Source organism: Actinoplanes sandaracinus (genome assembly GCF_030009775.1).
Classification (GTDB): Bacteria; Actinomycetota; Actinomycetes; order Mycobacteriales; family Micromonosporaceae; genus Actinoplanes; species Actinoplanes sandaracinus.
The window spans coordinates 1-56271 of record NZ_JASCTH010000018.1; the positions used below are offsets into that span (position 1 = coordinate 1).

The window sequence follows — 56271 nt, forward strand, 5'->3', positions numbered from 1 at the left end:
GGCAGGCGCATGCCATGAGTGAGTCACACCGAACCTGCGGTGGACAGCCGCGAGCGAGCGATCCCACCGGTCACCTCGACCAAGCCTGGCCGGGCTGCGGTCGTAGATCAATGAAACAAGTAGCCGCCGAGCGTGCGCAGGCGACTCGCCGGGCCGTGACGCTCGGTGACCGGTCTGCTGGCTGTCAGACGTGCTGAACTGCCGATGAGAGTGCGTTTGCGCATCGGCGGATCCAGGCGAGTTGGGCGTGGCTCCGTTCCAAGAGCCCGATTTCAAGCGAAGGCGTGCCACTCGCTCTACCGTTCGTAGGGTGGACGACCTGATGAAGGCCAAACACCTTCTGGACGACCTGGGCGAGATCGTCTGTCTTACCTTTATCAAGGGTGTGGACGAAGCCGAAGCCCTGCGTCGGCTCGGCGGCTATCCAGACACGATCAGCGAGCAAGCCCCTGACCTATTGATGGAAAGGTTGCAGGACAGCGGCGACGACATTCAGATTGGATTTTCGGTCGGCCTTGGCCCGTGGTCGCTGGTCATCGAGCCGGAGGGTTTTTGTGGGGCCGATCACGTCCTACTGAAAGCGGCCTCAACAGGCGTCGAAGCCATCTCCGTGCTCCGCCACGACTACGCTCATGCGGCATTTGCCTATGCTGTGGATGGTGACCTGGTCACCGGTTTCGAACCGGGCTACCCGGATCTGTCTTCGATGCACGGCACCGACTCCCATCGCCTGTGGCCGATGATGCGACAGATCGGCTTCCACCCGCCCACCGAGGAGGACGGCGAAGAGGTTTGGTCAACTAGCGTGGCCAGAGCCCTGGTGCTGGCACAACAGATAACGGGCGTGACCCTACCTTCCGAGCCGCTCAGCCGGCCAAGGCTGCACGCCGAACTGGAACCTTGGTTCGCTGTGCCGAATCATCCCGAAGACATGCTGACCGCTGGGCGTTTCACCCTTAACCCGCACGCAGCTCCGCTCGTTGCCGCCGTCGAGGCAGCCGACTCCCGTGCACAGCGCAAACTTGCCCTTGCCGAAGTGCGCCGGCAAGCCATTGCCCTGGGCGTTATAGACACCCCAGGCCTCAACGACGTACTACGCGCCGCCTCAGACGGCGAATTTCTACCGATCCGCAGTGACTCACCACTCGGACAGCACGTCCGGATCTGGCTCGCCACCAGCCGAAACGCGAGAAATATTGACCCTGAGCAACAACGGCATGCCAACGCTCTGGGCTGGTTTACTGGCGCATTGCGAGGCGTACTCAACCCTGATTCGAGATTCGCAGCACTCGCCGCAGTAAAACCACTCACCTCGGGTATCCCGGGACTAAGCGACCACCACCTCCAAAGGCAGGCAATCGAGGCCCTCCGCGGCTAAGCAGGTTCTTCGGGCCAGGCAAGCATCGATTGCGGCACTTAGACGAAGCAGATCAAGGTTTGGTCTGCTGCGACCCACGATGGACTACCTGCGCCTTCTGCAGCAGAGGTCTGACCGTCCTCTCAAGCGGGGTTGAGGTCTGGCGAGAGTTGGTAGGTGTTCCAGCCGGCAGTAGCCAACATCGTCACGCCAGTGGATTGCAGCTGAAGTGCCTCGTCGGTGTATCGGTGACTTCGTGTCTCCGCTGACGCCCCGGTCACCTGGTTGGTGATGATGGCGCCGCTGCGCATTGAGCGTCGAGCTCTGGCGATCAGTCGCCTCCAGAGTTCGAGATCGGCGGAGTCGTAGGTTATGGCGCCCAAGGCAGACTCGCGTATGCCCTCGGCGGTATGTCTACCCAGATTGAGGATCAACGCACCTGTGTTAGCTTCGGCCAGTTCGCGAAAGCGGAGATCGTTGCCGAGGTGTAGGGGTCGTCGGCTGAGCATGACGAAGTCAGGAAGCGGAATAATTGCCAACGCGGCGGTGAAGTCGCCGTCGCGGACGGCAACTTGCTCGTCGGGGAACAGCCGACCCAGCGCGGCTGCTAGGTCGTGCTCTTTCGCCCAACTGGCGACCATGTTGATCGCTTCTGGTCCGCAGGCGTGGAACTGCAGTCCTACCTGACGGTGTCGCGGTGGAGGCGTATCCGCTCCGGTCTCAGCCACCCCGGGATCATCGCACCGGAGGCTACGGCGCAGTGCACTTACCTGCCGCTGACATCGCGCTCTGACCCCAAGCCGTTCTACGAGGCTGAGCGGCAACCAAGTAGCCGGACCCGCCGATTCCTACCGGGCGCCGGAGTCGTCGGAACATCGTCTTCGATGCCTCCCCTAACGATGTAGGTCGCCGGCGCGTCCTTGGATGACGTAGCTTTGACTCCGCGTAGCGAATTTGGCAGGTAGTCGAGTACGACCTGGTAGAACCTGACCATGATCGAGTTTGCGGCACACGAAGTGATGGCCAGTCGGGAACTTCTGGCAATGTCCGTTCGAGACGCGCTTGCGGCAGCCGGGCTTCCCGTCGTGTCTCCCCACATGAGCCCTCAGCTCATCCATGGGGGTGCGGAGGTCCGAGCCGACAAACTCGCGGACTGCCATGCGCCAGTGCGCATTGATTGGCACCCCCACCACGAACTGACGGAGGCTGCCATGAAGGCAGGCGTGGACACGCCGGCCTTCATTCATCTCATGATTGTTCTTGAAGGCATGCTTCGCGTCATGAAGGAGATCCTTTCCGCGGAGGGCTTCGAAGCTCGTGACAGCACCAACGATCTCGGTCCGTTCGGTATCGAGGTCCTCGGTCGGCTGGATCGTACTTCTGGTTGGACGACGTCCAGCCTCATCAGCAGCATCGACTTCCAGGGTCCAACGTCCTGATCTGCCGCGGGTAGGGCGATCGTCAACGCACTCGGCGTCAAGGCATCTCGATGAAGTCATGCTCAGCCATGGTCGCCACGACGGATTCCAGTGCCTCCTTGGTCACCTTGGGCACCACCACGAGCCGCTCAGTGAAGTAGCCGCGATGCGCAAGACCATCATCTACGCTCTGTAACAGCCTCGTTGCATCGTAGAAGCTGACCGCTCGCTGACCGGAGGCCCAGCGGACGGTGACCTCGATCCAGCCTTTCTGCTCGGTTTCCCACCAGGCGTAGTCGTCCATGTCGACTGGATAGATGATGTAGGGTTCCATTTTGCGAGAGCTCCGTCCAGCAGGTGTAGGGCAATTGGCCAGCCAACAGTGAACCCACCCATCATTGCGGGAGCTGCGACCAACCGATGAGGGGTGCCCGTCGTTCCGACGGACGTCCTCTTCTGCCGCTGATCGGGCGCGATCGCGGCGTTCGAGGCGTCGGCCTCACCGGTCCGAAGGTGTGTGCCCGCGCCGGCCGCGGATGCCGATCACGGCTCCGGAAACCATCGCGGGCCGCAGTGCCCAGACCTGCCAGCAACATCATCGAGCCGACAGCATAGAGACCGGTTGTGTCCGAGCGTGCCACCGCTGGAGTTGAACACTATGCCCTGTCCGCGTTCAGGCCGGCCGCCGCCGTCAGACCGGTGGCCGGTGGTGACGGACCGGCATCTTGTCATGCCGAGTTGAGCGCGCCGTGGAGCCGTCGTTTTCCGGATCTGACTTCGTCGGCTTGCTTCGCTGGGGGCGATGTCGCGTATGAACCGTGGGACATTTGCTTTTTGCGGCGATCGCGGTCGGCGTCTTTCTATCGTCTTGCCCGCATGTTTGTGCTCGGTGGGCTGGAATTGGCGGTGGCAGCGGCGAGTACGGCCGTGGCGAGCCGGTAGTTCTCGGCGGCTCCGCCGCCTCCGCGGTAGGCGAAGCGACGTCGGGTGTAGCTGTAGGCGATGCCGCTGCGGGGATCGGCGAAGGATTGGGCGCCGACGGCGCCGCTGTGGCCGAAGGCGCCGGCGCTGAGGAATGGGTACCGGCTGTGTTGGGCTTCGAAGCCGAGGAGGAAGTGGTCGCGTTCGCCGGTGACGAGATCGATCCCGGTGGCGTGGCGTCTGGTGAACTCGGCAAGGGTGCCCGGGCGTAACAGGGGCTCTCGGTTGTCGACCGGGCTGATCGTCGCGGCGTACATCTTTGCCAGGCCGCGGGCGTTGCCGATACTGCCCGACGAGGTCGGCCCGAATGCCCGCACGGTGCGAGTGTTGGCATAGGCGACCAGGTCGGTGGGTGAGCTGGCGTTGAGATTGAAGGCGATGCCGGTGAGGCTGTTCCCGTCCGGTAGGTCGGCTTCGGCTCGGGCGAGCTGCTCGGGTGCGAGCGGCTGGACGGGGAGGTAGCGGCATTCGAGCGCTTGCGGGAGCCCGAGGTAGAAGTCGAGTTCGTACGGGTCACGGATGCGATCGGAGTACATCTGCTGGATGCTCTGCCCGGTGGTACGGCGGACCACCTCGTTGACCAGGGCACCGACGACGAAGGCGTGGTAGCCGTACGCGGTGCCCGGTGGCCAGAACGGGCGCTGGCCGGCGAGGCGTTGCGCGATCAGGTGGTCGTCGGCGAGTTCCTCGGTGCTGAAGCCGCCGTCAACGCCGACCAAGCCGGCCCGGTGCGCGAGCAGGTCTCGCAGGGTGATGCGGTCCTTGCCGTGAGCGGCGAACTCCGGCCACAGATGCGCGACCGGTCGATCGAGGTCGAGCACGCCGTCCTGAGTCAGCAGCGCCGTGACCAGGTAGGCGGCGCCCTTGCCGGAGGAGTAGAGAGCCAACAAGGAGTCGCCCTGCATCTCGCTGCCGGCCCATAGATCGACTACCAGCGTCCCGTTGAGGTAGGCCGCTAGCTGCGCGCCCGGCTCATTCTGCTGAGTGACGACGGCGGTGAACTCGTCGCGGACCGATTCGAAGCCGGCCGCGATCGTGCCGTGTACAAGGCTTCTGTCAGACATGACGATCCCTCCAGGTTCGCCGGGCGGAGGTTAGGCGGCAACCGGTGCCGCGTCGTCCGGCCGCGCCATGCTGACCGCACGGGCGAAACGCACTACCCGGTTTACCTGGACGCGGGCGGCCGCTCGGGTGACTTCATCGACCGGGGCGGTCCCGCCGGCGTCGTGGTGCGACGTGCCGTACGGATTGCCGTCGGCGAACTTGGCCGGGTGGGTGTAGCCCGGGGCCACCACGATCCCGCCGAAATGATGGAACGTGGTGGTCAGCGCGAGCAGTGTGGACTCGTGACCACCGTGCAGGGTGCCGGTGGAGGTGAACCCGCTGTAGACCTTGTCGGCGAGCAGGCCCTGCTGCCATACGGCGCCGAGGGTGTCCAGGAACTGCTTGAGTTGCGAGGAGATGTTCCCGAATCGGGTGGGTGAGCCGAGGATGACCGCGTCAGCCCAGATCAGATCTTCCACGGTGGCGACAGGGATCTCGGCAGTAGCGGCGACGTTGGCGGCCCACGCCGGGTTGCCCGCGATGACGGACGGCGACGCGAGTTCGGCTACCTGACGGAGCCGCACCTCGGCCCCTGCCTTCTCGGCTGCGCCGGCCATCTCCTGCGCGATGTGAGCGATGTGGCCGGTGGCCGAGTAGTAAACGATCGCGACTTTGACGCTGCGGTTCATGGACACACTGCTCCCCTGGCTGGGACGACGGTGCCGGCCGGATTCCTTGATCGGCCGGTGCCAGGAACGGTATAGTCATCACCAAATACAGTCAACAGAGGTGACTATCACCTTCAGGGACCAACGGAGATGGTGGTGCGGCGCAGCGAACGCAAACAAGGCGACCCGGATCTCGGCGTGCTCGCCGGACAGCTGCTGTTCGCCGTTCAGGAGCAGCTGTTCGAAACGCTCGCCCACCAGGGCCACTCGCACCTTCGCCCTCAGCACGGGGCGGTCCTGGCCTACCTCGACCCGGAAGGCAGTCGCGCGACCGACATCGCCCGGCACAGCGGCCTGCACAAGCAGGTCGTCGGCAAACTGCTCGACGAACTCGAGACCCTCGGCTACGTCGAACGCCGCCCCGACCCCGCAGACAGGCGGGCCAAACTCATCCTGCCCACCGCGCTGGGCCTGGACCAGATGACCCGCTCCGACGCGATCCTCGCCGCCGTGGAACAACATCACGCCGACGCTATCGGCGTCGAAGCGTACGCCGCGTTCAAAAGACTGTTTACGCACGTCGTTAGACAGCAACGCGCCTGGCGCGACCAGGCGTGAGCTTTCCTCGCAATCGGACGAGAGCACAGGCAGCCGCACTCATTTGGCCGCATGCAACGCGCGGCCGGGGAGTACCGCCCCAGCCGCGCCCGGATCACTGGGAGTCACGCAACGTCGTCGACACCAGTGACGCGACGAGTTCGGCTCTGGCACCAGCACCCTGGAGAACACGCTGGATTCTTCTACCGGGCGGAGCCGCAGGGTTGAACGCCAAGCTGAGGCGCGCTTTTTCAACAAGCGCAGAGCGAGGCGAGATCCATGTGCCGTCCGGCCGCACGTCGCGGCCCAGCCATCCCTGGTGAAGCACGCCTCAGACGTGCAGGACCCGCAGGAACGCCTCGGTCAGATGCTCCGCGGCCTGATCCGCCGACCAGGCGAGGGTGTGGGTGAGGTCGACGACCACGCGCTCGTCGAAGATGGTCACCCACATCAGGACGGCGAACCGGACGTCCTGCGGCGGCACTCGGCCGCCGGTGATCGCGGCCTCGACCAGACCGTCGAGGCGGTCGTAAAGGCCTCCCACGACGGGGTCGGCGGCTCCGCGGCGGGCCAGGACGCCGCGCGGGGAGCGTACGTGCACAGCTGCCGCGCCCCACCGGGATGCCTGGGTGACCCACTCCTGGCAGACCGCGCGGATCGCCGCGACCGGATCCTCCGGGGCCGGCAGGCGGTCGAAGGCGGCCAGCAGGTCGGCGATCAGGTCGGCGAAGAAGGCGTCGATCGCGCTGTCGGTGTCGGCGAAGTTCCGGTACGCGGTAGCCGTCGACACCCCGGCCAGCCCGGCGGCCTCGGCCAGCGAGAAACCGGTGCCCCGCTCGGCCAGCAACTCCCCCACCGCGGCGAGCAGCGCCGCCCTCCGCAGCCGTGCGTCTCCGCGCCGGGGCTGGCGGTCCTCCCGGGTCTGCGCGGCTGACATACCCGAAATCCTAGGGGTGCCCGCGGAACCCGGACGTTCGAGCACACCGGGAAAGGAACGGGGCGGCGCCTGTGTGGCGGATCACCGGAGTTTTCGGCCGTTGTAACAGAGGCGAAAAGGATCTCCCGCAGACTGAGAAGTGAGAAAACATTCTCAGTTACTTCGGGAGGCAGGTCCATGTCCACAAGACGAACCCGCGTCGCGGTGATCGGGGCCGGTGCAGTCGGCACGGTGGTCGCGGCGGCGGCAGTGGACGCCGGGCACGACGTGGTGGTCTGCGCGCGACGGCGAATCGATCGCCTGGTCGTCGAGCGGGCCGACAGCGTGCGCGAGATCGACGTGCCGGTGCTGGTCGACCCGACCGAGGCGACCGAGGTCGACTGGGTGCTGCTGGCGACCAAGGCGCAGGACGCGGCGGGCGCGGCGGCCTGGTTCGGACCGCTGATCGGCCCGAACACGACACTCGTCGTGCTGCAGAACGGTGTCGACCACGCCGAGCGCATCGAGCCGCTGGCGCCACGCGGGACGCGGGTGCTGCCGGCGCTGGTCTACGTCGCGGCGGAGTCGCTCGGCTCCGGGCACGTGCTGCACCGGATGGGCGCGCGGATCACCGTGCCGGGCGCGCCGGGCACCGCCGACGCCGCCGCCACCCGGTCGACGTTCGCCGAGGCCGCTCCCCGCGTCACCGGCCGGGCCAACCCGGCGGCGACCGACCCCGCCGAACGGTTCGCGGCACTGCTGGACGGCTCGTGGCTGCACGTGGAGCGGGTGGCCGACTTCCCGACGGCGGCCTGGCGCAAGCTGCTCACCAACGTCGGCGCCAACCCGGTCACCTCCCTGACCATGAAGCGGATGTCGGTGATCCAGCACGAGCCGGCGGTCCGCGAGCTGACCCGCGCCCTGCTCGACGAGGCGATCGCCGTCGGCCGGGCGGCCGGCGCCCGCCTCTCGGAGGCCGACGTCGAGCACACCCTGGAGATCTACGACGGCTTCGCCGCCGACGACGGCACCTCGATGCTGTACGACCGGGAGGCCGGCCGTGCCACCGAACACGAGCTGATCACCGGCGCGGTGGTCCGGCTCGGCGAGCAGCACGGCGTTCCGGTGCCGCTGAACCGGGCCATTCTCGCCCTGATGCACGGCGTCAACCACAAGTGACCCGCGCGCCGGTCACCGCGGCCTGATCGACACGGTCGCGGTGACCGCGCCGGTGATGACCTGACCGGTCTCGCCGGTGCGGGCGGTCCCGGTCACCGCAGCCGGGGGTCAGCTCGCGGAACCGGCATTGACAATCCTCCGGAAGCGATTCCAGACTGGCCCCACCGATCGATCATCATCGAACGTTGAGGGGGCCGGAGTGAAGATCGTCGACGCCCGGGTGATCGTGACCTGCCCGGACCGCAACTTCGTCACCCTGAAGATCGTGACCTCCTCCGGGATCACCGGGGTCGGTGACGCCACACTCAACGGGCGCGAACTGGCCGTCGCGTCCTACCTGCGTGACCATGTCGTGCCGGTGCTGATCGGGCGGGACGCCTCGCGGATCGAGGACACCTGGCAGTACCTCTACAAAGGCGCCTACTGGCGGCGCGGCCCGGTGACCATGTCGGCCATCGCGGCGGTCGACACCGCCCTGTGGGACATCAAGGGCAAGGTCGCCGGGTTGCCGGTCTACCAGCTCCTCGGGGGCCGGTCACGGTCCGGGGTGACCGTCTACGGCCACGCGAACGCGCCGGACGTCGATTCCGTGTTGTCGGAGGTCGCGGCCTACGTCGACCTGGGGTACCAGGCGGTCCGGGTGCAGACCGGCATTCCCGGGCTGGAGAGCACCTACGGCGTCGGCAAGGACCAGATGTTCTACGAGCCGGCGGACGCCGCGCTGCCGAGTTCGAACGTCTGGTCCACCGCCCACTACCTGGACCATGTCCCACGGGTGTTCGCACGAGTGCGGTCCGAGTTCGGGCCGACGCTCCGCCTGCTGCACGACGTGCATCACCGGCTGACCCCGATCGAGGCGGCCCGGCTCGGCAAGAGCCTGGAACCCTACAACCTGACGTGGATCGAGGATCCCGTGCCCGCCGAACTCCAGGAGGGGTTCCGCCTCATCCGGCAGCACACCACCACGCCGATCGCCGTCGGCGAGGTCTTCAACACGATCTGGGACTGCCAGCAACTGATCACCGAGCAGCTCATCGACTACATCCGCACCACGGTCGTGCACGCCGGGGGCATCACCCACCTGCGGCGCATCTTCGACCTGGCCGCGCTCTACCACGTCCGCAGCGGCTCGCACGGCGCCACCGACCTGTCGCCCGTCTGCATGGCCGCCGCCCTGCACGTCGACCTGGCCATTCCCAACTTCGGCCTGCAGGAGTACATGCGCCACACCCCGGCCACCGACGCCGTCTTCCCACACGGCTACCACTTCGCCGACGGATACCTGCACCCGTCCGAGGAACCGGGGCTCGGCGTCGACATCGACGAGGAACTGGCCGCGCGGTACCCGTACCGCCCCGCCTCCCTGCCGGTCAACCGCCTGGAGGACGGAACCATGCACAGCTGGTGACCGGCGATGAGTTTCCTCTCCGGAGCCGGTCTACCTTCACAGTCCGGCTCTGGAGAGGAAGACACCGATGGGCGTACCCGAGGTTCTGATGGACGGCATCCGGTTCGGCGAGTCGCCGCGCTGGCACGAGGGGCGGCTATGGTTCTCCGACTGGGGCGCCGGCCAGGTCATCGCCGTCGGCCCGGACGGCCGCCATGAGGTGACGGCGACCGTCGCCTCGTTCCCGATGTGCATCGACTTCCTGCCGGACGGCCGCCTGATCATCGTCGACTCCGCCCGGCGCCGGCTCGTGCGCCGTGAGCCGGACGGATCGCTGACCGAGTACGCGGATCTCGCCGCGGCCGGCGCCACACCGTGGAACGACATCGTGATCGGCGGCGACGGCAGCGCCTACGTCGGGAACATCGGCTTCGACTTTCCCGGCGGAGAGTTCGCACCGGGCTTCCTCGCCCTGGTCACACCGCAGGGAAAGGTGGTCCGGGCGGCGGACGGCCTCGCCTTCCCCAACGGCATGGTGATCACCCCGGACGGGACCTCGCTGATCGTCGCCGAGTCCTACGCGCAGCGCCTGACCGCCTTCCGGATCGGCCCCGACGGCCGTCTCAGCGACCGGCGGACCTGGGCGGAGACGCCCGGCGACCACCCCGACGGCATCTGCGCCGACGCCGACGGGGCGATCTGGTACGCCGACGTCGCCAACCAGCACTGCGTCCGCGTCCGGGAGGGCGGCGAGGTGCTGTCGACCGTCCGCACCGATCGCGGCGCGTTCGCGTGCGCTCTCAGCCGGGGTCCCGACCCGTGCCTGTTCATCGTCGGCCAGAACTACGGCGACGGCGAACCGGCCGGGCCCACCGGCCAGGTCGTGACGGTCCCGGCCCCCGCGCCGGGAGCCGGACGCCCCTGACCCGCGACCGCCGGCGGGCCGGGACTCACCGGCACTCACCGGCACTCACCGGCACTCACCGGTCGAGAGGCTGCCAGGAGATCGAGAGCCAGGCTCGCCGGAGCAGAGCCGTCAGTGGCTCGTTGCCGGGGAACGGCACGTCGTCGACGGCGGCGATCGGCTGGTCGGGGCAGTGCGAGTTGGTCGCGGCGGCGCCCGCCAGGCCGGGCAGGTCGGCGACCGTGAGCCGGGCGGTCGTGTCGGGGACGCCGAGTTCGTGCAGGGCGCGGCGCAGAACCCGCATGGTGATGCCGGCCAGCATCGGCGCCTCGGGCCAGACGACCTGTTCGCCGTTCCAGAACACCACGTTCCAGACGGAGCCCTCGAGGACGGTCCCGTCGCGCCCGGTGAAGAGGACATCGTCGAAGCCGGCCCGCCGCGCCTTCAGATGATGGTGGGTGAGGCCGAACGTGGCGCGGTGCTTGAGGTGCGGCACCTCGCGTTCGTAGTGGACGGTGCGCACTCGCAGCGGCGGTTTCCGGTCGTCCCGGACCGGTCCGGCGACCGACACCATGACGTCCATGCCGGACAGCACGGTGACGCGGACGGAGGCGTCCCGATCGTCGCGCAGGGCGTGACCGATCAGCTCGATGATCGTGTCGTCGGAGGGCGCGGGGCTGTCCGGGAAGACCTCCCCGGAGGCCGCACGGAGCCGCTCCAGGTGCAGGTCCAGGCCGGCCACGGCCCGATCACGCACCTGCATGGAGGTGTAGTGGCCGTGGTTGCCGACCGCGGCCCGGTGCAGTGCCTCCACGGATGGTGGGGCACCGTTGATCTCGACATGAGTCACTCGGTCATGTCTACCGGTCCGGCGCGGGGACGGGGCGAGCGGGATCGACGGTGACGCGCGCACTCCCACACCCGGCTGACACGGCCGGGCGCGGGCGGGGCCCGCCGCCGGCGGGCCGGTGAGTCGTGGCCGGCCCTGTCGGTCAGGCGTTGGAAGGTGTCGTACCCGGCGCGGGCGAACGCGGCCGCCATCGGCCGGTTGCCGACGTCGGTGGCCGCCCGGATCCGGGGCACACCCTGGTCGGCGAGCAGGCGGGTGCCCTCGGCCAGCAGGTCGTCGATGTAGCCGTGGCCGCGGTGGGCCGGCGCCACCCCGATGTAGGCGATGATCGGGTTGTACCCGTTGTGGGCGGGGATGACGAACCCGACCGGATCACCGTCCGGCAGCGTCGCGATCCGCCACCAGTCCCGCGGGCTGGGGTACATCTCCAGTTCGGTGCGGTACTGCTCCTCGGCGCACTCGCGCGGTGTCATCCGGGTCAGCTCGTCGCGGCTGTGGGCGTCGAGCGACCCGTCCAGCACGAGCGTCATCAGGTCGATCAGCTCGCCGGCCTCACGGGGCGCCCGGAAGGACAGCCGCCCGGCCGGGGCCGGGATCGGGGTGCCAGGGTGCCACTGCAGGCGCAGACGCTCGACGAACAGTTTCGCGCCGGCCTGTTCGAGCACGTCCATCCAGGTGTCGGCGGCGGATCGGCGCCAGTCCGGCGCGACGAAACGGGTGAACTCCGGAGCCGGGGTGGGCAGCGCCGCTTCCAGCAGGCGCAGCCCGTCGTCGAGATAGCCGTCGGCGACGTCGAAGATGTCCATGACGAGGGGGTGTTCGCCGCCGGGGCGCGACCACCAGCCGGCGCGGGCGGTCACCCGGCCGCCGCGCAGGGCGAGCCACAACCACTCGGGGCGGCGGCGCCCGGCGGCCAGGTCACCGGCGATCTCCTGATTGAGGACGTACGGGTAGGAGTTGAAGTCGTCCAGTTCGTCGGGCAGGACGGCGGGACGGATGGTCAACGATGTCAAGGCGTACTCCATGAAGAGGCGCCCTCACTCCGCTCCGGGCATGCTGCCGGCTGTGGTCAGCCGTTCGCCCGGGAGGAGGCGAGCGCGGTGTGTGTGCGGTACATCGCTCAGCCCTCCTTCCTGTTCTCGATCTTGGACGGAGAGTCCAACAGACGGCCCGCCGGCCCGCAACCCATTTACCGCTGAGATCCCGGGCAGGCATGGAACCGTCCACCAGCCGCTGCGCGGGAACGCCCGGATCCGGTTCACCTCTGCGGCCCAGTCTTCCGTGTCGGCGATCGGCCGGACCCATGCGGCTTCAGCGGCCGCCGGAGCGTTCGGCGCCGATCCCGGCGGTGACGACCAGGGCGATGCCGGCGACGGCGGCCCATCCGGGCGCCTGGTGCAGCAGAACGAAACCGACCACCACCGCGATCGCGGGCTCCAGGCTCATCAACGTCCCGAAGGCTGCGGTGGTGAGACGCCGCAGGGCGAAGAACTCCAGGATGAACGGCACTACGGGCAGCAGGACCGCGAGGAACAGCCCCGACACCAGGATGTCGGCCGTGAGGTGACCGGCCAGCGACGGCGCGGCGATCAGCGTGGCGGCGACTCCGGCCACCGGCATCGAGATCGCCAGGCCACGAAGCCCGGACACCTCGTCCCCGACGCGCTGGGTGAGCAGGATGTACGCGGCCCAGCACGCCGCCGCGCCGAGCGCGAACAGCACGCCGAGCGGATCGACGGAACCCTGCCAGGGCGAGGTCAGCAGCAGCACCCCGGCGCCGGCGAGCAACGGCCAGAGCGGGCGCCGGCCGCGGGCCACGGCCACCCCGAGAGGTCCGAGGAACTCCAGCGCGCTCGCGGTGCCGAGCGGCAGCCGTTCGACCGCCAGCATGAACAGCACCGTCACTCCCGCGGTGACCACGCCGAGCGCGACCGAGGAGGTCAGCCCGGCCCGGCTGATGCCGGACAGCCGGGGCCGGACCAGCATCAGCAGGAGTACGCCGGCCCACGCCAGCCGCAGTCCGGCGGTACCGAGCGCGCCGATCTCGGCGGCCAGGCCGACGGAGACGGCGAGACCCAGTTGCACGCAGGCCATCGAGGCGAGCGCGAAACCCGTTCCGGTGCGGGCGGCGGTCCGGGGCGGTGTGGCGAGCATGGTCATGCGCAGTAGTAGACGACCCGGAAACCGTTCGCGTCCACGTGACAATGTTGGACACACCGTTCAGCCACGATGAACAATGCCGGGATGGACGTCCGCCGCCTGGAAACCCTGCTGATGCTGTCGCGCCTCGGGTCGATGCGCGCGGTCGCCGCTGAGATGTACACCACCACCTCGACGGTGTCGCAGCAGATCGCCGCGCTCGCCCGGGAGGCGGGCACGCCGCTGATCGAGCCGGAGGGGCGGCGGGTGCGGTTGACCCCGGCCGGGCGGCGGCTCGCCGAGCACGCGGTCACGATCCTCGCCGCCCTGGAGGCCGCCCGGCTCGACCTGGATCCGTCGGCGGAACCCGCCGGGACGCTGCGGGTCGCCGGTTTCGGCACGGCCATCCGGCGGTCACTGATGCCGGTCGTGGCCCGGCTCGCCGCCGACCATCCGCTGGTACGGGTCCGCATTCACGAACACGAACCCGCCGAGGCCCTGGCCCTGATCGCGTCGGACGACCTCGACCTGGCCCTGACATACGACTTCAACCTCGCCCCCGCACCCCTGGACCGCTCGGTGGTGTCGCAGCCGCTGTGGTCGGCCGTGTGGGCGCTGGGCGTCCCCGCCGGTGACCCGGCGGCGGACCAACCGGCTCCTGAGGTCTTCGGGCGTTACCGGGACGCCGAGTGGATCGTGAACTCCCGCGGCGCCTCCGACGAGCAGGTGGTCCGCACGATCGCGTCGATGGCCGGTTTCGATCCGCTGGTCACCCACCGGGCCGACAGCCTGGCCCTGGTGCAGGACCTGGTCGTCGCCGGGCTCGGCGTTGGTCTGCTCCCGGCCGACCAGCCGACCCGTCCCGGCGTGCGCTTACTGCCGCTGCGTGATCCCGAGCCGATCCTGCGCTCCCACGCCGTGGTCCGCGCCGGGCGCACCGGCTGGCCGCCGCTGGCTCTGCTGCTGAGCCTGCTCGCCGTGCCGGTCGCCGGTCACTAAGCGGACCGCCGCATCGTCGTCCGGCGCCCGCGCCTGCAGGGCGAGTTGCCGGGCCTCGTCCGCCTCCGGCACGCCGAGTTCGCGATAGAGCCGCTCGGCCGCGAGCGCCTGCTCCACCGCCGAAGCCCGATCCGCCACGGCTGGTTCTCGGCCCGCCGCCGAGCCCCGGGTGAGCAGCGCCCGAGCCAGCCCGTGACAGGCCCGCGCCTCCTCCGGCCGGTTGCGGGCCGCCGAGGCGAGCGCGCGGGCCGTCTCGTGCTCGGCGACCGCACGCGCCGCGTCGCCGGCCGCCAGAGCCGCCTCGCCGAGCCCGTTGAACGCGGCGGCCTCGTCACTGCGGTTGCCCATCGCGCGGTAGAGGTCGCCGGCTTCCCGGTGCCGGGGCAGCGCTTCCGACGGCCGGCCCTGGTGACGCAACAGCAGCCCGATCTGATTGAGCACCCGCGCCTCCCCCAGCGGATTGCCGTCCTTGCGGTGCAGGGCGAGAGCCAGATCGAGGTGGCGGCGGGCCTCGTCATAACGGCCCAGTTGGTCGAGGATCATGCCGAGGTCGCCGAGGACGAATCCTTCCCGGGCCCGGTCACCCGCGATCCGTGCCAGGTCGAGGGCCTCTTTCAGGTGCTGTTCGGCCTGGGCGCCGTCCCGGTGCCGCCATGCCACGTCACCCAACGTGTGCAGGGCCAGGGATCGCGGGAACTCGTCGGAGGCGACGGCGAGCGCCTGCCCGGCGAACGACGCCGCCTGCTCGTAGTCACCACGCCGCCAGTGCGTCCACGCCAGGTCGGCGAGGGCCCGGCTCTCCACGTCACGGTCACCGTTGAGGCGGCTGCGCTGCAGGGCGGTGCCGTGCAGGACGACGGCGTCGTCGTGGTGGGCCTGCCGGTCCAGGTACGGCCGGAGGGCGTGCGCGAGATGCCCGACGCAAACCTGTGGCCCGTGGACGACGGTCGCGATGATGTTGCCGCGCTCGGCGTCGAGCCAGTCGATCGCCTCGCCCGGCCCGTGGACCGGCTCGATCGGGGTGAGCACGGGTGGCAGGCCGGGCCGGTCGCCGATGTTGCCGGGATAGAGCTGCCGCACCGCCGACCGGGACCGGTGCAGGTAGTGCACGAGCAGCCGCATCACCGCGCCGTCCTCGGCGCCGAGCGAGCGGGCGTGCTCGCGCAGCAGGTCGTGCATCGTGTACCGCCCCGGCTCGCGCTGCACCAGCATGTGCGCGTCGAGCAGGTTCTCCAGCAGGTCTTCGGCCTCGGGCACCGGAAGGTCGGCCAGCGCGGCGGCGGCGTGCGGTTCGATGTCGCGGCCCGGGGCCGGGCCGAGCAGCCGGAACATGCGCTGCTCGGCCGGATCGAGCTGCTCGTAGGACACCGTGAACGCGGCCGCGACGCTGCGCTCGGAGGTCGCCAGGTCGGCCAGCCGCAGGCGCCCGGCCAGGTAGGACACCGTCCACCGGGGCCGGTGCTGCAGCCGGGCGCCGGCGATCCGGATGGCCAGCGGCAGGTGCCCGCACAGCTCCAGCACCTCACGGACGGCCTCCGGCTCGGCGGCGGCCCGCTCCCCCACGATGCCGGCGAACAGCGCGGTCGCGTCGCCGGCGGGCAGCACCTCCATGGACAGGGCGCGGGCCCCGTCGAGGTCGACGAGCCGTCGGCGGCTGGTGATCAGCAGCAGGCTCTCGGTGGCGCCCGGCAGCAGCGGTCGCACGTGTGCCCCGTCAGCCGCGTTGTCGATCACCACCACGGCCCGGCGAGCCGAGAGCTCGGCCCGCCACAACGCGGAGCGCTCGGCCAGCCCGGGCGGCATGTCGTTGATCCCGGCCTGACGCAGAAGCGTCTCCAGGGCGGACAGCGGCTCGTGCGCACGCAGGTCGATGAAGAACTGCCCGCCCGGGAACCGGTCAGCGAGCCGGTGGGCGGCGTGCACGGCCAGGGTGGTCTTACCGACCCCGGCCATGCCGTCGATCGTGATCACCTTGCTCTGGCCGCCGGTCACCAGCCGCGAGAGCTCGTCGGCGCGGCCGGTGAAGTCGGGGACGTCGTAGGGCAGGAAGCTCCGGCCACGGCCCGACGGCATGCCGGCGAGCACCGCTTTCTCCACCTCGGCGAACGCGGGACCGGGATCGAGCCCCTGCTCCTCGGCGAGCACCGACCGGTAGGCCCGTGCCGCGGCCAGGGCGTCGGCCTGCCGGCCGGACCGGTGCAGGGCGAGCACCAACTGGCCGGCCAGCCGCTCCCGCAGCGGGTTGGCGGCGACGTGCGCGGCCAGCTCGTCGAGCACCCCGTCGTGCTGCCCGGCCTCGAGCGCCGACTCCATCAGCCGCTCGACGACGGCGAGCCGCCGGTCGTCGAGCAGGGCGCGGGAACTCGCGACGTAGTGGGCGTGCACGTCGGCCAGCGCCTCACCACGCCACAGGCCGAGCGCTTCCCGCAACTGCCCGGCGGCGACCAGGTCGTCGAACTCGTGCACATCGGTGCGGGCGTCGGCCAGATAGCCGCCCGGCCTGGTCTGCAGCACGTCGCGCGCGCCGGCCCGCCGCAACGCGGTGATCGCGGCGTGGATCTGCGACCGGGCCGTGTCGGGCTGGTCATAGCCCCACATGGCGTCGATCAGCCGCTCCATCGGGATCACCCGGCCGGCGTGCAACAGCAGATAGGCCAGCACGGCCCGGTGCCGCGGCGCGATGCCGGGCACCGGCACGCCGTCATCGGTGATCTGCACCGGGCCCAGCAGCCGGAAACGTAGTGCCACGATGCGCCTCCCATCGCCAACGCATCGCGAATGTATCAACGGGGTCCGACAACCTCGGTGCACAGGCAGACGCCGGTACACGAGGAGTGAGAAACGATGCAGGCACGCATGAAGAACCCCGTCACGCTGATCCCCGCCGCGATGCAGCCGATCCAGGAGCTGATCAAGGCCGCCCACTCGCAGAACGTCCCGCAGGAGATCATGGAGCTGGTGCACCTGCGGGTCAGCCAGGTCAACGGTTGCAGCTTCTGCGTCGACGGCGGCGTCAAGAGCCTCCGCAAGCTCGGCGTCAGCGACGAGCGGATCGGCCTGGTCGCGGCGTGGCGGGAGACCTCGTACTACACCGACGCGGAACGCGCCGCGCTCGCCTTGGCCGAATCGGCCACCCGGCTCGCCGACCGCACCGACGCCGTCCCCGACGACGTGTGGGCCGCCGCCACCGAGCACTTCGAGGAGCAGCAGCTCGCGTCGATCCTGATCTGGATCGCCGTGACGAACCTGTTCAACCGCCTCAACGCCCCGATCCGCCAGATCGCCGGTTCCTGGTGACCGCCGTGACCACCGCGATCGCGGTCCGCGCGCACGCCTACACCGTCGACCCGGCCGACCTCGAGGAGTTCCTGGCCCGCCGGGCCTCGCTGATCGGCACGGTTCGCGAGTCCCACCCCGGCCTCACGACGACCGTGCTGGTCCGGCTCGACGACGGCACGTACACCGACACCTGGGTCTGGGCGAGCGGCGCGCAGATGCGGGCCGCCCTCGCCGCCGTCGCCTCCTTCCCCGAGGCCCCTCTGGCCATGGCCCTGACGAAGGACGCGACAGCCCGCGACGGCCTGGTAGTAGATCAACGCTGAGGAGAGATCGATGGCACAGAACCGGCCCACCCCGGCCGCGCCACCATCGAACTGCCCGGCCGCCCACCGATCCCGGTCACCCCGCGCCCGCTCGACGGCGCCGCCCGCGACCAGGCGTGGCAGCGGATCACCGCCGCCAACCCGCGAATGACGAAGTACCAGCAGAAGTCCGACCGCGAGTACCCCGTCATCCGCCTGGCTCCACGCTGACCCGCACGGCCCGGCCCGGCGACTCACCGCCGGCGCCGGGCCGCAGAAGCCGCCTTTCCGGTACGGCCGCGCTCAGAACTCGTCGGCCCGGTCGCGTTCGCCGAAGCCCTGGCGTCGTCAGCGGCTGAGGTCGTCACCGTGGGTTTGTCGCGCCGTGGGCCGGTTGAGGGGGAATGCCAGCGTGTCGCGGATGCTGCGCCCGGTCAGCATCATGATGAGCCGGTCGACGCCGAGTCCGAGGCCGCCGGTGGGTGGCATGGCGTACTCGAGGGCTTGCAGGAAGTCCTCATCGAGTTGCATGGCCTCGGGATCTCCGCCGGCGGCGCGCAGTGACTGGGCGGTGAGCCGGCGGCGTTGCTCGATCGGGTCGATCAGTTCGGTGTAGGCGGTGCCCAGCTCCATGCCGAACGCGACGAGGTCCCAGCGTTCGGCGAGGCGTGGCTCCTGGCGGTGTGTGCGGGTCAGTGGCGAGACCTCGGTGGGGAAGTCGGTGTAGAAGGTCGGCGCCTGGGTGTGCTTCTCCACCAGCTTCTCGTACATCTCCAAGACGATCTGCCCGGCGCTCCAGTCGGGCTGCAACGCCACGCCCGCCGCCGTGGCGAGGCGGCGTAGGTCGGCGATGTCGGTGTCCGGTTCGACCATCGCGCCGACGGCGGCCGAGACCGCATCGTGGACCGTCACGACCGGCCACGGCGTGTCCAGATCGATCTCCACGCCGTTGCGACGGGCCACCGGCGCGCCGTGCGCGGCAGTCGCCGCGGCGAGGATGAGGGTGCGAGCCAGAGTCCGCATGGTCGTGTAGTCGCCGTAGGCCTCGTAGGCCTCGAGCATGCTGAACTCGGGATTATGGGTGGCGTCCACGCCTTCGTTACGGAAGTCGCGGCCCAGTTCGAAGACCTTCTCCACTCCGCCCACGGCCAGCCTCTTGAGGTAGAGCTCGGGGGCGATGCGGAGGTACACCGGCATCGCGTACGCATGGCTGTGTGTGACGAAGGGACGCGCGTTGGCGCCTCCGTGCACCGGCTGCAGGATCGGCGTCTCCACCTCCAAGAAGTCGCGTCCGATGAGGACCGTCCGTAGCGCGTGGACGGCGGCGGACCGGATCCGCAGCATGTCGTGAGCGGCGGGACGCACGATGAGATCGAGGTGGCGCCGCCGGCTGAGCAGCTCCGGGTCCGCCAGCCCCTGGTGCTTGTCGGGCAGCGGGTGCAGGCACTTCGCGGTGACGGTCCAGGAATCGGCCAGTACGGAGAGCTCGCCACGGCGGGAGGTGACCACCTCGCCGACGATGCCGACGTGATCCCCCAGGTCCACGCTGCGTCGCCATCGCTGCAGCGGTTGCCGTCCCAGCCGGTCCCCGGTCAGCATGATCTGCAGGTCGCCGGTGGCGTCACGGACGATCGCGAAACAGACGCCGCCGTGGTCCCGCTGCCGGATGAGGCGCCCGGCGACGGACACCCTCTGTCCCGTGGCGGTGTCGGGCGTCAAGCCCTCGTGTGCGGCCCGTACCGCGCCGCATGCGTGGGTGCGATCGAATCCAGGCGGGTACGGGTCGACGCCCTCCGCGCGAAGCGCCGATATCTTCGCCAGCCTGACCGTGGTCTGTTCGCTGTGTCCGACGGGCGCGGCAGCCTCGGTGACGACCGGTTCCGGATCGGTCTCGACCTCGGTGGGCACGCGCGGCCGCGGGATCTCGGCTTGCGGCGCCGGCGCCACGGGGGTGAGCCTCCCGCGTCGCAGCAGCGTCAGCAGGCTGGGGACCCTCAGGAAACCTTCGGCGACAGCTGAGGCGAAGCCGACCTCGGCCAAGTCACGGACGTCCTCGAAGCAGAGGAAACGTGGAATCCACTGAGGCTGGTACTTGATGTTGGACCGGTAGATGGATTCCAGCTGAAACCACCGGGACAGGAACAACAGGAACCGCCGCCATGCCAACAGCACCGGCCCCGCGCCGATGCGCGCGCCCTCCTCGAAGACCGCACGGAAAACGGCGAAGTTGAGGGACACCCGGGTGACGCCGAGCCCCTGCGACTCGGCCATCAACGTGGCCACCATGAATTCCACGAGACCGTTGTCGATGGTCCGGTCGCGGCGCATGACGTCGAGCGACAATCCGTCGGCGCCCCAGGGAACGAAGGACAGCAACGCCGCCTCGGTGCCGCCCGGGCCGAGAGCCTCCACGAGAACACAGTCGCCGTCGGCGGGATCACCGAGCCGGCCGAGCGCCATCGAGAACCCCCGCTCGGTCTCGGTGTCGCGCCACCGCGCCAACAGCGACACGATGCGGTCCATCTCCACGGCGGGGATATCGCGGTGACGGCGGATGCGCACGCGGTAACCGGCCCGCTCGACCCTGGCTACCGCCTGGCGTACCTGGCGCATCTCCCGGCCTTCGAGGCTGAAGTCCGCGGCATGCAGGATCGCCTCGTCGCCGATTTCCAGGATCCGCAGCCCGGCCCGGGAGTATGCGGTCGCGCCGGCTTCCCCGGCGCCCATGACAGCCGGCGTCCAGGCATACTCCCGGGCCTCCTGCAACCAAGCCCCGATAGCGGCCCCCCACGCCTGCCGCTCACCGATCGGGTCGCCACTGGCCAGGCTGACCCCGCCCACCACCCGGTAGGTGATGGCGGCCCGGCCGGAGGGGGCGAACACGACCTCCTTGTCGCGCCTCGTCGCGAAGTAACCGAGCGAGTCGTCCTGGCCGTAGGCCTCGATCAGCTTCCGGACCCGGTGCTCCTGCTGGACATCCATCGATGCGGCGGCCCGCTGCGAACGCAACAGAACGGCGAACGCGGTGAGCAGGGTCAACGCCCCGAAGAAGCCGAGTACCAGGTTGATCCAGCCGGGCGCCATTCCGGACCGGTGCACGTGGAGTTCCAGCGCGCCGCCGGTGACCTGCCGGAACGCGTACGCCAGCCCGTGCCGGCCATCATGGCGCGGCGAGTCGGAGAAGGCTGCCACGAGCCCCCAGCCGATCAGGGTGAAGACCACGATCAGACTTGCCGCGGTGGCGAGGGCTTTCGGCAGACTGGCGTGCTGGACCCGGGCGTAGAACTGCTGGTGTGTGCGGGCGAGCAGGATCAGCACGGCAAGGGTGATCAGCAGATTCCCGCTGAGGAACCACAGGTGCCGGGTGGGAGCGTGGACCCAGCCGGGCGGCCTCTCGACCAGCACGGCCATCAGCAGGGCGTCGGTGACGAGTTGCAGCCCGAAGTAGCCGGTCAGCAACCAGTACGCCACCCGCTTGCGGTTGTTGACCCCCACGGCCAGCATGGTGAGGAACACCGCGTAGCCGAGGTTCGCCGGCGCCGGCATCAACAGCGCGTCCACCAGCCGGCGCACCGGGAACAGGCGGGCGCCGAACGCACCGCCGACCGCGGCCAGCGCACAGACGAGCGCCACCGCGAAGAGCCCCCGGGCGAAGGCCTTGGGCATTCCCGTACGCCAGTCGGAGCGCGGAGCCTCCAGGACCTCAGGCGGCCGTTCGGCCTGCTCCGTCACCTTTTCCGCTGTGGCACGCACCAGAAATCTCCGCCCCCTGTGGTCTGACGACACGTGACGATACGAGACCGTCGCCACCTCGATCTCCACGTCGCACAGGGTCACGTAGCGGTGACTCTGCTGATCCGCCGCCGGTCTGACACAACGCGGTCGACGCCGCACCGTCCGTGGTTGCGCCCGGCGGGGATGATGTCCCCCATGACCCCACAGCAGGCAGCTTCATGAGCCTGACCGGACTTCCGCTGCTCGTCGTGGTGGCTTTGCTCGCGATCGGATGCGCTGCGGGCACTGTCGTGATGTGGTCACGGCTGCGCCGATGGCGTGTGGTCGTTCGCACGGTGGGCATCCTGATGACCGAGGCCACAGTGGTGTTGGCTGTGGGACTACAGGTGAATCGGTCGGAGCAGTTCTATCCGACCTGGGCTGCTCTCGCCGGTGACACCGGCACGGAATCGGCAGTGGCTCCGGCCCGTGCCGGTGACCTGGACGCCACGTTGGCCCGACGGTCCACGCTGCCATGGCAACCCCCGGAGCTCCCGAGCTGGCAGCTCGCGAAGGCGCCGACGGTGACCGTGCCGCCGGACTATCTCGCTCAAGGTTCAGCGCGATATCCGGTACTCATCACACTGGGCGGTACCGATGCCGGCGCCGCCCCGGTGGCCGGCGTGGTGACGCTGACGCTGGCGCCCACCCGGAGCACCACTGCCCAGAACCTGCGCACCCTGGCCGATGCCTTACGCAAGGACATCCGTGTCACCGAGGGGGGCTGGGCCATGGTGGCCGGCGCGGACAAGGCCGCGCTCGCCGGAGAGTTCACCCGTGCCCAGCCGGCGCGGTTCCGGGCGCTCGCCGTGGTGGAGCACTCCAAGGACGCCACGCTGACATCGGTGGGGACCGTGCCTTCCGGAACGGCGCTGGCGGCAGTGCGCCCCGAGACGCCGCCCGGACCATCCGGCACCCTGCCACCGGGTGTGGCCGACCTGACCGCCGCCGCGCCGAACGCCTGGCAGACGGCGGTCACCTGGGTCGCCGCGAAGCTCAGCTCACCCCTGTCCCCGCCTCTGCTCCTACCGACAGCGAGCACCCCATGAGTCTCGACGGAACACCTCTGCTCATCGCCGTGCTCGTCGCGGTGCCGGTGACGGCCGTACTGATCGCGGCCGGCTGGGATCGCCGCGGCCGGTGGCGTTGGGCGCTGCGCCTGTTCAGCGTCCTGACCGCCCTTCTCAGCGTCACGGCAGCGGTGCTGGTGCAGCTCAACCGGATGACAGAGGTGTACTCCACGGATACCGAGGCGCAGACCGAGACGAAACCGGCGTCCGATGCGGTGAACGCGCCGGCGACCAGTCAGCTCCTCACGTTGACCGTCGCCGGGCCGGCCAGCGGACTCACCATGACCATGTACGCCTACCTGCCCGCGGCATACCGCACCGGTGACCAACGGTTCCCGGTGATCCAGGCACTGCACGGCTACCCGGGCTCGCCGAGTGCCTGGATCAAGAAGATGCAGGTCCAGTCACAGCTGGACACCGAGATCGCCGCCGGGCGCATGGCACCGACCGTGGTGCTGTTCCCCTCGCAGACACCTGACCAGCTCCTGGACACCGAATGCACGAATCTGCGTAACGGCCCGCAGACAGAGACGTTCCTGACCGTCGACGTGCCGGCGTACGCGAAGGAGCATCTGCGCATTCGTGACGACACCCGCTGGGGCCTGATCGGCTTCTCGGCCGGCGGCTACTGCGCCAGCAGCCTGGCATTGCGCCATCCCACCCAGTACGCGGCCGCTGCCAGCCTGTCCGGGCTGGCCGGACCCGGCATCGTCGTCGGTGACGGTGAGGAAGACACCACGCACAACGTGGCCTGGCGACTTCAGAACCTGCCGTCGCCACCTGTGGCGCTCTGGATGGGATGGGGGGCGGACGAGAAGAACGCCCGCCGCGACTCTCTGCTGGTCGCCCGCGTCGCCCGGCCACCGGTCACCGTCACCACGGCAGTGGTGCCACAGGGCGGTCACAGCTATGCGGTCTGGCGTCAGATGGAAGGCCCAGCATTCGACTGGCTCTCCGCCCACCTCGCCCGGCCGATGCCCTGACCCCGGTGGCCGCCCGCCATCGCGCCCCGACCGCGAATACCCGCGTCATTCGCCTGGTCCACGCTGACCCGCACGGCCCGGCCCCTCGACTCACCGCCGGCACCGGACCGACTTTCCGGTACGCCGCGGTCAGAACTCGTCGACGCGGTCGCGCTCGCCGAAGCAGGTGGTGTCGATCGCCAGCTTGACCAGCTCGCGGGCCGTAGCGTGGTCGGTCGCCTCGGCGTCGACGGTCCCCAGCGTCCGGGTGGCCGTCACGATGTCGTCGGCGCTCCGGCCGGCGATCAGATCGGCGCAGGCGGTGTCGGCGATCGCCTGGATCTCCTCGTCCCGCCGGTCGACGGCGACCTCGGGCAGTCTCGCCCGGACCACCGCCACGAAACCGTCCGGCCCGCTCGCCGTCCCCGGGTTCGCCGCCGTCGCGGCCACACTCGTCGCGGGCGCCGCCGGAGCGGTGGCCGCCGCCGCGGCGGAGGTCGCCGCGGGGGCTTCCGGCGCCCTGTCCGAGCAGCCGGCGAGCACACACACGGCCACCGTCACCGCCGCCACCATCGGCCACCGTCGCCGCATCGTCACACCCCTGTCAGGTCAGCCCGTCGCTCAAGATCCCAGGAGGGTAAACGAGCCGCGACCTCCCACCGTCGTCACACCTCACCCACTCGGGGCGCCCGGCAACGCCGACGCGAGCGACGTCGCGGGTCAGGCACGGCCGGGACGCCGGTCAGGCGCCGACGCGTACGGCTGTTCCCCGGCCTGTTCCGCCCGGGCGGCGGAGACGCCGTTCTCCACGGGCGCCCCACCCAGGGCCTCACTGACAGCGGCGAGGAGCCGGCCGGCGGTGAACGGCTTCTCCAGCACGTCGGTCTCGGGGGTGCACAGGCGGTTCGGGCCGAGGATGCCGTCGATGTAGCCGGACACGTAGAGCACCGGTAGGCGCGGGTGGGTGCGGTGCAGGATCTCGGCGAGGCGCGGGCCCGACATGTCGGGCATGACGACGTCGGCTATCAGGAGGTCGCAGCCGTCGTCGGCGTGCACGGCCAGGGCGTCGGGAGCGCTGACGGCGGATCGGACCTGATATCCGCCGGCGGTGAGGATGCGGGCGATGCTGGAGCAGAGGGCGGGCTCGTCCTCGACGATCAGGATTCTCTGGCCGCGGCCGGCCGGCACGGCCGTGGCGGGATCGACGGACTCCGGCTCGTACGACGCCTCGGCGACCGGAAAGTACAGCCGGAACGTCGTGCCTATGCCGAGCTTGGAGCAGACGTCGATGCTGCCGCCGGCGGTGGTGACGATGGTGAAGACGGTGGCGAGACCCAGTCCCGTGCCGTAACCCTTCGGTTTGGTGGTGAAGAACGGTTCGAAGATGCGGGCCACGGTTTCCGGGGGTATTCCGACGCCGGTGTCGGTGACGAGCAGCTGGACATAGCGCCCGGCCTTCACCGGCGGGTGCACGTTGGCCTGGTTCTCCTCCAGGTCCACGGCGCTGGCGGCGATCACCAGCGTGCCGCCGTCGGGCATCGCGTCGCGGGCGTTGACCGCGAGATTGACGAGGATCTGCTGGATCTGGCCGGCGTCGGCGCAGATCTTCATCGGGGTGGGCGACGGCACCACGACGAGTTCGATGTGTTCGCCGAGGGTTCGCGCCAGCATGGCGTGCGCTTCGGCGATCGCGGCGTTGACGTCGAACACCTCCGGCCGGACGGCCTCGTGCCGGATGAAGCAGAGGAGCTGAGCGGTCAGCCCGGCCGCCCGTTCCGCGGCCTTGCGAATGTGGGCCAGGTCCTTACGGGCCTCGGCGGACGCCTGTTCGGCGACGAAGTCGGTGTAGTTGAGGATGATGGCGAGGACGTTGTTGAAGTCGTGGGCGATACCCCCGGCGAGCTGTCCCAGGCTCGCCATGCGCTGAGCCTCCCGGGCCCGTTCCGCGACCGCCCGCTGACGCGCCTCGGCGAGGAGCGCGCCGACCAGCGCCAAGACGGCGGCGACGACGCTCAGCACGATGATGTAACGGCGGGTGACGGCGCCGACCGACTCCAGCCGGGCGAAGCTGGCGTTCACCTCGGAGGCGGAGAACTCAGCGGTGGCGTCACAGCCGCTGGTGATCCGCACATAGATCTGGATCTCCGGGCCGAGGACGAGTTCCGACGCGGTCCGGCGGTCCGCGGCATCGCCCGTGCGGTACAACTCCACGACCCGCCGGTCGATGTTCATGAATTCGTTGAACGCGGCTCGGACGCCCGTGATGGCTTGCGTGGCCGCCGTCGGCGCGGGAAGCGATTCCAGCACGCGCAGCTCACTGTCGAGTCTCGCGGCGGCGTCGAGGAATGTGGCGCGACTGTTCGACGTGTCGGCGGCGGCCCCGGGCGTCTCGCGGATGATGTCCATCGCGTACGCCGTCTGCCAGCCGTTGAAGTCCGCCGCCCGGAATTTCACCTGCTGCGCGGCCTGAGCCAGTTCCTGTGCCCGTCGCGCCTCGCCCGCCATCGTCTCCTGCCGGTGTGACAGCGAGTAGCCCAGCACGGCCACGGCGAGCAGCACCGCGATCGTCACCGCGTTGATCAGTAGGCGCTGCCCGGGCCGACGCCTCCGCAGCCAGGTCATCTCCCCCGCCCCCGCCTTCTCGCATCGCCGTCAACAGGAGCCCGCCCGCTCATCTGTTGTTCGCCGACACCCCGGGCCAAGTCCTCGGACCGGCACAGCGCTCGATCCAGGTATTCTCCCAACGATTCCCCGGAGGCGCTCGGTTTTCCCGGTCAGACAATTCCTGGACGCGCCGCGGACCTGCTTTCCCTTACCGAAAGAATGGTTCGGTGCCACCGGCTGTTCTTTGTGGACATCGTCGAAGGATCGGCGGGGAGTCCGGCCGGGGTGGGCAGCAGCCCGGAACGCGCGCGTCGTCGAGGGTCTGCCCGCGGCTTCCGGGGTGGGCATCACGATCGAGCGGGCGCCGGGCGCGGCCACGCCCGCGACCCCCCTGGACGCGCAGGTGACATTGACCTGAGTTTCCGCCCATCCGTGGCCCCGGCCGCTCCGAATCCCGGTCGGACGAGGGACGGGGGTTCGCCGGATGGCCGGGGAGTTGGGTGGCCGCTATCGGCTGCGTGAGCTGGTCGGGGTCGGCGGGATGGGCCGGGTCTGGCGGGCCGAGGACACGTTGCTGCAGCGTACGGTCGCGGTCAAGGAGATCCTGACGTCGTCGGGGCAGGTGCGGGAGGCGCGGGCGGCCGCCCGGCTCGACCATCCCGGCGTGGTCAAGGTCTACGACGTGCTCACGTCGGCGGGCAAGTCCTGGATCGTGATGGAGTACGTGCCCTCGCGATCCCTGCACGCGGCCGTCAGCGACGACGGGCCGGCCACCGGTGATGTTCCGGCCGGACTGCCGCGGGGCTGGGGGTGGTTCCGCGATCCGGCCGGCTTCGCGCTCGCCCTGCCGGCCGGCTGGCAACGCTCCACCCGCGGCAACGACGTGTGCTTCACCGATCCGTCCGGGCGGCGGGCGCTCACCGTGAACGTGTCCGCGATCGTCACCCGGGAACCGCTCGCCTACTGGCAGAGCCGGGAGAAGGCCGAACTGGCACGCGGGGACCTGCCCGGTTACCGGCGGATCAGCATGGGCGTGCTCCTGCTGCGGCGTGGCGGCACCGACTGGGAGTACACGTGGCGGCCCGGTTCGGCGTCGCCGCGGCACGAGCGGCGGGTGCTGGTCGCGGTCGGCGACAGCCGTTCCTACCTGCTGCGATGGACGGTTCCCGAGAGCGACTGGGCCACTGACACGAGTCTGCAGCGTCACCTGGTCGAGCTTTTCGGATCGGCGCGCTGACCACTTCTCTGGAGGACAAGTATGAGATCGCTGCTGGTCGTACCACTGCTCGCTGTTCTGGTTCTCGCCTTTCCGGCGCCGGCGCTGGCCGAGGAGAGCGTGCACGTCACACTGCTGGCGCTGAACCGGTCCGGCGCGTCCGGCACGGCGGTGCTGACCTCGCTGCCCAACGGGGACCTGCGGGTCCGGGTCCGGTCGGCCGGTCTGGTCCCGAACGCGCCGCACGCCCAGCACCTGCACGGGTCGACCGACGGCATGGATTTCCACTGTCCGCCGGCGTTCGCCGACACCGACGGCGACGGCTATGTCAGCACCGAGGAGGCATGCCGTCGTACGGCGACATCTTCGTGTCACTGACCACCCGCGGAGACGTTTCGCGGACCAGCGGGCTCGCCGTCGACCGGATGCCCACGGCCGACGCTGCGGGCACGGTGGCTTTCGATCGTACGATCGCGGCCGCCGACCTTCCGCCCGGCACCGTCACCCACCTCAAGGATCTGCACGTCGTGCAGCACGGCCTCGACGCCGACGGCGACGGGCGGTACGACGTGGGCGCCCTCGGCGAATCGACCTTGGCGAAGGCAGCCGGCCTGAACGGCATCCCGCTGGTGGCCACCGGAGTCGCCGTCGCTGTCGCCGAGAGCAGCGACCCCGCGGCGGGTGGAGCTCACCCGACGGGTGCCGCCGCCGGGATGGGTGACGCCGCCCGGCTGACCCGCGGCGACCTGCTGCCCACCTCGCCGCCGACCCGGCTGGAGATCCCCGCCCTGGGCGTCGACGTGCCGGTGACGGGCCTGGGCCTGCGGCCGGACGGCGCCATGGAGGTCCCCGCCGACGCGAAGGCGGTCGGCTGGTACACCCAGGCACCCACCCCCGGCTCCCTGGGACCCGCGGTGCTGGCGGGCCATGTCGACCTCGATGGCGACGCCGGCGCCTTCGCCCGGTTGTCCACACTGCGTCCCGGCAGTGAGGTCCGGATCGCCCGCCGCGACGGCACGACCGCCGTCTTCACGGTCACGAAGGTCGACCGCTACCCGAAGAACCGGTTCCCGTCGGACGCCGTCTACGGCCCGATCGACCACGCCGGCCTGCGCCTGATCACCTGCGGTGGCGACTTCGACGACCGCGGCGGCCACTACGAGGACAACATCGTCGCCTACGCCGAGACCACCCGAACCGCCCGGTAGCGTGATCCGACATGGACGACACGGCTCGTCAGGCGCACTACTGGAACACCGCTGGAGCGACGAAGACCTTCACCCACCCGCTTCACGGCGAGTGGCTGGCCGGGCTGAGCCATGACTCGCGCATCCTCGACTACGGGTGCGGATACGGGCGGGTGACGGCTGAACTGAGCGACCTCGGCTTCACCCGCGTCCGCGGTGTGGACCCCTCCCCCGCGCTGATCGCCCGTGGTCGCGCGTCACGGCCCGATCTGGATTTCGCGGTCGTCGAGTCGCCGCCGGCAGTGGACCGGCCGGCCGCGGGCATCGACGTGGTCGTGCTGTTCGCCGTGCTCACCTGCGTTCCGGACGACCAGGCGCAGCGCGCTCTCGTCGCCGAGCTGCGCCGGGTGCTGGCACCGGACGGCCTGATCTATGTCAGCGATCTCCTGCTGCAGTCCGACCGGCGCAACCAGCGCCGCTACGCCGCTCATGCGGAGAGGGGCGGCGGCCCCTACGGAGTCTTCGAGACCGACGACGGCGCGGTCTGCCGGCACCATGACATCGCATGGCTCCGGTCGCTGTTCGCCGATTTCGAGCCGGTGGACGAGCGCCGCATCGACGTGGCGACGATGAACGGACGCCCGGCCAGGGGCGTGCAGATGCTGGCACGCAGGCGGTGACCGGCCCAGGGATGTGCCGCCGCCGGAATGAGGAGCCCGGCGGCCGGACGACGGCCCCTCGCCGGCGGGGATGGCGGACCCGGCCACCATCCCCGCCGCCGTCGCTCAGCGACGGTGTTCAGCCACCGTCCGTCGGCGGAGGGTAAAGCTGAAGTCGCTGGACGATCGCCCGGTGAGGCGGCGTGCCGAGGAGAGGTCGCCGCCGGCGACGAGCCTCTGCACCTCGGATCGCGACACGTCCAGCCCGACGGCCAGCAGTCTGGTCAGCCGGAGCGGGATCCGCTGGACGAAGTGGACCGAGGTGTCGATCACGTCGGCGTCCGGGACCCCGGCCGTCGTCTTCCGGAGTTCCCACGAGCCGTCCCAGTCGAGCGCGACCCCGTTGCGACGCGACAGTCCGGGGTCCGCCAGCAACGTCGCCGCGAGCCCGGGATCGTTGTCGTGGAACCGGTCCAGGGTCGATGGATCGATGGTGCGGACGTGGACTCGCTCCAGGACCGTCAACTTGATGGTCTCCCCGCACCCGACGCACAGCGCCAGGAGCCAGACGTCGAGGAGCTTGTGGTTCGCGTTGACGCGGAACTTCCCGTGTGCGCGGTACCGCGCCGACGGACAGTTCAGGCAGCGGCGACGGATGAGTGGCAGCCCCGTGGGGCACACCAGCCACCGCGTCGCGAGTCGTCGTGCTGATTCGTTGCTGGTCAAGGATGATACCGATCTGCTGCGACATTCCGTGCGGAGACGACGCTCCGCGGAGGGAACCCGCGCATGGCGAGGAAACGAGTGGCGGGCCGTGTGTCACGACGGCGCGCCGCACTCGCCTGGTCCATGCGGGGGATGTCAATGCTCGCGAAAGCATGACCCAGCCTTGATCACACGCCGTGGACATGGTCCGATGAGGCCACCGGCGGAAGCTGGTTCAGCTCCCTGTGCTGGCCTCGGAACTCATGGCGTGCCTGATCGGCGCGGTGGATGTCTCAGCTGGTGTACAACGGCCCGTCCTTGCTCGGCGCCCTGAACGCATGCGTGCCGGCCACGCCCACCACGCGGGGGATGCGGCGTGCCACGCGACCACCCAGCTCCGGCAGATGCCGTCGGAGGCGGGGCGAGATCATCCGGCGACGCTAGCAGGACACCGCAGAACGACTCCACCGACTTTCGCCGGCGGACGAGCTCACGTGGCTCCGGTCACCGTTCGCCCAGGTCGAGCCGGTCACGCCGGGCGGCGCGAGGTGCTGCCGATCACGATCAGGCACGCTCCGGCCAGCATCATCGCGGTGACCACGGCGCCCCGGGTGTCCATCGTCGACACGACCTCGTTCGCCGCACTGTAGATGGTGCCACGGGCCGGTGCCGGATCCGGTACGGCCTGCCAGCTCCTGATCGCCGTCTCGACGTGGATCCCGGTGGCCACGACAAGCCCCACGAGCCCGATGACGGCGGCCCGGGACGCGGGCTCGCGCAACCGCAGGATCGCCAGTCCGGCCGCCGCGCAGGCCAGCACCGCGAAGCCGGCGCCGGCGAGCTCCCCCATCGCCTCCGCCCGCCATCGGGCCGGGTCCCCGCTCATCGCGAGGATGTCGGCGACAGGCTTCGGTTCGGTCCACGACGACCGCGCCGCCAGGACGCGAAACTTGAGCAGCACCGCGAACGCGAGGCCCAGCAGGGCGGCCGGCACCAACAGGCGCGAGCCTGACCGTCGGGGGCGCGCCAGGACCAGGCGCACCACCAGTAGGGCCAGGACCGCCGCCCAGCCGGCGCCGAACATCTCGGGCGACGCGACCGCCGCACCGGCGACGGCGAGCGACCCGGCAGCGAGCAGGGCGCCGAGAACCGGCATCGACGAGCGCACCGATTCAGGCTAGCCGCCGGGGCATGGCCCATCGACGATGACCGGCGGCGGTGATCGGCGGCGGTGATCGGCGGCAGCGATCGGTGAACCTCGCTGTTAGGGTGCTCACGGCCGGGTTCGGCGACACCGAGGAGGACGTGGCGTGGAGTTCCAGATCTGGCAACCTGTCGTGCTCGTCGCCCTCGGCGCGCTGATCGTGTGGGGTCTGCTGGTGTCGCGGCGCAGGACGCTGCTCGGCCTGGCGATCGCCCTGGTGACGATCAGCGGTTTCCTGCTCTACACCCTGGTCCTGGAGGAGGCCCACCTCGAACAGGACCTCAACGCCCAGCTGGATGTCGTGGCGCTGGTCGGGATCCCCGCCATCCTGGGCGTCGTCTCCGGGGTGTTCGCGCTCAGGCGCACCGGCGACCGGTCCTGACGGGACGCCCGCCACTGGTGGCCCGGCCGGTCTCCGCCGGCGGCCTGCCGCACCGCGCAACAGCCGGTGGAGCCGCGCGTCAGGGCCGGTCGGCCAGGATGCGGTCGAGGTGGTAATCGAGGGTGCGGCGCACGTCGGCCAACGGGCGGCGGCGGTGCAGCAGATCCATGCCGAGGCCGGTCACGCCGCTGACGAGTAGGTCCGCTTCCCGCCTCACGTCGATCCCGGGCCGGGCGCCGGCCGCCGTGATCAGGGCGGCGACCAGGTCCTCCAGTGGCTGCTCCTCGGGCAGGAAGACCGCTGCCAGTGCGGGGTCGGTGAGGCTTCGCGCGTAGTAGGCGGTCATCACCCGCAGGCTGGCGCGCCGCTCGTCGTCGAGCGGCAGCAGCTCCTCCAGTGTGGAGCGCAGCAGCACTCTGGGGTCGGACGCGTCGCGCAGCGCCCCGATCCTTCTGCGGGCCTGCCGCTCGTTCTGCCGGTGCAGGATCTGCAGTGCGGTGACGAGCAGCTGGTGCTTGCTGGTGAAGTGGTATTGCACGACGCGCGGGGACACCCCCGCCTCGGCGGCGATCTCCCGCACGGTGGCCATCTGGAGACCGCGCTCGGCGGCGATCCGCCAGACCGCTTCGGCGATCTGGCGGCGACGGCCGGTCGGCTCCGGCTCGGCGGGGGCCGGGACGGGCGGGTTCTTCCGGGACCGGTACGCCCGCGCCTGGCAGGCCCGCGAACAGTAGACCGGGCGGCGGCCACGCGGGGACGGCCGCACCGGGCCACGGCAGACCGGGCAGCTCATTTCATCACACCTAAACCCTGCTGATCGGCGTCATAACCGTGACGTATTGCCATCTAATCCCTTGCCGCGAGCGTACACCGAATGATGTCGTTGATACGTTCGTATCTCAACGGGAGTAGATCATGAATGAAGCGTGGCACCGGCTGGCGATGCTCCTCACGCTCGCCGTGGGCTTCTGGGAGGGCCCGATGGCGATCATCTTCCGGGTGTTCACCGACAAGGAGCCGAACGCGCTCACCGCGGCCAACTACCTGCCCGCCCCGTGGTGCTACGTCGCCGCCGTGGCGGCGGCGGTGATCGCCGTCGCGGTGATCGCCGTCCTCGACATCCGGCACAAGAGGCTGACGTCGGCTGACGCATGACAGCCGACGGCCCGGCCACCCTGACTGTTGTCCAGGGCGGCCGGGCCGTTTGCCGGTACGGTCAGCGCCAGGTGTCGTTCAGGGTGACCTGACCGCCGGCCGGCACCGTGGCGGTGCGGTTGGCGCCGGATTCCCAGGTGACACTGCCGTCGCTGTTCTTGCGGATGTACTTGTACTCGAAGGCCGTCCCAGCGGGCAGGGCGATCGCGCCCTTCCACACCGGGTAGCCGGTGGCCGAGAGCGGGACCGCGCCGGCCGGGGCCCAGGCGCCGAGAGCGGCCTGGTTGCCGACGACGAAGATGTTCTGGCCGGGTGAGGTGGTGGCGGTGACGTTGAAGCCGGCGCCGGCGGCGGCTGTGCTGGTCGGCGTCGGCGAGGCCGACGCGGTCGGGGTCACGCCGCGGGCGCCGACGTGGAGGGCGACGGCCTCACCGGCCGCGATGGTGGCGGTGAACTGGCCGGACGAGTTGACGGCATAGGTCGTACCGGTGCATCCGCCGTTGCCCGTGGGGTCGCCGTGCTGGACGTCGCAGTAGGTGCCGGCCGGCAGCGACGTCTGGAAGGTGCGGGTCAGCGAGCTGCCCTCGTGGTTGATGGCGACGTAGCCCCGGTTGCCGCGGCTGAAGGCGATCTGGTCGGCGCCGTTGGACCACCAGTTCGTGACCGCGGTGCCGCGGACCGCGTTGCGGAAGCCGACCATGTTGCCGACCTGGCGCCACGCGTGCTGGCACTTCCAGCCGTCGGCGTAGCAGGCGGTGACGGTGCCGTTGTTGGGCGGGCCGGCGTCGTGACTGCTGAACTCGTAGCCGGAGTTGACGTCCGGCGCGCCGTACGGCCAGGCCAGGGTGAAGACCTGGGCGAGGGCGTAGGCGGAGCCGTTCTTGTAGCTGAGGGTGTCGCCGACACGCTCGGTGTCGTGGTTGTCGACGAAGACGGCGGCCTGGTTGCTGGGCAGGTAGCCCCAGGAGGCGCCGAAGTTCGACAGGTAGGCGAGGTTCTCGTTGAGGAAGACGCGCTTGAGGTCGCGGGCGAACCGGAACTCCTGGACGTCGCCGCTGCCGGTGTACTCGCTCGGCTGGACGGCCTCACCGGCACCGTGGATGGCCTCCTGCTTCCAGTACGCCCCGGTGTTGCTCAGTTTCGACTTGATGGCGGCCAGGTCGGCGGCGGACATGTGCTTGGCCGCGTCGATCCGGAAGCCGTCGACGCCGAGGGACGTCAGGTCGTTCATGTAGCCGGCGATCTTGTTACGCACCTGGTCGCTGCCGGTGTTGAGATCGGACAGGCTGACCAGTTCACAATCCTGCACGTTGCCACGGTTGGTGTAGTCGTTGATCGGGCTGCGGCAGGAGTGGAAGTCGGCGTCGGAGTAGACCCCGGGGTAGTGGTACTTGCTGTACCGGGTGCCGCCGGTGCCGGTGCCGGCGCCCGCGCTCATGTGGTTGATGACCGTGTCGACGATGACCTTGACGCCGGCCGCGTGGCAGGCGTCGACCATGTTCGCGAACGCGGCCCGGTTGCCGAGCCGGCCCGCGATGGCGTAGGAGACCGGCTGGTAGGAGGTCCACCACTGGCTGCCCTGGATGTGCTCCTGGGGCGGGGACACCTGGACGAACCCGTAGCCCAGCGGGCCGAGCGTGGTGGCGCACTCACGGGCGACCGAGGCGAACGACCACTCGAACATGACGGCGGTGACGTCCTTCTCACCGGGCGGTGCGGCGAAGGCGTCCGGGCTCCCGGCTACCTGGGCGACGCCGAAACTGCCGATGCCCAAGGCGAGGGTGGTGGCGGCGAGGATGCGGGCCAGGCGTCGGCGCCTGCGGGGATTCTCCACATCGACCTCCATGAGGGAGTCAGAGTTTGCAAGCCCTTGCGGCAACAGGCTTGAAACTTTCTGAAAATCTTTGCGAGAAAGATAGATACCGGCGAGTACCGCCGTCAAGACATCTGCCGGTAACAGAGAAAAGGCGCCGCCCCGAACCGGGGGCGGCGCCAGGTAAATCGTGTTAGATCAGGCCGTTCTCCGTGAGGAAGGCCTTCGCCACCGTCTTGACGTCCTTCTTGTCCACCTGCACCTGGGCCAGGTAGCGGGTCAGGTTCTCGGTGGTCAGCTTCGCCGAGACCGCGTTGAGAGCAGCGGTCACCGTCGGGTTGTTCGCCGTGGTGCGGATCAGCGGGATGATGTTCTCCGCGAGGTAGAGGTCCTTCGGGTCCTCCAGCACGACGAACTTGTTGGTCACGATCGACGAGTCGGTGGAGAAGATGTTGGCGACGTCGATGTCACCGCCCTTGAGCGCGTTGACGGTCAGCGGGCCACCGGCGTCGAGCGGCTTGAACTCCTTGAACTCGACCCCGTACACCTCCTTGAGGCCCTTGAGGCCCTGGTAGCGCTCGGCCCACTCGGGGCCGGCGCCGATGGTCAACTGCCCGGCGACCGGCTTGAGGTCCTCGATGGTCTTGAGGTTGTGCTTGGCGGCCGTCTCGGCGGTGACGGTCAGGGTGTCCTTGTCCTCGGCGGACGACTGCTCCAGCACCTCGGTGCCGGCCGGCAACACCTTCTTGAGCGCGGTCAGCACCGCGTCCGGGCTGCTGACGCCCTGCGGCGCCCCGCCGGTCGACAGCGCCGACAGCAGCGCCCCGTTGTACTCGGGCAGCAGGTCGATCGAGCCGTCCTGGAGCGCCTTGAGATAGAGCTCGCGGGCGCCGATGTTGAACTTGCGGGTGACCGTGATCTTGTCGGCTTCCAGCGCCTGCGAGTAGATCTCGGCGAGCAGCTCGCTCTCGGCGAAGTTGGCCGAGCCGACGGTGACCGCGCCGGGCTTGCCCGGGGCGGCCGACTCGCCGGCGAGCGGATCACTGTCGGTGCCGCACGCGCTGAGCGTGAGGGCCAGAACGGTGGCGAGAACCGCGGTTATGCGTTTCATGAGGTGCCTTTCAATCCGGGTGAGACGATCCAGCGCTGAATCGATGCGAGGAACAGGTCCACGAGAACGGCCAGTACGGCGACGACGATGGCGCCGGCCAGGACCCGGGAGTAGTCGTTGACGGCCAGGCCGTCGATGAGCAGCCGGCCCAGCCCGCCGAGGCCGACCGAGGCCGCGACGGTCGCGGTGGCGACCACCTGGAGGGCGGCGCTGCGGAAGCCGCCGAACAGCACCGGCAGGGCCATCGGCAGTTCCACCCGGGTGAGGACCTGCCAGGGGCGCATGCCCATGCCGCGGGCGGCGTCGATGACCCGTTGGTCGAGACTGCGCATCCCGGCGTACGCCGAGGTCAGGATCGGCGGCACGACCAGCACGGTCAGCGCGATCAGCACCGGCAGCAGGCCCAGCCCGAGCAGGGTGACCATGAGCATCAGCAGGCCGAGCGTGGGAAGCGACCGGCCGGCGTTGCCCGCGTTGATGGCGAGGAACGAGCCCCGCCCGGTGTGCCCGATGTAGAGCCCGACCGGCAGCGCGATCACCGCCCCGATCAGCAGGGCGAGCACGGTGTAGCCCAGGTGCGACAGGATGAGCTGCGGGATGCCTCCCGCCGCGCCGAACTCCCAGTGGGCGGGGTCGAGCAGATAGGTGAAGTTCATGCCGCACGCGTCCACGGGGTGACGGCTCGCTGCACGAGCACGATGGCCAGGTCGGCGAGGCCGGCCAGCAGCACCGACAGGATGATCCCGACCAGAATCGGCTCGACGTAGAACAGCTGGAAGCCGCGGGTGAACAACTGCCCGAGCCCGCCGATGCCGATCAGGGCGCCGACGCTGACCAGGCTGATGTTGGAGACGGTGGCGACACGCAGGCCGGCCAGGACGACCGGCAGCGCGATCGGCAACTCGACGCCGGTGAGGCGCCGCAGGGGGCGGTACCCCATCGCGGTGGCGGCCTGGACGACGACCGGGTCGACCGAGCGCAGGCCGTCGGCGACCGTGCGGGCCAGCAACGCCACGGTGTAGACGGTCAGCGCCACCACGATGTTGACCGGCGACAGCACCTTGGTTCCGAGCACCACCGGCAGGAACACGAACAACGCCAGCGACGGGATCGAGTAGAGCACGCCGAAGGTGTTGATCAGCGGCTGGTAGAGCCAGCGGTACCGCACCGCGAGATAGCCCAGCGGCACTGCGATCACGAACCCGAACAGGACCGGCAACAGGGCGAGCACGATGTGCTCCTGCAAGGCCAGCCAGATGGTGTCGGCGTTGTTGGTCAGGTATTGGATCATGAGCGGCGGCTCGCCAGGTAGTCGGCGATGTCGTGGTGGCTGACCAGGCCGTCGGCGGCGCCGTCCGGCCCGACCCGCACCGCGATGCCGACCGGCGACCGGATCGCGAGGTCGGTGACCACCCGCAGCGAGTCCTCCTTGGTGAACACGCCACCCGTCTCGCGCAGCCCGTCCGGTCCGGGCCAACCGAGAGGGCGTCCCGCCTCGTCGAGTTCCAGGCCGTCGACCGGCTTCACCGGCAGGTCGGAGGCCGTGTCGAAGGAGAGACTCCGCAGGCCACGGTCCCGGCCGACGAAGTCGGCGACGAAGTCGTCGGCCGGGTGGGCCAGCAGGTCGCGTGGCGTCGCGAACTGGGCGAGATGCCCACCCGCACGGAAGACGGCGACATGGTCGCCGAGCTTGATCGCCTCGTCGATGTCATGCGTCACCATGGCGATCGTCTTGCCCAGGTCCTGCTGCAGCCGCAGGAACTCGGCGTGCAACTGCGCGCGGACCACCGGATCGACGGCGCTGAACGGCTCGTCCATCAGCATGATCGGCGGGTCCGCGGCCAGCGCCCGGGCCACACCCACGCGCTGCTGCTGCCCGCCGGAGAGCTGAGCCGGGTAACGCTTGGCGAACCCCGCCGACAGCCCGACGCGCTCCAGCAGTTCCAGCGCCTTGGCCCGGGCCGTGCGGCGGGTCTCGCCGAGCAGCAGCGGGACGGTGGCGACGTTGTCCAGCACGGTCCGGTGCGGGAACAGGCCCGCGTGCTGGATCACGTAGCCGATGCCCCGGCGCAGCAGCGCCTCGTCCTGGCCGGCCACGTCGCGGCCGTCGATCAGGACGCGCCCCGAGGTCGGGGTGACCATGCGATTGATCATCCGCAGCGACGTGGTCTTGCCGCAGCCGGAGGGCCCGACCAGCACCGTCATCTTGCCGGTGGGCAGTTCCAGGCTGAGGTGGTCCACCGCCGTGGCGCCGCCGGGGTAGACCTTGACGACGTCCTCGAATGTGATCATGGCACTCCTGGTTGATCTTCGAATACTACTATTCATACTCGCGAAGTAGTGAATAGCGTGTCAACGGCCCCATACGGCAGGAGACCTGCGTGCGGGTGCGGTTGGACGGTCACACCCTGACGATTCCAGATCTTGCCTCGATCGCCACCGGAGCGACCGGAATCACCCTCTCCGCCGCCGCACTCGCGTTCACGGTCGCGGTCGTCGGGGAACGCCACGCCGCCCTTCGGGAGGCCCGCGCCCGGTGGGCCGTCCACGGCGCGAACACCGGCGTCGGCGCCGCCGATCATCCGGGCGGCCACGCCGTGCGGCTGTCGCGCAGCCACTGCGCGGGCGTCGAGGCCGAAGAGGACGACGTCACCGCGCGCGCGGTCATGGCCGTACGTCTCCATCAGATCTTGACCGGAGGATCCGGCGACTCCCGCCGCGCCGCCGAGACGCCGGCCATCGCCGTCGATGAAGGCGCCGTGCCGGGACTGCACCGGTGGGCCGCCGCTGCTCCGCCGCCGCACGCCGAACTCTTCCTCCGCCGCGCTGGCGCCCGGCCGTCGCGTCACGGCCACGGCCCCGTCACCGTGATCGACGCCACCGACGCCCGGCCGATGATCAGCTCCAGCGCGCTCACCGTCGCCACCTCCGCCCTCGCCTCCCGGAGGTCCCCCGCCGCCTCCTGGCCTCAACGATCATCATTGCGCTCTCATTCCTAGCGCTCCGCGGCAACTCCGAGAGCTGTCCCCGGCCGTGCACGCCGCCCACGCCCACCGGCACCAGAGCGCCGCCGCCCGCAGTCCGACCACCCTGGCCGCCCTCCCGCGAGTTCCCCTGCTCCCGCGACCACCGGGCTGCGGCCCACCTGACGCCACCACTATCGGTTGCCCCGCGCCCGTCAGACCGCCGCTGCCCGCCGGCTCGGCTGCCGACCCGCGACCACCGCTGCCCAGCCACCTCACCGTCACGCCAGCCGTAGCTCACAAGCCCCTCAAGCCCGCCGAAACCCACGCCGGCTACGGCTACCCCGCCAGCCGTCGCCCACCCACCCCACCAGAACAGCAATACCGCGCCGCGCTACGGCTGGGCCGCTGGGGTGGGAGCGCCTCGGCAACGGTGTGAGCCGGTGGGGCTGGGCTACGGCTTGATCGCGCGGCTGGTGGGGCTGGGCGTGTCCGGGGCCGGAACTTGGGGTGGGGCTGGGTGAGGGCGGAAGGCGCCGGTGGCCCAGGCGGTTAGCAGGCCGGCTATCAGGCCCCAGAAGGCGGAGCCCACGCCGAGGAGTTCCACCCCGGACGCGGTGGCCAGCAGGGTGACCACGGCGGCCTCTCGCCAGCGGTCGTCGCGGACGGCTGTGGTCAGGGAGCTACCGATGGTGGCGAGCAGTCCGATGCCGGCGATGCCCAGCACCAGGACGGCGGGCAGCGCGGCCAACAGGGACGTGATCGTGGCACCGAACACGCCGACCACCAGGTAGAACGCGCCCGCCCACACGGAGGCCAGGTAGCGGCGCCGCGGGTCGGGGTGGGCCTGCGGGCCGGTGCAGATGGCCGCGGTGATCGCGGCCAGGTTGAGGCCGAAGACACCGAGCGGGGCGAGCACCACATTGACCACTCCGGTCCAGGTGATCAGCGGGGAGACCGGCACCTGGTAGCCGTCATTGCGCAGGACGGCGACGCCGGGCAGGTTCTGCGACGCCATGGTGACGACGAACAGCGGCACTGCCACGCCGATGACCGCCTGCACGGAGAACGACGGCATGGTGAGGACCGGCTCCGCCAGCGACAACCGCACCTGGCCGGGGCGGAAGGTGCCGGTGACGGCGGCCACGGTGACGCCGACGGCGAGGGCGGCGAGTACGGCGTACCGGGGAAGAAGCCGCCGGCAGGCCAGATAGGTCGCGAACATCGCCAGGATGAGCGGCGCGTCGGTGTTCGCGGAAGCGAACAGGCCGATGCCGAACTGCAGCAGCACCCCGGCGAGCAGCGCGGCTGCCAGCGACGCCGGCACCCGGTCCATGACGCGGCCGAACCAGCCGGTCAGCCCGGTGACGGTGATCAACAGTGCGGAGACGAGAAATGCGCCGACCGCCTCCCGCATCGTGAACCCGGGCAGGGCGGTGACGAGCAGCGCGGCTCCGGGCGTCGACCAGGCCGTCACCACGGGTGCGCGGTAACGCAGTGACAGGCCGATGCAGGTGATGCCGGTGCCGACGCAGAGGGCCAGCATCCACGATGACAGTTCGGCGTGGCCGGCGCCGGCCGCGCGGGCGGCGCTGAACACGATCGCGGCGGTGCTGGTGACGCTGACCAGTACGGTGACCAGGCCGGCGGTAACGGCGGAGAGCGGGGCGAGGTCGCGCACGGCCATGGGCTGCTCCTCCGGGAGCTCGTCGGTATCGCCCAGGCGCACGGCACAGCCGGTGACGGCAGGCCGCTCCCCGGTGGTGACCCACCCGAACGCCAGTCACGGCCCGCGCCCAGCCTAACGCTTGATTCGAGGCAGGTGGGAGCCGCTGGTCGCCAGTCCGATCCCGGGCAGTGGACGGCACGAGCCGGCCCGTGGTGACTCTGCTGTGGTCGATGCCGTTCCTGTTGATCGCCACCCACGATCCGGCCACCGCCGGGCGCTGCGACCGCTCCCTGCCCCGGCACGACGGCCGCCGCCCGCCCTGACCACTGTCGCGGGCCCAACACTCAGCACAAGCACACAGTCATCACGTCAAAGGAGTTGACGTTCTTGCAAGAGCGATAGGCAGTTCGGCGGTGGGTGATCCATGTCGGGCATCGAATCAGGGCTCGAGCTTGGGTTGCGGCCTGGCGGGGCGGCCTTCGCGACCTGAAGACAAGCGTCACGCCCTATCGCAACACGTTGTCTGGGCGTCGCCGGTCACAACGAGTGCAGTCGATGCCTGTGTGGCAGCCCGGCTGCACGAGGCGAAACGCTCGTGCGACGTCAGCTCGATCGATCCCGAAGCACGTCTGCCTGGGTCGAACCGACCTGAGCCGCTAGGCTAAGTTCTATGCCAGTCGATGAAGTGCTAGTCGATGACTTGACTCGGGCAAAATTGGGTGAATCTGGTATAGCGGACTTGCGGCGGCGCTTCGGCCGTGGAGATTGTTTGACCTGTGAGCGCCCACTAAGGCGATCGGTAGCGGTTGTTGTAGACGAGTTCTACGCAATGACCAGAGCCTCCGCCTACCATCCTCAGTGCCATCAGCCGGTTTGGATTGATTCCGGCCCCTCTCTGATTCCCAAAAATCAAGCTGTTAGCTATCATTGCCGTCTATTTTTAGGGCCCAACGTTCTGTCACGAGACGCAAACCCTATACCGTGGTTTCTAGTGCATCCCTCATTGGAGATCCTTGGACTCAAGCCGACGGAATCCGGAATGTGGGTCTCTAGTGACCTCGACATATTCGAGCGTTTTGGATTTATAACGAAACTTGATAATGCTCCGCTGGCTGAGCCAAAAGATCTTGTTGCCTTATGGGTACGTCGCAATTCCGTAGTGGTGACCGCGCTAGCTCATCGATGGAGCTGCACTGGAGACCCTCATACAATGCGCCGCCTCAATCGAATGAAAGGCGCTGTGGTAGCGATTACGACAGTAATCGATCCAGGTGAAGAAGTGACACCGGAAATGCTAGAGGCGGCCGTGAGATCAGAGCAGTGTGCGATGGGGTGGGTTCGCTTACGTCAAGCGAACCAGTAGCCACGTCGCTCGATGTAATGACCTATTATTACTTCATGTTAGGGGCGCCGGGCGAGCCATCGTCATTATCCAGCTTTCCTTCTGATTCCTTGTCTTGGCCGTTAAAAAAGGGCTCCCACCATAAACCTGCAAGTTCCCGGTTTCCTTGTTTCTTCAGCGAACTGGATCTATTAAGGAGTGCTTCTGGGTAGCCTTTCTCTGCAGCTCTAAGAAACCAATGGTCAGCTTCCTCCGATGAACCGCGACTGGCTAGCAGATTACCTAAGCCGTTCATTGCAATGGGCGATCCGGCCTCAGATGCACGCCGCAGCCATACCTCGGATTCGGCTATCCGGTCGTCATCTGACAACAGCAAAGCTAGGCTCAGCATGCATGGAACATGTCCCGCAAGTGCGCTGCGCCGATAAAGTTCTTCGGCCTCCTCGAACCTTCCTTGCCTCTCAAGCAGAATGCCGAGCCGCGATATCGCCATCTTCTCTCCGCTGCCGATTGCCTGCACATAGGCCTGCTCCGCGCTGGAGTAGTCGCCCCGAGCCTCGAAACTGTGGCCGAGGGCCCCAATAGACACGGTGTGCCCTGCGGCATAGGCGCGCCTAAACCAGTGCTCGGCCTCGCTGAATTCGCCTTGTTCGACGAATAGTTGTGCTAGGGCATGCATACCTGGGGGATAGCCAGAATCCGCAGCCCGGCGAAACCAGTGTTCTTCCTCGATTGCTTCGTCTTGGCTTCTTGCCATGACGCCGAGACTCATCATGGCCGGAATGTAATGGTGTTCTTCGGCAAGTCGGAGATACCTACTCCGAGCTTTTTCCAACCGGCCGCTTTTCCACTCATAATACGCTAGGTTCGCATCCGCTTCCGGGGACCCGGCATCGTCCGCACGGCGGATCCACACCAGACCTTCTTCTACTTTCCCGCGGGCCGTTAGGCTTACCCCCAAGCCATTCATGCAATCGGGGCGCCCCCGCTCGGCGCCAGCCTTGAAGGCGCGTTCAGCAACATCAGGGCGCTGGTTGTAGTGCGCCGATATGCCGATCCAGATGAACGTCGAATCATCATCTAAGGCAAGCAAATTTGACCACACCGATTCTGGTATTTCTTTCATCGCGAGTGGTCCGACCTCGGCCAAGGCGCGGTCAATGAGGTAGTCAGAGGCCATGTAGGAGTCATTCCCCTGAGGTATGAGACAGCTACTGGCGCTCGCTACTCTTTGGAATGACCAGCGTAGATGCTCGGCGAAGTCTAGAACGTCATGGTGCTCGCGAAGCCCCACTTCAAGGTATTCTCGATACAGGGCTTGTAAAACCTTCGATGGTATCGGCTTTGAGAATCCTGCCCTGCGGCAGTCAACTGCTGCAGATATGATGGCGCATCCGGGGTGGAGTGCCGAGGCTCCGCCAGCAGACCATCGATCCATCATTTGAGGCCCAGCCGCTAAGAACTCGCCGAATCCAAAATCGGCAGCTAAGGCTCGTCGAATGCGCTCATCGGCTGTTGCGCTAGCAATGCTGGCCTCCTTCTCTGATAGCCTGTTTCGGATTTCTATGCGTTGATCAGTTTGTGACAATACGTCAGACCCTGCCCTGATTAGGGAGCGCGCTTGTATATCCGTACCCAACGTGTCGGCGCCCTCGAACTTGGCGAGTTCCTCGCTTCGCATCGTGGCTATAATCAAAACGCGGTGATCGCTTCCGCGTATGCGGTCGAGCACCACTGTGCTGAGGCTTCCTGGTACCAGGAAGCGCTCGAGATCGTCTAACCAGAGCACCAAGTCTCTGTGCTGGTCCAAGTTTTCGACGAGGTTAGATACGCTCTCGGGGGACTGTGGAACAAATACGGGCGTATTCGTCGGCAGCGCAGTGAGGGATTGAAATGCGGTCCGAGACTTTCCGGCGGCCGAGGGGCCGAAGACCAAGACAAATCCACCCCGAAGAACCGCTTGTCGGAGCGCTTCGTCTATGTCACGCTCTACGTACGGGACAAGGTCGTCGCTGCGGGTCCCATGATCGTGTGGCGTCGGGGAGTTCTTGATTGAATTCTTGTTATCTTGGTGCTCGCTTCCCACCTCGATTGAGGGCTTAATGCCCAAGTCGGTGGGCGAAGCGGTTGAAACCGTCGGGATGCGTCCACCCGGTGACCTAAAACCTTTCATCGCAGGATGATTAGGTGACGGGAACTGCACGTCCTTGGAGTCTTCGAACTGCGTCGGCCGAGTAGTGCGGAAGACCCACACGATGACGGAGATGGCTGCGACGCTGTACGCGAGTAACATGGCGAACACGCTTGACCACTTGTCCGCCACGTCGAGGGTCCGTGGAACTAGAAAACGAATGATTGACAGTAGTCCAACCGCGGCCGCGAAGCCCGCAGCGCACACTGACACGATCTGTCGCCGGCGGTCACGCATTCGCATGTGGTCCATCATCGCTCTGACGCCTGGGCGCCTCAACCGGCGACGCCCACGACATCGTCACGGAACCCTCGCGGGTAGGGCTTGGGCGAAGTAGATCCTTCCTGCCTGCTTAAACGGCAAGAGGTAGATATCGGACGCCGTCGACCCGGTCGGGTGGCAACATGATCACGAACGGCGCCGATCTCCAGAAGGGTCCCGGGAAAGTGTCCGCGGAAGCCCACGGGCGGTCGGGACGATCCGGCTGTGCGTCAGTGCTGTCTCAGGGGCTGTTTGAGAGTGAGCCCGGAACCCTTACAACCAAGATCTGCATGACAGAGTTTGACTCGACCTTCCGCGCTGACAGCCAAGCGGGGAGCCCGCCTCGGTTTACGAGCCTTGTCCCGTTCAACGTCGACCGTTCGCTGTCGCCGAGGGATTTGGCTCCCTAGCCATGATCAAGCGAGGAGGGCCTTACATGTCCGGGGCCCCACACTCGAGATAAACACACGATGATAGCGGCACGCGTTCTGGCGCTACCACGCTTACGCTGTGATTCGCCTTTGGATCCAGTTTATCCGAGGCAGCCGCTGAAGGCGCGACCGCGTCGAAGACGTGACTGGTGTGCTCACTGTCCCATGAGGTGTAAGGTATAACCCAATCGAAAAATCGAGGAGACCCGAGTTTCTTACGTCACCGAGATTTGGAGAATTTAAAATTTCGGCTCATCGGGAAATTCAAAACGCTTCTTAATGTTCTTGATCCCGTAAAGTTCCGTCAAGTTGGTTGAGTCAACTACCACGAACTTGTCGAGACTTCCCTTTACTAGAGGATTTTGTACAAGCGATAGGACATATCGAAATAGGGATCCACTCAAAGGGGCGCCGGGTGATTCGGGTGCTTCCAGGTGGATCTTTGCGGCGTTTAGTAGGTCATCCACTCTATTTGATAGGTTATGCGGATTTCGCTCGAAGCTCTGGATAAGATGGACTACGTTGTCGCCAAATCGACGCCAGCTCAGCGGTTCCAGCGAATCAGGCAATAGACCCAGTGAAATGAGATCTTTGAAGCCTTCAATAATTTTTGCTTTGACTGTAGTGTCGGGCCATGGGGACACGCGGACAGAGTCGGCTGCATGATCAAATGCAACAATGATTAGTTCGATTTGCTCAACAGCTGCTTTAAGTTGAGCGGCGAGTCGAAGTCGCTTCCAGTCGGCGTTATCTGCCTTGTACACTAGATCATGTGTAACCAATGCTAGTGCATGCTCGAAGGCGGTCAGAACCTGCACCTCAAAGACGATATCTCCCATGCCTGGCTGCCGTCTGGAAGCCTCTTCGGTCCTCATGCGGCCGTACCAGCGAAGGCCGTCAAAGCGAAACACTTCCGGTGCCTTTTTTGCTTGCTCGCGACCCTTGACGTCAACTTGTTCAAAGCTGCTAACAAGTCGATCCAAAACATTTTCTTCATGCTCAGGAACTGGAATGACCACTGTGCAGGCATAAAGGTCATCTAAGTCCTGCCACGAAGAGTACCGTCCGCTTTCAAGCTTTTCGCTTAGGGATTCGATATCCTTGATACGGTCAAGGAAGATGTACTTCCTATCATCGCAGAATGGCCTTAGAGTGTCGGCTACGTAGCGCCTAATCTCACCAAGGATGGGTCGGTGCCTGTCGTAAGTAGTGCGTAGCGTTTCCGGCACGGCCATTTTTACTCCACGCCAGTGATGACGTTCGAGATCAAGCTAATCCTGTCTCGACGTTGCGCCGGATCGTTCGAGTTAGAGCGAGCTGCTTCGTAATACCGTCGGGCGTTCGCACTATCAGCTCGCGCATCCTCGCTGTTTACGCTGGCCATGAATGCATTGAGGTTTTGGATAATGGAATTGGAGTCTGGTAGTTTTTCGGCGCGTTTCAGTTGAAGAAGAGATCCGTATAGAGAGTAGAAATCAGCTTGATTCCTCAGTCGTTTCGCTTCGCCGCTAAGTAAACCTTCTGCCAGCTCCTTGATCAACGCTACAGTTTGAAGAAATTCCTCCTCGACCTCACTGGCCACTTCCCAATCCTCATCTCTATCACTGTATGCCGCGTCTAGATCGCTCTGCGAGTAAGACTCCACGCCGCGCTCTGTCAGAAGCAGTAGATTGACGACGAGTTCAACATCCTTCATCTGGCGCTTGGAGGAGGATGCAATTCGCGGGAAATCTGTGGGCAGTCTTCGAGTCATCTCCTCGGTCAGCCGCTCAGCGGTTGCGGCGAATATTCCAGAATATTTTGCGTGCCGTAGCTCTTGGGCCGTAAGTTTCGCAACATTCCGGTTGATTCGGTCGAAGATGTTACTGAGCGTTCCTTCATCGGTTGATGGCAGGAACTCAATCGAAAACTGGTAAGCGTAGAGGCTGCGTTTCTCTGCGCTGCCAAACTCTGAGAAATGTAGCCCTCGCAGTCGAGGTATTGATGCCTTTTCGCTGACCGGAAATTCACCCTTGATGAAGTCAAATACAGTCTGGAGTCGTTGTTTGCCATCCACCACGGCGTAGTTGCCGACGCCTTCATCTGTAATATCCTCAAAGAGGAATACGGCGGGCGCCGGATAGTTTAGCAGAACAGTGTCGACGAAATAGTCTTTGTATGATTGGTTCCAGACGCTGCGACGTTGGTACGGAGGGCTCAGTTCGAGCAGATTGCGTCTGTGGAGATCTAGGAACCAGGCAACCGGTTGAGTCGTTTGCCTTCGTTGCTCCGCCACGCTCGCCTCCAGGAATCCATGCTTCTGTGCGGGCTGCCTCCGTTATGGAGTTGCCATGAGGAGAATTCTATCAAATCGTTGTCCTTAACAGTGTGGGTGCCATAGGTCCTCTATCTTCAGTTCGATCCGATGAAGGTGAAGCGAGTAGTTCGTCCGCTCGATATGCCTGCGTAGTGTAGTGGCGCAGTGCACTGGTGGCCATGGTGCCGCAGATCTTTTGCGGTCCGACACGCTCTCGTCGGCTACCAAGGGAAGTGCTATTTCCTCCCCAGAGCGCAGGACGCCGAGGGACGAGTAGAAGAACGAGGACGTCTGGGTTCTGAAGGTTAACGTGCTCTATTACGTACTGACAGCCTCAGGGCCAGCCGGTTGTCAGAGCGCTCGGCCTTGGACAACCGGTGGCGATAGCCCCCAGCCGTCCGTGACTTGGTCCGGGCGGCTGGATTGTCACCGAGGCTGAGGACGGGCGATGGATATGAGATCACCGCAGTCAGGATCCGGGGAGCTTGAGAGGCTGGGGCCGCCGGATTTTGTTGGTACGGCCGAGATTCAGAAGATTTTTAAGGTTTGTCGGCGGCGGGTCTATCGGATCACCAGACGGAGTGACTTTCCGGAACCGGCGGCTGTGCTTGCCAGCGGGAAGGTCTGGGTCACGGCTGAGGTCATAGCCTGGGCCAGGATTAATCGACCTGCGGATCTGCCGTGAGTGCGGGTCTTTACCTTGCTCATACGGCGCAAGGCCGGCTTGCCGTGGCGGATGCCAAGTTGAACCAGCATCTGTCCGGGACGCCGGGTGGGCTCTGTGCCGTGTGTTTGGAGCCGGAGCCGTGTCGGGCTCGGTATGAAGCGCTTGGGGTGTTTGATCAGTACGGGGTGCTCCCGCGTCGGCGACCGGGTGCTGCTGGTGTTCCTGGCCGTGGTCAGAGCTTTGACGGCTTTGCTGAGCCCCAGACTCGCTCGAATGATCTTGTGTGAGTGGCGACCATGCCGGCGTCGCTGGTGCTCTTGAGGTGGAGTACTGGGGCGTGGGCGGCTGGGCGGCCGTAGATGTGGGAGTTGACGAGCATTTCGTCGTCTGAGCGGCAGAGCGAGTTGTAGAGGACCGTGTCGTGCAGGCGCAGCGTGATGCCCGGTGTGGTGGTGAGCGGCTGGAGGCTGACCAGGGCGGTTCGGATGCGGACGCTCATTCCGGCGCCCACGCGTTCCTCATCTCCCCGGCGGGCGATGTGATCGCCGTTGGGGTCGCCGAGGGCGATGCGGACGCGTACGCCGTTGTGGGCCTTCTCCTGTAGCAGGGCAGGGATCGAGGCGTCCTCGGCGAGGAACAGGGCGCTGTAGGCCAGGACGTCGATCTCGTGCTCGGCACGACGTAGCAGGCGAACCCATACATCGGTGGGCACGGCTGATCGGTGGGGGTAGACGATGCGGACCTCGTCGGACATGGCCGGCTGCTCGGTGGGGCGCGGCAGGGTTGGCCAGAGGTCGTGGGCCTGCCAGCCCGTGATTCTGACCAGGGCGTCGCGGTGGCGGGGGTAGGGCATGCGGCCGGTCATCCAGCGCTGGACGGTTTTCGGGTCGACGTCGAGGCTGGCAGCTACGTCGATGACGTCTATCCCGGCGCTTCGTAGGGCTCGGGCGAGTGGACTGTTCACGCAACGACTCCCATCGCTGGCGATCGGCGTCATCGTAGCCAAGAAGTCCGTAGACGTCCTAGTCCTGTGGTTCACGCTGGGTCACCCGATCGGCAGACTCGGCATTGACGAGACGCCGGACGAGCGGATGGGCTGCGATGCCGAGAGACAAGCAAGCCGAGCATGAAGCGGCACGTCAGGCTACGGATCGTCTGGCGCTCGTTCTTGAGGACGCCGGGTTCGATGTCGGTCAGGACTTTCCGGGACTGCACGATGTCGTGGACCACGCAGGTTCGATTGTTGTGCGGCTGGGGGACGTGACGGTGGCCGTGGCAGACCGGCTCGCTGAGCTACTTTCAGGGACTCGTCGGTAAGGAGGACGTGCGGGCAACGAGGGCGCACGGCTACATCCGGGTGGGCGCTAATCTGCCGGTGTGGCTGAGATTGAGCGTGCTCGCGATCTGACGCGGCTGGTGCTGGCCGAGTCGATCCCGCGTCGTTGGGTGCACAGCCAAGGCGTAGGCCGTAAGGCCGAGTCGGTTGCTCATCTCGTCGGCGACGACGCGTCCGCGTTGGTGTGCGCGGCCTGGCTGCACGATGTCGGCTACGCGCCCGACCTGGTCGTCACCGGCATGCATCAGCTCGACGGCGCCCGTTACCTGCGCGATGTCGCCGGCATGGACGATCTGATCTGCCGACTGGTCGCGCACCACTCGTGTGCGTTCATCGAGGGCCGCAAGCGGGGCCTGTCCGAGGAACTTGCGCGAGAGTTCCCGCCGGTAGAGGGCGTGGCGTCGCACGCGATCACCTATGCCGACATGACCACCACACCCGACGGGGAGCCGGTGGAAGTCGAGCGGCGGCTTGCCGAAATTCTTTCCCGGTACGGGGACGGCCACCTTGTTGCCGAGTCGATCCGTGAGGCGAGTCCGTTGATCATCAACTCGGTTCGGGTGATCGACGCAGCGCTTGCCCAGTACTGAGGTCATTCCGAGCGGGACAGGGTGCCCTGTTCGTCGCGGCTCCAACGGCGGCCGGCGCTGTCCAGGAACTCGATCTGCACCGGTTCTGGCTCGACGTAGGACCGTAGCCATTCGATAGGGGCGGGACGCTGGATGGTCTGACCGGGTGGGACCAGACCGACAAACTCGACGTGCGGTTCCTCGTCACCCCGTGCCGGGAGGGGGAGTTCCACCTCGTAAATCGGCATCGGGCTGGCGTTGTGGATATGGAACGTGAGGTCGCGTGTGCCGTCGCGCTTGTTGACCAGCTCGATCCACGCGCTGATCCGCTCGGCCTGAGCGCGTCGTTCCTCCTCGGCCCGGTCCGCTTCGCGTCGGTGCTCGCGGCGGAGCAGGCGGAAGCCGACCAGGAATGCGCCGATGGTGCCGACGGCTGAGAACGAGTCTGCGATGGCGCCGAGTGCGTCGCTATCCAAGGTGTACGTCCTGAGGCCGGGTGAGGAAGTGCTCGATCCGCCGGCGCATCGAGGGGTCCATCGGCAGCGTGCGGCACTCGGCCTCGGACGCCCATCGGACCTCGGTCGTTTCCTCGCTGGGCGTCGGCTCCCCGCCTACCGGCTGGGCGGTGAAGACGATGGAGAACTCCTGACGTACCTCGCCGTTGCTGGTGTAGCGGATGACGTGCCGCGGATCGGTGAAGATCCCGACCAGGCCAGTGATCACGACGTCGATGCCGGTCTCCTCGGCCGTCTCCCGGACCGCCGTCTGGGGCAGAGACTCGCCGAGGTCCATCGCGCCGCCGGGCAGCGCCCAGTTGCCGTTGTCGGAACGGCGGATCAGCAGGATCTCGCCGCTGTCGTTGACCACGACGGCATTCGCCGACGGGACCAATGACGTAGCCGTGGGCGCGTCAGGGTCGTCGAAGTAGTCGATGCGCTGTCCCACCCGGCACTCACTCCAACGGTGTCGCTTGATCCCATACGTGTTCGAAGCTTTCCAGGTACGTCGTCACCATGCCCCCGCCGGCGGCCCGTCGTAGGTGGAGAACCGGGGCTTGAGCTGCGGTGAAGCTGTAGATGTGAGTGTTGACGAGTACCTGATCGTCGCCACGGTAGATCGAGTTGTAGAGCACCGTCCGATGGAGCCGGAACTCGATGCCCTCGATGTCACGGAGCGGGCGGTACATCACCAGGGCATTGCGGATCTTCGCGGCCTGGACATCGTCGACACCCTCGTCGGCTCCGCGTTGCGCGACGACGTCGCTGTCCGGGTCGCCGAGCAGGATGCGTACCCGCGCTCCTGCCTCTGCCTTTTCTCGGAAGATCTTTTGGATGCCGGCGTCCTCGGAGACGAACAGGCCGCTGTATACCAGGACACCGATCTCTTCCTCGGCGCTGGCGAAGACGTTGCGCCACAGATCGGACGGGACTGTCCACCGATGCGGGTAGATCGAGATGATCTCGCTTTCGCTGGCGTTCGCGACCTGGTCGGGGCTCAGCGCGTCCGGCCAGAGGTAGACCTCGTCCACGCCGAGGCGGGCCGCGACCGCGTACCGATGCCGGCGATAAGGCGTCCGTCCGCTGATCCATCGCTCGACACTCTTGGGATCGACCTTGAGTGATGTCGCCAGGTCGGCTGGCGTGATCCCGTTCTCCAACAATGCGGTGCGTAGTCGCTCGTTCGGCATCGGCTTCCCGTCAAGACGTCCGGCGGCCCGACCAGGCTAGAGGAGACGTCTTCGATACGTCCAGCCATGACCTGATTACGTCCCGTCGATTGATCGCACTCTGATGGCACGCCGATGCAGTCCGCATCGCCGATCCGAGAGGAGATCAACCATGACCATCCGTATCCCGCAGGATCTGACCCCGACCTGCCCCTGCGGCGCTCAGCTTGCCGCTGGCAACCCCATCCTCTGCCGTAAGTGCACCAACCGGGCCCGGTGGGCTCGCCGGCATCAGCCGCGCGGCAGCCACGCCGGGACCGACGGGGGTCTCCGTAGCCGCCGCAACCGCAACGGTCGCCGTGGCGGTGACGCGTGACGATCGCCGTCTCCGCCGTCCTACTGCTCGGAGTCCTCGTCTACCTGCTGTGGCGGTACGCCCGGTTGCCGCTCTGGCAGGCCGCCGTCTGCGCAGCGTTCGGCTACTTCCTCGCCTCGTCGTCCATCGGCCCGGAGATCGGCAACGGGCTGCGCGCCTTGGCCCGGTTCGTCGCCGGACTGAGCCTCTGACATGAGCACCCACCTATCGGAAGGAGATCAGAAGCCGCACATGGCCAACGACCAGTACATCCCACGCCCGACCATCGACCAGGAGGCCGTCCGCTCCCACCTGCACGCCGCTCGCCGCCGGCCCACGCCCGTCACCGTCTGGACCGCCATCGGGGACGTCCCGGTCCTGCTCACCGAGGTCGACCGGCTCGCGCGGCTGCTCACCCGCACTCGGCGGGACTTCGCCGACCTGCTAGCCGCTGCTCGCGCCACTCTCTCCGCCGACCATGACGGCGAGTCCGAGCCGCTGACCTACCTACGTGATGCGGTCGCCGAGCACCAGGTATGGATGCCGCCGGAACAGGGCGAACTCGCCGAATGAGGGCATACGGCCGAAGACACCGCCGTTGGAACCGCCGCAACCCACAACCGCTGCTAGTCGTACCCGATGAACCTCTGACCCTCGTCGTTCTCGCTGCCATCGGCCGGACTCTGTTCCGCTACCGATCGGAAGTCGCTCCCGTCTTCCTCGCCCTGGTCCTGGTCGTCGTCGGGTCGGTCCTGCACCACAGCCGTCCCGGAGCGTGGCCGGTGGTCACCCTCGTGACCGTGCTGGCGGCAACCGTGGCAGTGCGCGGGTGGCCCTGGGGACTCACCCGCAGCGCCGAGCGCGGCTACGCCACCACAACGACCACCCTCACCGGCGGATGGCTCGCTGCTGCAACCGCACTCGGGCCGACCCGATCGCCTCTACCGACGCTCCTGATCCTGGCCGTGGTCGCGCTCGGCGTGCCGTGGTGGGCACACCGGCGACGGCGAGCCCGTGTGCGAGTGGACCGGGTCATCAACGCGTGGCCCAACCTGGCCGAGCAGATCGGCCTGGCCGGCTCGCGCATCATGTCGGCCGTCGTCGACACCTGGGGATGGCGTGCCCGCATCAAGCTGCGACCAGGTCAGAGCGTCGCCGATGTCATCGCCCGCGTGCTGGCCATCGAATCGGCCCTCGGCACGCGACCCGGTGCGGTTCGCGTCGAGCGGGATCCGGCGCACGCCGGCCGCTGCACCATGCGCGTCCTCGCCGCGGACCCGCACACCGGCGCAATCCCATGGCCCGGCCCCACCTCCCGCTCACTCGCCGACCCGATCGAGCTGGGTGTCTTCGAGGACGCGACACCCGTACGCATCGCACTACTGCGCCGGCACGCACTCATCGGCGGAACTACAGATTCGGGCAAGAGCGGCGTGCTCAACGTGGTCCTCGGCAACCTCGCCGCCTGCACCGACGTCGTCCTCTGGGGCATCGACCTCAAAGGCGGCATGGAACTCCGGCCCTGGGCGCCATGCCTGGCCAGACTCGCCACCACCCCCGACGAGGCAACCGAACTGCTCGCTGACGCGGTTGCCGTGCTCGACGCCCGCGCGCACGCCTCCGGCCAGGACAACACCCGCGTCTGGAAACCCACACCAGCCGCCCCGGCCCTGGTCATCGTGATCGACGAGTACGCCGAACTCGCCGACACCGCCCCGGACGCCGTCGGGCACGCCGAGTCGATCGCTCGGCGCGGGCGTGCCGTCGCCGTCGACCTGCTCGCCGCGACCCAGCGCCCGACCCAGAAGGCCATGGGCGGGGGAGCGCTGCGCTCCCAGATGAGCATCCGCGTCTGCCTACGCGTCCGGGAACGCCGCGACGTCGACCTCATCCTCGACAAGGGCATGCTCGCCGCCGGCTGGCACGCCCACACCCTCGACGCACCCGGCAAGTTCTACGTCCTGGCGGACGGCCACAACCAGCCGCGCCGCGCCCGCGCCTACCTCGTCACCGATGATCTCGTACGCCAGACCGCCGCCCGTTACGCCGACCAGCGGCCGGACCTCGATCCGCTGTCCCGCGCGGCCATCGGATCGGTGTCGCTCAGCGCCGACGGCCGCTACGCGGCGTTCGTGTCCAGCGAGCGTCACGGTCCGGGCGAGTCGCCCGCGCACGCTCGGGGGCAGATGAGCTCGCGCCCCTCGGCCGAACGGCCCCTGCCATGATGCCTACATGCTTGTCGAGGTGGTGAAGACCGCCAAGTTCCCCTGGAGTCCGCTTCTGGTCCAGATCAGGACCTCTTTCGGGCATACCGCCGTCCGCTGGTGCGGAGCTCCGGATATCCCGTCCGGGCAGTACCCCGTGGAGTGGACGATCGACGAGGAGATCGTATGGGGTCAGAACGCTCGCCCGGCCGACGAGACGTCACCCGGTCTCGAGCAAGGAGGCCACTGTGTCATCGTCCGGGGCCGGCTCAAGCTCACCGTTGATGGCGCAGCGGTCCTCGAACTGGGCGGCGATCAAATCCTATTGGATGTTGCCGGATACATCCCGACTGCGAGCGACGGGTCTTGGGTGAACCTCTACCTTCAGCGGGAGAACATCGCCCTTTACCCGTACGAACTCTGAAGGCCGCCATGCGGATCGCGGCAAAAGAGTGGACTACGACTTATCCAACCAATAGTCGTCAGGGTCTTTGTCAACGCTCGAGTCCAGTAGAGCCGTGCGCTGTGCTCGTCTTTCCACACGTATAGCGGGTCGTTAATATTATCTGGCGTGATCCTGATTTCCTGCCGTTCCAACTCCCCTGGAGTTCGCAGATCCCAGTCGCCTGCACCGGTCCACGGCCGAGACTGCGGTTTCGGTTCAGGTAGGGGCAATTCTTCTGCATCAAAGGTGCGATCCGCCCGCAGAACCAGCCGCCCTCCGCCAATACCAATCCATTCTCCAGCGACCTCCTCGACGGAAACTCGATCCTTTCCCCGGGCCGATAAGGTAACTGTGCGGCGAAAGGACGGCAGCCAGCAGAATGACGACACCGACAATTGATCGACTGATCATGGGGAGGAAGTATCCGTGGCAGCACCGAAGAAGTACCCCGACGAACTCAGGGCGCGTGCCGTGCGCCTGTACCGCGAGTCGGACCCGAAGCCGACGATCCGGCGGCTGGCCGAGCAGTTGAACGTGCATCACGAAGCGATGCGGAACTGGATTCGGCAGGCTGAGGCAGACGCGGGTGAACGTCATGACCGGCCGGCCATCGAGATGGCCGAGGAGAACCGCCGAACATCTCGCTGACATGAACGCGACGTCACCGGCCGAGAGCGTGCATGCGCTGGACCAGGTCGGACTTCGTGCGGCCGATGTGTCGTTCTGGACGGTGTGGGAAGCGGCCGACCTGCTGGGCTGTGGCGCTCTGAAGCAGCTCAGCTCGTCCGAGGGCGAGATCAAGGCAACGCGTACCAGGCCTCAGACTCGCGGGCGCGGCGTAGCCGGACACATGCTCGCGCATTTGCTCGACGAGTGCCGCCGGCGCGGTTATCGGACCGTCAGCCTGGAAACGGGAAGTCTGGACTTTTTCGCACCGGCCCGGCGACTATATGCGCGGCACGGGTTCGTGACGTGCCCGCCGTTTGCCGACTATTTGCCAGACCCGAACAGCGTCTACATGAAGCTCGCGCTGACTCCCACGAGCCCGGCCAGGGCCTGAAACACGCGCACATCGGCAATGCGTTACCCGAAGTGTCAGTGGCCCGTATCAGACATCTCGGCGTGCACCGCGACGCCCCGATGCTGCCACGATGCTGGCGAGGACCAACCCCACCACTACGGCTACCAGCAGCGAAACGATGAAAGAGTCGGTGATCAAACGTGTGGCCAGGGCCGCGACCGCTCCGGCAACGAAGGGGACCCACGGCGAGGCGCTGCAGCGTTTCATTTGATCGACTTTATTCGATAGAGACCACCGAAGCGTGACCTTCACGACCACGTTGGGCGGCCAGCCATGTGCTGCCGGTGGCGTACCTACTGCGGTCTTCGTCGTAGGTGACATCGCGGACTGGCTCGTAGCAATCCCCGCGAAACGTCTGGGTACTCTGCGCTGCATGCGTCACAGCAATCTTGTTCGCATCGATGAGCTCAAAGCTGCCCTCGCCAGTCACGTGCGGGACCACGGCCCCCACGACGAGCGCACCATCGAGACGCGCTTGCGGCTTGCCGCGGTCTACGACGAGTACGACTACGACGACAGCGCGTCAACCTGGGAGAGCCTGGCAGAGGCGGAGTTAACGGCGGTGTTCAACAGCCGCACAAGCACTCTCGGTCCGGACCATCCGGACGTGCTGGCGCTCCGGTACGACCTCGCGTTCCGCCGCATGAACCTCGAAACCCTGCCCCACCCGGAGTTCGTGGCGACCCTGGCGAGCATCGCCGGGGCACGGGAACGGGTCCTCGGCCGCCTTCACCCGGACACGCTCGACACCTGGGCGATGCTCGCGGCACACGTCCCCGAGGTTGAACGGCCGGCTCTCACGGAGCGAGCGGTCCAGGGCTGGCTCCAGGTGCTGGCAGACCGCGAACGGGAACTCGGCAGCGACCATCCGCACACCCTGGGGGCCAGGCTCAGACTGGGCACGCTCCTCGAAGGACGGGATCCTCAACGGTC

At 67.7% G+C, this 56271-nt stretch carries 53 protein-coding genes, 1 pseudogene and 1 riboswitch (1 of these 55 only partly in view); of the genes and pseudogenes, 26 read left to right on the top strand and 28 right to left on the bottom strand.

What is annotated here, in order from left to right; genetic code table 11:
• Positions 1–310 precede the first annotated feature (310 nt).
• Positions 311–1378, top strand: a complete 1068-nt coding sequence (locus QLQ12_RS25960; RefSeq protein ID WP_282763079.1) for a DUF6461 domain-containing protein — start codon at positions 311–313, stop codon at positions 1376–1378.
• Positions 1379–1500: 122 nt separating this feature from the next.
• Here the strand turns inward: QLQ12_RS25960 and QLQ12_RS25965 are convergent, their stop codons facing one another.
• Positions 1501–2085, bottom strand: a complete 585-nt coding sequence (locus tag QLQ12_RS25965) for a hypothetical protein (RefSeq protein WP_282763080.1) — start codon at positions 2083–2085, stop codon at positions 1501–1503.
• A gap of 264 nt (positions 2086–2349) precedes the next feature.
• On the opposite strand from QLQ12_RS25965, the gene QLQ12_RS25970 reads away from it, so the two are divergent.
• Positions 2350–2796, top strand: coding sequence for a hypothetical protein (locus QLQ12_RS25970; RefSeq protein WP_282763081.1), 447 nt, complete (start codon positions 2350–2352; stop codon positions 2794–2796).
• A gap of 37 nt (positions 2797–2833) precedes the next feature.
• On the opposite strand, the gene QLQ12_RS25975 is transcribed toward QLQ12_RS25970, so the two are convergent.
• The 3 genes from QLQ12_RS25975 to wrbA all read right to left on the bottom strand — a co-directional run bounded on the left by QLQ12_RS25975 (position 2834) and on the right by wrbA (position 5489).
• Positions 2834–3109, bottom strand: a complete 276-nt coding sequence (locus QLQ12_RS25975) for a hypothetical protein (RefSeq protein ID WP_282763082.1) — start codon at positions 3107–3109, stop codon at positions 2834–2836.
• 526 nt (positions 3110–3635) lie between these two features.
• Entirely contained in the window at positions 3636–4820 is a 1185-nt protein-coding gene (locus tag QLQ12_RS25980; protein WP_282763083.1) for a serine hydrolase domain-containing protein, read from the bottom strand.
• 30 nt (positions 4821–4850) lie between these two features.
• Positions 4851–5489 carry an NAD(P)H:quinone oxidoreductase gene (gene wrbA, locus QLQ12_RS25985; protein ID WP_282763084.1) on the bottom strand — a complete coding sequence of 213 codons (639 nt, stop codon included), beginning with the start codon at positions 5487–5489 and terminating at the stop codon, positions 4851–4853.
• Between the two features lie 129 nt (positions 5490–5618).
• On the opposite strand from wrbA, the gene QLQ12_RS25990 reads away from it, so the two are divergent.
• Positions 5619–6086 carry a MarR family winged helix-turn-helix transcriptional regulator gene (locus tag QLQ12_RS25990; protein ID WP_282763085.1) on the top strand — a complete coding sequence of 156 codons (468 nt, stop codon included), beginning with the start codon at positions 5619–5621 and terminating at the stop codon, positions 6084–6086.
• Positions 6087–6396: 310 nt separating this feature from the next.
• Here the strand turns inward: QLQ12_RS25990 and QLQ12_RS25995 are convergent, their stop codons facing one another.
• Positions 6397–7002, bottom strand: coding sequence for a TetR/AcrR family transcriptional regulator (locus QLQ12_RS25995; RefSeq protein WP_282763086.1), 606 nt, complete (start codon positions 7000–7002; stop codon positions 6397–6399).
• A gap of 177 nt (positions 7003–7179) precedes the next feature.
• On the opposite strand from QLQ12_RS25995, the gene QLQ12_RS26000 reads away from it, so the two are divergent.
• The 3 genes from QLQ12_RS26000 to QLQ12_RS26010 all read left to right on the top strand — a co-directional run bounded on the left by QLQ12_RS26000 (position 7180) and on the right by QLQ12_RS26010 (position 10472).
• The gene (locus QLQ12_RS26000) at positions 7180–8160 is read left to right on the top strand and encodes a 2-dehydropantoate 2-reductase (RefSeq protein WP_282763087.1); all 981 of its coding nucleotides are present in this window, start codon (positions 7180–7182) and stop codon (positions 8158–8160) included.
• A gap of 199 nt (positions 8161–8359) precedes the next feature.
• Entirely contained in the window at positions 8360–9568 is a 1209-nt protein-coding gene (gene manD, locus QLQ12_RS26005) for a D-mannonate dehydratase ManD (RefSeq protein ID WP_282763088.1), read from the top strand.
• A gap of 67 nt (positions 9569–9635) precedes the next feature.
• Positions 9636–10472 (top strand): SMP-30/gluconolactonase/LRE family protein, encoded by an 837-nt coding sequence (locus QLQ12_RS26010; protein WP_282763089.1) that lies wholly within the window; start codon positions 9636–9638, stop codon positions 10470–10472.
• Between the two features lie 55 nt (positions 10473–10527).
• On the opposite strand, the gene QLQ12_RS26015 is transcribed toward QLQ12_RS26010, so the two are convergent.
• From QLQ12_RS26015 to QLQ12_RS26025, 3 genes are all read right to left on the bottom strand, one after another.
• Positions 10528–11301 carry an aminotransferase class IV gene (locus QLQ12_RS26015; RefSeq protein WP_282763090.1) on the bottom strand — a complete coding sequence of 258 codons (774 nt, stop codon included), beginning with the start codon at positions 11299–11301 and terminating at the stop codon, positions 10528–10530.
• Complete coding sequence (locus tag QLQ12_RS26020) at positions 11298–12314, bottom strand: GNAT family N-acetyltransferase (protein ID WP_282763091.1); 1017 nt, start codon at positions 12312–12314, stop codon at positions 11298–11300. Before QLQ12_RS26020 ends, QLQ12_RS26015 begins: the two co-directional genes overlap by 4 nt.
• Before the next feature lie 298 nt (positions 12315–12612).
• Complete coding sequence (locus QLQ12_RS26025) at positions 12613–13461, bottom strand: EamA family transporter (RefSeq protein ID WP_282763092.1); 849 nt, start codon at positions 13459–13461, stop codon at positions 12613–12615.
• A gap of 84 nt (positions 13462–13545) precedes the next feature.
• Between QLQ12_RS26025 and QLQ12_RS26030 the strand changes: the two are divergent.
• Positions 13546–14355: pseudogene (locus tag QLQ12_RS26030) on the top strand (LysR family transcriptional regulator); the annotation flags it as partial.
• On the opposite strand, the gene QLQ12_RS26035 reads toward QLQ12_RS26030, so the two are convergent.
• Positions 14314–17187, bottom strand: coding sequence for a BTAD domain-containing putative transcriptional regulator (locus tag QLQ12_RS26035; protein WP_282763093.1), 2874 nt, complete (start codon positions 17185–17187; stop codon positions 14314–14316). The pseudogene QLQ12_RS26030 and the gene QLQ12_RS26035 overlap by 42 nt on opposite strands.
• A 96-nt stretch (positions 17188–17283) precedes the next feature.
• Here QLQ12_RS26035 and QLQ12_RS26040 point away from each other — a divergent pair, with 96 nt between their 5' ends.
• Positions 17284–17736, top strand: a complete 453-nt coding sequence (locus tag QLQ12_RS26040; protein WP_282763094.1) for a carboxymuconolactone decarboxylase family protein — start codon at positions 17284–17286, stop codon at positions 17734–17736.
• Between the two features lie 5 nt (positions 17737–17741).
• Positions 17742–18041, top strand: coding sequence for a hypothetical protein (locus tag QLQ12_RS26045; protein ID WP_282763095.1), 300 nt, complete (start codon positions 17742–17744; stop codon positions 18039–18041).
• A 327-nt stretch (positions 18042–18368) separates the two neighbouring features.
• On the opposite strand, the gene lysX is transcribed toward QLQ12_RS26045, so the two are convergent.
• On the bottom strand, positions 18369–21686 hold the full coding sequence (gene lysX, locus QLQ12_RS26050; RefSeq protein WP_407651588.1) for a bifunctional lysylphosphatidylglycerol synthetase/lysine--tRNA ligase LysX: 3318 nt from the start codon (positions 21684–21686) through the stop codon (positions 18369–18371).
• A 287-nt stretch (positions 21687–21973) separates the two neighbouring features.
• On the opposite strand from lysX, the gene QLQ12_RS26055 reads away from it, so the two are divergent.
• A complete protein-coding gene (locus tag QLQ12_RS26055) occupies positions 21974–22843 on the top strand; it encodes a hypothetical protein (RefSeq protein ID WP_282763097.1) in 870 nt (289 codons plus the stop codon).
• On the top strand, positions 22840–23847 hold the full coding sequence (locus QLQ12_RS26060; RefSeq protein WP_282763098.1) for an alpha/beta hydrolase: 1008 nt from the start codon (positions 22840–22842) through the stop codon (positions 23845–23847). Before QLQ12_RS26055 ends, QLQ12_RS26060 begins: the two co-directional genes overlap by 4 nt.
• Before the next feature lie 129 nt (positions 23848–23976).
• Here QLQ12_RS26060 and QLQ12_RS26065 read toward each other — a convergent pair whose 3' ends face one another.
• Both QLQ12_RS26065 and QLQ12_RS26070 read right to left on the bottom strand, forming a co-directional pair.
• A complete protein-coding gene (locus QLQ12_RS26065; protein WP_282763099.1) occupies positions 23977–24417 on the bottom strand; it encodes a hypothetical protein in 441 nt (146 codons plus the stop codon).
• 129 nt (positions 24418–24546) lie between these two features.
• Positions 24547–26448 carry an ATP-binding protein gene (locus QLQ12_RS26070; protein WP_282763100.1) on the bottom strand — a complete coding sequence of 634 codons (1902 nt, stop codon included), beginning with the start codon at positions 26446–26448 and terminating at the stop codon, positions 24547–24549.
• A 466-nt stretch (positions 26449–26914) separates the two neighbouring features.
• Here QLQ12_RS26070 and QLQ12_RS47110 point away from each other — a divergent pair, with 466 nt between their 5' ends.
• The 4 genes from QLQ12_RS47110 to QLQ12_RS26090 are packed head-to-tail and all read left to right on the top strand — an operon-like array spanning position 26915 to position 29513.
• Positions 26915–27667 (top strand): protein kinase domain-containing protein, encoded by a 753-nt coding sequence (locus tag QLQ12_RS47110; RefSeq protein WP_407651576.1) that lies wholly within the window; start codon positions 26915–26917, stop codon positions 27665–27667.
• 21 nt (positions 27668–27688) lie between these two features.
• Complete coding sequence (locus tag QLQ12_RS26080; protein ID WP_282763101.1) at positions 27689–28024, top strand: hypothetical protein; 336 nt, start codon at positions 27689–27691, stop codon at positions 28022–28024.
• Positions 27991–28854: a class F sortase gene (locus QLQ12_RS26085; protein ID WP_282763103.1), complete on the top strand. Its 864-nt coding sequence runs from the start codon at positions 27991–27993 to the stop codon at positions 28852–28854. Before QLQ12_RS26080 ends, QLQ12_RS26085 begins: the two co-directional genes overlap by 34 nt.
• 11 nt (positions 28855–28865) lie before the next feature.
• Positions 28866–29513, top strand: coding sequence for a class I SAM-dependent methyltransferase (locus QLQ12_RS26090; protein WP_282763104.1), 648 nt, complete (start codon positions 28866–28868; stop codon positions 29511–29513).
• A gap of 105 nt (positions 29514–29618) precedes the next feature.
• Here the strand turns inward: QLQ12_RS26090 and QLQ12_RS26095 are convergent, their stop codons facing one another.
• The gene (locus QLQ12_RS26095) at positions 29619–30218 is read right to left on the bottom strand and encodes a DUF1062 domain-containing protein (RefSeq protein WP_282763106.1); all 600 of its coding nucleotides are present in this window, start codon (positions 30216–30218) and stop codon (positions 29619–29621) included.
• Between the two features lie 508 nt (positions 30219–30726).
• A complete protein-coding gene (locus tag QLQ12_RS26100; protein ID WP_282763107.1) occupies positions 30727–31365 on the bottom strand; it encodes a hypothetical protein in 639 nt (212 codons plus the stop codon).
• 142 nt (positions 31366–31507) lie between these two features.
• Between QLQ12_RS26100 and QLQ12_RS26105 the strand changes: the two genes are divergently transcribed.
• Positions 31508–31783 (top strand): hypothetical protein, encoded by a 276-nt coding sequence (locus QLQ12_RS26105; protein ID WP_282763109.1) that lies wholly within the window; start codon positions 31508–31510, stop codon positions 31781–31783.
• 79 nt (positions 31784–31862) lie between these two features.
• Here the strand turns inward: QLQ12_RS26105 and QLQ12_RS26110 are convergent, their stop codons facing one another.
• Positions 31863–32576 carry a TetR/AcrR family transcriptional regulator gene (locus tag QLQ12_RS26110; RefSeq protein ID WP_282763110.1) on the bottom strand — a complete coding sequence of 238 codons (714 nt, stop codon included), beginning with the start codon at positions 32574–32576 and terminating at the stop codon, positions 31863–31865.
• Positions 32577–32698: 122 nt separating this feature from the next.
• Between QLQ12_RS26110 and QLQ12_RS26115 the strand changes: the two genes are divergently transcribed.
• Positions 32699–32938 carry a hypothetical protein gene (locus QLQ12_RS26115; RefSeq protein ID WP_282763111.1) on the top strand — a complete coding sequence of 80 codons (240 nt, stop codon included), beginning with the start codon at positions 32699–32701 and terminating at the stop codon, positions 32936–32938.
• Positions 32939–32999: 61 nt separating this feature from the next.
• Here QLQ12_RS26115 and QLQ12_RS26120 read toward each other — a convergent pair whose 3' ends face one another.
• The 5 genes from QLQ12_RS26120 to QLQ12_RS26140 all read right to left on the bottom strand — a co-directional run bounded on the left by QLQ12_RS26120 (position 33000) and on the right by QLQ12_RS26140 (position 38154).
• Entirely contained in the window at positions 33000–34772 is a 1773-nt protein-coding gene (locus QLQ12_RS26120; RefSeq protein WP_282763112.1) for a carbohydrate-binding module family 20 domain-containing protein, read from the bottom strand.
• Positions 34773–34944: 172 nt separating this feature from the next.
• Positions 34945–35862 (bottom strand): ABC transporter substrate-binding protein, encoded by a 918-nt coding sequence (locus QLQ12_RS26125; RefSeq protein WP_282763113.1) that lies wholly within the window; start codon positions 35860–35862, stop codon positions 34945–34947.
• A complete protein-coding gene (locus tag QLQ12_RS26130) occupies positions 35859–36518 on the bottom strand; it encodes an ABC transporter permease (RefSeq protein WP_282763114.1) in 660 nt (219 codons plus the stop codon). The genes QLQ12_RS26125 and QLQ12_RS26130 overlap by 4 nt, the downstream gene beginning before the upstream one ends.
• On the bottom strand, positions 36515–37153 hold the full coding sequence (locus tag QLQ12_RS26135; protein ID WP_282763116.1) for an ABC transporter permease: 639 nt from the start codon (positions 37151–37153) through the stop codon (positions 36515–36517). The genes QLQ12_RS26130 and QLQ12_RS26135 overlap by 4 nt, the downstream gene beginning before the upstream one ends.
• Positions 37150–38154: an ABC transporter ATP-binding protein gene (locus QLQ12_RS26140; RefSeq protein ID WP_282763117.1), complete on the bottom strand. Its 1005-nt coding sequence runs from the start codon at positions 38152–38154 to the stop codon at positions 37150–37152. Before QLQ12_RS26140 ends, QLQ12_RS26135 begins: the two co-directional genes overlap by 4 nt.
• An 89-nt stretch (positions 38155–38243) precedes the next feature.
• On the opposite strand from QLQ12_RS26140, the gene QLQ12_RS26145 reads away from it, so the two are divergent.
• The gene (locus QLQ12_RS26145; protein WP_282763118.1) at positions 38244–38861 is read left to right on the top strand and encodes an aromatic amino acid lyase; all 618 of its coding nucleotides are present in this window, start codon (positions 38244–38246) and stop codon (positions 38859–38861) included.
• Between the two features lie 418 nt (positions 38862–39279).
• On the opposite strand, the gene QLQ12_RS26150 is transcribed toward QLQ12_RS26145, so the two are convergent.
• The 5 genes from QLQ12_RS26150 to QLQ12_RS26170 form a co-directional block, all read right to left on the bottom strand.
• A complete protein-coding gene (locus QLQ12_RS26150) occupies positions 39280–40512 on the bottom strand; it encodes a benzoate/H(+) symporter BenE family transporter (RefSeq protein ID WP_282763119.1) in 1233 nt (410 codons plus the stop codon).
• Between the two features lie 23 nt (positions 40513–40535).
• A riboswitch (ZMP/ZTP riboswitch) is annotated at positions 40536–40622 on the bottom strand.
• A gap of 1263 nt (positions 40623–41885) precedes the next feature.
• Positions 41886–44159, bottom strand: a complete 2274-nt coding sequence (locus tag QLQ12_RS26155; protein ID WP_282763120.1) for a tetratricopeptide repeat protein — start codon at positions 44157–44159, stop codon at positions 41886–41888.
• 799 nt (positions 44160–44958) lie between these two features.
• Positions 44959–45954: a nucleotidyltransferase family protein gene (locus QLQ12_RS26160; RefSeq protein ID WP_282763121.1), complete on the bottom strand. Its 996-nt coding sequence runs from the start codon at positions 45952–45954 to the stop codon at positions 44959–44961.
• 2 nt (positions 45955–45956) lie between these two features.
• On the bottom strand, positions 45957–46994 hold the full coding sequence (locus QLQ12_RS26165) for a DUF262 domain-containing protein (RefSeq protein ID WP_282763122.1): 1038 nt from the start codon (positions 46992–46994) through the stop codon (positions 45957–45959).
• A gap of 920 nt (positions 46995–47914) precedes the next feature.
• Entirely contained in the window at positions 47915–48646 is a 732-nt protein-coding gene (locus QLQ12_RS26170; RefSeq protein WP_282763123.1) for a phospholipase D-like domain-containing protein, read from the bottom strand.
• 413 nt (positions 48647–49059) lie between these two features.
• Between QLQ12_RS26170 and QLQ12_RS26175 the strand changes: the two genes are divergently transcribed.
• Complete coding sequence (locus QLQ12_RS26175; protein ID WP_282763124.1) at positions 49060–49608, top strand: HD domain-containing protein; 549 nt, start codon at positions 49060–49062, stop codon at positions 49606–49608.
• 2 nt (positions 49609–49610) lie between these two features.
• Here QLQ12_RS26175 and QLQ12_RS26180 read toward each other — a convergent pair whose 3' ends face one another.
• From QLQ12_RS26180 to QLQ12_RS26190, 3 genes are read right to left on the bottom strand one after another with little or no spacing between them, the layout of a single operon-like run.
• Positions 49611–50063, bottom strand: a complete 453-nt coding sequence (locus QLQ12_RS26180; protein WP_282763125.1) for a hypothetical protein — start codon at positions 50061–50063, stop codon at positions 49611–49613.
• A complete protein-coding gene (locus QLQ12_RS26185; protein WP_282763126.1) occupies positions 50056–50532 on the bottom strand; it encodes an NUDIX hydrolase in 477 nt (158 codons plus the stop codon). Before QLQ12_RS26185 ends, QLQ12_RS26180 begins: the two co-directional genes overlap by 8 nt.
• 7 nt (positions 50533–50539) lie before the next feature.
• Complete coding sequence (locus QLQ12_RS26190; RefSeq protein WP_282763127.1) at positions 50540–51274, bottom strand: helix-turn-helix domain-containing protein; 735 nt, start codon at positions 51272–51274, stop codon at positions 50540–50542.
• A gap of 351 nt (positions 51275–51625) precedes the next feature.
• Here QLQ12_RS26190 and QLQ12_RS26195 point away from each other — a divergent pair, with 351 nt between their 5' ends.
• The 7 genes from QLQ12_RS26195 to QLQ12_RS26225 all read left to right on the top strand — a co-directional run.
• Entirely contained in the window at positions 51626–51820 is a 195-nt protein-coding gene (locus QLQ12_RS26195; protein WP_092546299.1) for a hypothetical protein, read from the top strand.
• A gap of 40 nt (positions 51821–51860) precedes the next feature.
• Positions 51861–52181 carry a hypothetical protein gene (locus tag QLQ12_RS26200; RefSeq protein ID WP_282763130.1) on the top strand — a complete coding sequence of 107 codons (321 nt, stop codon included), beginning with the start codon at positions 51861–51863 and terminating at the stop codon, positions 52179–52181.
• Positions 52178–53833 (top strand): FtsK/SpoIIIE domain-containing protein, encoded by a 1656-nt coding sequence (locus QLQ12_RS26205; protein WP_282763131.1) that lies wholly within the window; start codon positions 52178–52180, stop codon positions 53831–53833. The genes QLQ12_RS26200 and QLQ12_RS26205 overlap by 4 nt, the downstream gene beginning before the upstream one ends.
• A 7-nt stretch (positions 53834–53840) precedes the next feature.
• Positions 53841–54236 carry a hypothetical protein gene (locus tag QLQ12_RS26210; RefSeq protein WP_282763132.1) on the top strand — a complete coding sequence of 132 codons (396 nt, stop codon included), beginning with the start codon at positions 53841–53843 and terminating at the stop codon, positions 54234–54236.
• A 447-nt stretch (positions 54237–54683) separates the two neighbouring features.
• A complete protein-coding gene (locus QLQ12_RS26215) occupies positions 54684–54905 on the top strand; it encodes a transposase (protein WP_282763133.1) in 222 nt (73 codons plus the stop codon).
• Position 54906: 1 nt separating this feature from the next.
• Positions 54907–55317, top strand: a complete 411-nt coding sequence (locus tag QLQ12_RS26220; RefSeq protein WP_282763134.1) for a GNAT family N-acetyltransferase — start codon at positions 54907–54909, stop codon at positions 55315–55317.
• A 394-nt stretch (positions 55318–55711) separates the two neighbouring features.
• Positions 55712–56271, top strand: partial view of a hypothetical protein gene (locus QLQ12_RS26225; protein ID WP_282763135.1) — the 5' portion only. Its footprint extends 442 nt past the window's final position; the window shows 560 of its 1002 coding nt (coding positions 1–560); it begins with the start codon at positions 55712–55714; its stop codon lies off the right edge, out of view.

Excerpts from the sequence above, each read along its gene's own strand:
- QLQ12_RS26205 (WP_282763131.1), top strand. The coding sequence starts at position 52,178 with ATGAGGGCATACGGCCGAAGACACCGCCGTTGGAACCGCCGCAACCCA.
- QLQ12_RS26080 (WP_282763101.1), top strand. The coding sequence starts at position 27,689 with ATGAGATCGCTGCTGGTCGTACCACTGCTCGCTGTTCTGGTTCTCGCC.
- QLQ12_RS26070 (WP_282763100.1), bottom strand. The coding sequence starts at position 26,448 with ATGACCTGGCTGCGGAGGCGTCGGCCCGGGCAGCGCCTACTGATCAAC.
- lysX (WP_407651588.1), bottom strand. The coding sequence starts at position 21,686 with ATGCCCAAGGCCTTCGCCCGGGGGCTCTTCGCGGTGGCGCTCGTCTGT.
- QLQ12_RS26040 (WP_282763094.1), top strand. The coding sequence starts at position 17,284 with ATGCAGGCACGCATGAAGAACCCCGTCACGCTGATCCCCGCCGCGATG.
- QLQ12_RS26025 (WP_282763092.1), bottom strand. The coding sequence starts at position 13,461 with ATGACCATGCTCGCCACACCGCCCCGGACCGCCGCCCGCACCGGAACG.
- QLQ12_RS26065 (WP_282763099.1), bottom strand. The coding sequence starts at position 24,417 with ATGCGGCGACGGTGGCCGATGGTGGCGGCGGTGACGGTGGCCGTGTGT.
- QLQ12_RS26210 (WP_282763132.1), top strand. The coding sequence starts at position 53,841 with ATGCTTGTCGAGGTGGTGAAGACCGCCAAGTTCCCCTGGAGTCCGCTT.
- QLQ12_RS47110 (WP_407651576.1), top strand. The coding sequence starts at position 26,915 with ATGGCCGGGGAGTTGGGTGGCCGCTATCGGCTGCGTGAGCTGGTCGGG.
- QLQ12_RS26110 (WP_282763110.1), bottom strand. The coding sequence starts at position 32,576 with ATGAGCTGCCCGGTCTGCCGTGGCCCGGTGCGGCCGTCCCCGCGTGGC.
- QLQ12_RS25980 (WP_282763083.1), bottom strand. The coding sequence starts at position 4,820 with ATGTCTGACAGAAGCCTTGTACACGGCACGATCGCGGCCGGCTTCGAA.
- QLQ12_RS26140 (WP_282763117.1), bottom strand. The coding sequence starts at position 38,154 with ATGATCACATTCGAGGACGTCGTCAAGGTCTACCCCGGCGGCGCCACG.
- QLQ12_RS26220 (WP_282763134.1), top strand. The coding sequence starts at position 54,907 with ATGAACGCGACGTCACCGGCCGAGAGCGTGCATGCGCTGGACCAGGTC.
- QLQ12_RS26055 (WP_282763097.1), top strand. The coding sequence starts at position 21,974 with ATGAGCCTGACCGGACTTCCGCTGCTCGTCGTGGTGGCTTTGCTCGCG.
- QLQ12_RS26150 (WP_282763119.1), bottom strand. The coding sequence starts at position 40,512 with ATGGCCGTGCGCGACCTCGCCCCGCTCTCCGCCGTTACCGCCGGCCTG.
- QLQ12_RS26130 (WP_282763114.1), bottom strand. The coding sequence starts at position 36,518 with ATGAACTTCACCTATCTGCTCGACCCCGCCCACTGGGAGTTCGGCGCG.
- QLQ12_RS26090 (WP_282763104.1), top strand. The coding sequence starts at position 28,866 with ATGGACGACACGGCTCGTCAGGCGCACTACTGGAACACCGCTGGAGCG.
- QLQ12_RS25995 (WP_282763086.1), bottom strand. The coding sequence starts at position 7,002 with ATGTCAGCCGCGCAGACCCGGGAGGACCGCCAGCCCCGGCGCGGAGAC.
- QLQ12_RS26125 (WP_282763113.1), bottom strand. The coding sequence starts at position 35,862 with ATGAAACGCATAACCGCGGTTCTCGCCACCGTTCTGGCCCTCACGCTC.
- QLQ12_RS26160 (WP_282763121.1), bottom strand. The coding sequence starts at position 45,954 with ATGGCCGTGCCGGAAACGCTACGCACTACTTACGACAGGCACCGACCC.
- wrbA (WP_282763084.1), bottom strand. The coding sequence starts at position 5,489 with ATGAACCGCAGCGTCAAAGTCGCGATCGTTTACTACTCGGCCACCGGC.
- QLQ12_RS26135 (WP_282763116.1), bottom strand. The coding sequence starts at position 37,153 with ATGATCCAATACCTGACCAACAACGCCGACACCATCTGGCTGGCCTTG.
- QLQ12_RS25990 (WP_282763085.1), top strand. The coding sequence starts at position 5,619 with ATGGTGGTGCGGCGCAGCGAACGCAAACAAGGCGACCCGGATCTCGGC.
- QLQ12_RS26190 (WP_282763127.1), bottom strand. The coding sequence starts at position 51,274 with ATGCCGAACGAGCGACTACGCACCGCATTGTTGGAGAACGGGATCACG.
- QLQ12_RS26000 (WP_282763087.1), top strand. The coding sequence starts at position 7,180 with ATGTCCACAAGACGAACCCGCGTCGCGGTGATCGGGGCCGGTGCAGTC.
- QLQ12_RS26060 (WP_282763098.1), top strand. The coding sequence starts at position 22,840 with ATGAGTCTCGACGGAACACCTCTGCTCATCGCCGTGCTCGTCGCGGTG.
- QLQ12_RS26010 (WP_282763089.1), top strand. The coding sequence starts at position 9,636 with ATGGGCGTACCCGAGGTTCTGATGGACGGCATCCGGTTCGGCGAGTCG.
- QLQ12_RS26115 (WP_282763111.1), top strand. The coding sequence starts at position 32,699 with ATGAATGAAGCGTGGCACCGGCTGGCGATGCTCCTCACGCTCGCCGTG.
- QLQ12_RS26085 (WP_282763103.1), top strand. The coding sequence starts at position 27,991 with ATGCCGTCGTACGGCGACATCTTCGTGTCACTGACCACCCGCGGAGAC.
- QLQ12_RS25975 (WP_282763082.1), bottom strand. The coding sequence starts at position 3,109 with ATGGAACCCTACATCATCTATCCAGTCGACATGGACGACTACGCCTGG.
- QLQ12_RS26200 (WP_282763130.1), top strand. The coding sequence starts at position 51,861 with ATGGCCAACGACCAGTACATCCCACGCCCGACCATCGACCAGGAGGCC.
- QLQ12_RS25970 (WP_282763081.1), top strand. The coding sequence starts at position 2,350 with ATGATCGAGTTTGCGGCACACGAAGTGATGGCCAGTCGGGAACTTCTG.